At 71.9% G+C, this 55,991-nt stretch carries 53 protein-coding genes (1 of these 53 running past the window's edge); 33 read left to right on the forward strand and 20 right to left on the reverse strand.

Features of this window, described 5'->3' with window-relative positions; genetic code table 11:
- Positions 1-107 precede the first annotated feature (107 nt).
- Entirely contained in the window at positions 108-656 is a 549-nt protein-coding gene (locus ACZ4VL_RS26830; protein WP_468204715.1) for a hypothetical protein, read from the reverse strand.
- A gap of 685 nt (positions 657-1,341) precedes the next feature.
- Between ACZ4VL_RS26830 and ACZ4VL_RS26835 the strand changes: the two genes are divergently transcribed.
- On the forward strand, positions 1,342-1,641 hold the full coding sequence (locus ACZ4VL_RS26835) for a DUF6342 family protein (RefSeq protein WP_468204718.1): 300 nt from the start codon (positions 1,342-1,344) through the stop codon (positions 1,639-1,641).
- Between the two features lie 117 nt (positions 1,642-1,758).
- On the opposite strand, the gene ACZ4VL_RS26840 is transcribed toward ACZ4VL_RS26835, so the two are convergent.
- Positions 1,759-4,227: a bifunctional serine/threonine-protein kinase/ABC transporter substrate-binding protein gene (locus tag ACZ4VL_RS26840; RefSeq protein ID WP_468204720.1), complete on the reverse strand. Its 2,469-nt coding sequence runs from the start codon at positions 4,225-4,227 to the stop codon at positions 1,759-1,761.
- Between the two features lie 110 nt (positions 4,228-4,337).
- Positions 4,338-4,880 carry a GNAT family N-acetyltransferase gene (locus ACZ4VL_RS26845; protein WP_468204722.1) on the reverse strand — a complete coding sequence of 181 codons (543 nt, stop codon included), beginning with the start codon at positions 4,878-4,880 and terminating at the stop codon, positions 4,338-4,340.
- A 274-nt stretch (positions 4,881-5,154) separates the two neighbouring features.
- On the opposite strand from ACZ4VL_RS26845, the gene ACZ4VL_RS26850 reads away from it, so the two are divergent.
- Positions 5,155-6,243, forward strand: coding sequence for an alpha/beta hydrolase (locus ACZ4VL_RS26850; protein WP_468204724.1), 1,089 nt, complete (start codon positions 5,155-5,157; stop codon positions 6,241-6,243).
- Positions 6,244-6,272: 29 nt separating this feature from the next.
- Here the strand turns inward: ACZ4VL_RS26850 and ACZ4VL_RS26855 are convergent, their stop codons facing one another.
- A complete protein-coding gene (locus ACZ4VL_RS26855) occupies positions 6,273-7,502 on the reverse strand; it encodes a GNAT family N-acetyltransferase (protein ID WP_468204726.1) in 1,230 nt (409 codons plus the stop codon).
- Positions 7,503-7,966: 464 nt separating this feature from the next.
- On the opposite strand from ACZ4VL_RS26855, the gene ACZ4VL_RS26860 reads away from it, so the two are divergent.
- Entirely contained in the window at positions 7,967-8,386 is a 420-nt protein-coding gene (locus ACZ4VL_RS26860; RefSeq protein WP_468204728.1) for a hypothetical protein, read from the forward strand.
- Positions 8,387-8,590: 204 nt separating this feature from the next.
- A complete protein-coding gene (locus ACZ4VL_RS26865) occupies positions 8,591-8,959 on the forward strand; it encodes a hypothetical protein (RefSeq protein WP_468204730.1) in 369 nt (122 codons plus the stop codon).
- A 127-nt stretch (positions 8,960-9,086) separates the two neighbouring features.
- Here ACZ4VL_RS26865 and ACZ4VL_RS26870 read toward each other — a convergent pair whose 3' ends face one another.
- Complete coding sequence (locus ACZ4VL_RS26870; protein ID WP_468204732.1) at positions 9,087-9,509, reverse strand: MarR family winged helix-turn-helix transcriptional regulator; 423 nt, start codon at positions 9,507-9,509, stop codon at positions 9,087-9,089.
- Positions 9,510-9,652: 143 nt separating this feature from the next.
- On the opposite strand from ACZ4VL_RS26870, the gene eno reads away from it, so the two are divergent.
- A complete protein-coding gene (gene eno / locus ACZ4VL_RS26875; protein ID WP_468204734.1) occupies positions 9,653-10,951 on the forward strand; it encodes a phosphopyruvate hydratase in 1,299 nt (432 codons plus the stop codon).
- A gap of 5 nt (positions 10,952-10,956) precedes the next feature.
- On the opposite strand, the gene ACZ4VL_RS26880 is transcribed toward eno, so the two are convergent.
- Positions 10,957-11,874 (reverse strand): LysR family transcriptional regulator, encoded by a 918-nt coding sequence (locus ACZ4VL_RS26880; protein WP_468204736.1) that lies wholly within the window; start codon positions 11,872-11,874, stop codon positions 10,957-10,959.
- Positions 11,875-12,007: 133 nt separating this feature from the next.
- Here ACZ4VL_RS26880 and ACZ4VL_RS26885 point away from each other — a divergent pair, with 133 nt between their 5' ends.
- The 3 genes from ACZ4VL_RS26885 (at position 12,008) to ACZ4VL_RS26895 (ending at position 17,300) form a co-directional block, all read left to right on the forward strand.
- Complete coding sequence (locus ACZ4VL_RS26885; protein ID WP_468204737.1) at positions 12,008-12,484, forward strand: cupin domain-containing protein; 477 nt, start codon at positions 12,008-12,010, stop codon at positions 12,482-12,484.
- 190 nt (positions 12,485-12,674) lie between these two features.
- A complete protein-coding gene (locus ACZ4VL_RS26890) occupies positions 12,675-16,775 on the forward strand; it encodes an nSTAND1 domain-containing NTPase (protein WP_468204739.1) in 4,101 nt (1,366 codons plus the stop codon).
- Between the two features lie 168 nt (positions 16,776-16,943).
- Complete coding sequence (locus ACZ4VL_RS26895) at positions 16,944-17,300, forward strand: hypothetical protein (protein WP_361099593.1); 357 nt, start codon at positions 16,944-16,946, stop codon at positions 17,298-17,300.
- Between the two features lie 77 nt (positions 17,301-17,377).
- On the opposite strand, the gene ACZ4VL_RS26900 is transcribed toward ACZ4VL_RS26895, so the two are convergent.
- Positions 17,378-18,127 (reverse strand): hypothetical protein, encoded by a 750-nt coding sequence (locus ACZ4VL_RS26900; protein WP_468204742.1) that lies wholly within the window; start codon positions 18,125-18,127, stop codon positions 17,378-17,380.
- Positions 18,128-18,307: 180 nt separating this feature from the next.
- Complete coding sequence (locus ACZ4VL_RS26905; RefSeq protein WP_468204744.1) at positions 18,308-19,036, reverse strand: SCO6745 family protein; 729 nt, start codon at positions 19,034-19,036, stop codon at positions 18,308-18,310.
- 79 nt (positions 19,037-19,115) lie between these two features.
- Between ACZ4VL_RS26905 and ACZ4VL_RS26910 the strand changes: the two genes are divergently transcribed.
- Positions 19,116-20,003, forward strand: a complete 888-nt coding sequence (locus tag ACZ4VL_RS26910) for a LysR family transcriptional regulator (RefSeq protein WP_468204745.1) — start codon at positions 19,116-19,118, stop codon at positions 20,001-20,003.
- A gap of 180 nt (positions 20,004-20,183) precedes the next feature.
- Positions 20,184-21,299 carry a glutamate--cysteine ligase gene (locus ACZ4VL_RS26915; protein WP_468204747.1) on the forward strand — a complete coding sequence of 372 codons (1,116 nt, stop codon included), beginning with the start codon at positions 20,184-20,186 and terminating at the stop codon, positions 21,297-21,299.
- Here the strand turns inward: ACZ4VL_RS26915 and ACZ4VL_RS26920 are convergent.
- Positions 21,293-25,525, reverse strand: a complete 4,233-nt coding sequence (locus ACZ4VL_RS26920; protein WP_468204749.1) for a molybdopterin-dependent oxidoreductase — start codon at positions 25,523-25,525, stop codon at positions 21,293-21,295. The two genes, ACZ4VL_RS26915 and ACZ4VL_RS26920, sit on opposite strands and share 7 nt — an antisense overlap.
- Positions 25,526-26,014: 489 nt before the next feature.
- Here ACZ4VL_RS26920 and ACZ4VL_RS26925 point away from each other — a divergent pair, with 489 nt between their 5' ends.
- A complete protein-coding gene (locus tag ACZ4VL_RS26925; protein WP_468204751.1) occupies positions 26,015-26,656 on the forward strand; it encodes a GNAT family N-acetyltransferase in 642 nt (213 codons plus the stop codon).
- An 84-nt stretch (positions 26,657-26,740) separates the two neighbouring features.
- Here ACZ4VL_RS26925 and ACZ4VL_RS26930 read toward each other — a convergent pair whose 3' ends face one another.
- Complete coding sequence (locus ACZ4VL_RS26930) at positions 26,741-27,232, reverse strand: hypothetical protein (protein ID WP_468204753.1); 492 nt, start codon at positions 27,230-27,232, stop codon at positions 26,741-26,743.
- Positions 27,233-27,629: 397 nt separating this feature from the next.
- Here ACZ4VL_RS26930 and ACZ4VL_RS26935 point away from each other — a divergent pair, with 397 nt between their 5' ends.
- Positions 27,630-28,820, forward strand: coding sequence for a hypothetical protein (locus ACZ4VL_RS26935; RefSeq protein WP_468204755.1), 1,191 nt, complete (start codon positions 27,630-27,632; stop codon positions 28,818-28,820).
- A 210-nt stretch (positions 28,821-29,030) separates the two neighbouring features.
- Complete coding sequence (locus ACZ4VL_RS26940) at positions 29,031-29,546, forward strand: hypothetical protein (protein WP_468204757.1); 516 nt, start codon at positions 29,031-29,033, stop codon at positions 29,544-29,546.
- Positions 29,547-29,645: 99 nt separating this feature from the next.
- Here the strand turns inward: ACZ4VL_RS26940 and ACZ4VL_RS26945 are convergent, their stop codons facing one another.
- Together ACZ4VL_RS26945 and ACZ4VL_RS26950 are read right to left on the reverse strand one after the other, a co-directional pair.
- A complete protein-coding gene (locus ACZ4VL_RS26945; protein WP_468204759.1) occupies positions 29,646-29,993 on the reverse strand; it encodes a DoxX family protein in 348 nt (115 codons plus the stop codon).
- A gap of 196 nt (positions 29,994-30,189) precedes the next feature.
- Complete coding sequence (locus tag ACZ4VL_RS26950) at positions 30,190-31,092, reverse strand: sigma-70 family RNA polymerase sigma factor (RefSeq protein WP_468204761.1); 903 nt, start codon at positions 31,090-31,092, stop codon at positions 30,190-30,192.
- A 172-nt stretch (positions 31,093-31,264) separates the two neighbouring features.
- Between ACZ4VL_RS26950 and ACZ4VL_RS26955 the strand changes: the two genes are divergently transcribed.
- From ACZ4VL_RS26955 to ACZ4VL_RS26965, 3 genes are all read left to right on the forward strand, one after another.
- Positions 31,265-31,750, forward strand: coding sequence for a DUF2975 domain-containing protein (locus ACZ4VL_RS26955; RefSeq protein ID WP_361099611.1), 486 nt, complete (start codon positions 31,265-31,267; stop codon positions 31,748-31,750).
- Positions 31,750-31,971 (forward strand): helix-turn-helix domain-containing protein, encoded by a 222-nt coding sequence (locus ACZ4VL_RS26960; RefSeq protein ID WP_468204763.1) that lies wholly within the window; start codon positions 31,750-31,752, stop codon positions 31,969-31,971. Before ACZ4VL_RS26955 ends, ACZ4VL_RS26960 begins: the two co-directional genes overlap by 1 nt.
- Positions 31,972-32,196: 225 nt before the next feature.
- On the forward strand, positions 32,197-32,649 hold the full coding sequence (locus ACZ4VL_RS26965; protein WP_468204764.1) for a carboxypeptidase regulatory-like domain-containing protein: 453 nt from the start codon (positions 32,197-32,199) through the stop codon (positions 32,647-32,649).
- A 326-nt stretch (positions 32,650-32,975) separates the two neighbouring features.
- Here the strand turns inward: ACZ4VL_RS26965 and ACZ4VL_RS26970 are convergent, their stop codons facing one another.
- Positions 32,976-33,689, reverse strand: a complete 714-nt coding sequence (locus ACZ4VL_RS26970; protein WP_468204766.1) for an SDR family oxidoreductase — start codon at positions 33,687-33,689, stop codon at positions 32,976-32,978.
- A 228-nt stretch (positions 33,690-33,917) separates the two neighbouring features.
- On the opposite strand from ACZ4VL_RS26970, the gene ACZ4VL_RS26975 reads away from it, so the two are divergent.
- Both ACZ4VL_RS26975 and ACZ4VL_RS26980 read left to right on the forward strand, forming a co-directional pair.
- Positions 33,918-34,694, forward strand: coding sequence for an aquaporin (locus ACZ4VL_RS26975; protein ID WP_468204768.1), 777 nt, complete (start codon positions 33,918-33,920; stop codon positions 34,692-34,694).
- Positions 34,695-34,760: 66 nt separating this feature from the next.
- The gene (locus ACZ4VL_RS26980; RefSeq protein WP_361099629.1) at positions 34,761-34,988 is read left to right on the forward strand and encodes a hypothetical protein; all 228 of its coding nucleotides are present in this window, start codon (positions 34,761-34,763) and stop codon (positions 34,986-34,988) included.
- 82 nt (positions 34,989-35,070) lie between these two features.
- Here ACZ4VL_RS26980 and ACZ4VL_RS26985 read toward each other — a convergent pair whose 3' ends face one another.
- The gene (locus ACZ4VL_RS26985; RefSeq protein ID WP_468204770.1) at positions 35,071-35,619 is read right to left on the reverse strand and encodes a YceI family protein; all 549 of its coding nucleotides are present in this window, start codon (positions 35,617-35,619) and stop codon (positions 35,071-35,073) included.
- 233 nt (positions 35,620-35,852) lie between these two features.
- On the opposite strand from ACZ4VL_RS26985, the gene ACZ4VL_RS26990 reads away from it, so the two are divergent.
- Together ACZ4VL_RS26990 and ACZ4VL_RS26995 are read left to right on the forward strand one after the other, a co-directional pair.
- Entirely contained in the window at positions 35,853-36,944 is a 1,092-nt protein-coding gene (locus ACZ4VL_RS26990; RefSeq protein ID WP_468204772.1) for a PP2C family protein-serine/threonine phosphatase, read from the forward strand.
- A gap of 31 nt (positions 36,945-36,975) precedes the next feature.
- Positions 36,976-38,295: a PIG-L family deacetylase gene (locus ACZ4VL_RS26995; protein WP_468204774.1), complete on the forward strand. Its 1,320-nt coding sequence runs from the start codon at positions 36,976-36,978 to the stop codon at positions 38,293-38,295.
- Between the two features lie 82 nt (positions 38,296-38,377).
- On the opposite strand, the gene ACZ4VL_RS27000 is transcribed toward ACZ4VL_RS26995, so the two are convergent.
- Positions 38,378-39,340 (reverse strand): oxidoreductase, encoded by a 963-nt coding sequence (locus ACZ4VL_RS27000; RefSeq protein ID WP_468204776.1) that lies wholly within the window; start codon positions 39,338-39,340, stop codon positions 38,378-38,380.
- Between the two features lie 121 nt (positions 39,341-39,461).
- Between ACZ4VL_RS27000 and ACZ4VL_RS27005 the strand changes: the two genes are divergently transcribed.
- A complete protein-coding gene (locus ACZ4VL_RS27005) occupies positions 39,462-40,076 on the forward strand; it encodes a TetR/AcrR family transcriptional regulator (RefSeq protein WP_468204778.1) in 615 nt (204 codons plus the stop codon).
- Between the two features lie 180 nt (positions 40,077-40,256).
- Positions 40,257-41,570 (forward strand): polysaccharide deacetylase family protein, encoded by a 1,314-nt coding sequence (locus ACZ4VL_RS27010; protein ID WP_468204780.1) that lies wholly within the window; start codon positions 40,257-40,259, stop codon positions 41,568-41,570.
- Positions 41,571-41,630: 60 nt separating this feature from the next.
- Here ACZ4VL_RS27010 and ACZ4VL_RS27015 read toward each other — a convergent pair whose 3' ends face one another.
- Complete coding sequence (locus tag ACZ4VL_RS27015) at positions 41,631-43,640, reverse strand: transglycosylase domain-containing protein (protein WP_468204782.1); 2,010 nt, start codon at positions 43,638-43,640, stop codon at positions 41,631-41,633.
- Between the two features lie 396 nt (positions 43,641-44,036).
- Here ACZ4VL_RS27015 and ACZ4VL_RS27020 point away from each other — a divergent pair, with 396 nt between their 5' ends.
- The 10 genes from ACZ4VL_RS27020 to ACZ4VL_RS27065 all read left to right on the forward strand — a co-directional run bounded on the left by ACZ4VL_RS27020 (position 44,037) and on the right by ACZ4VL_RS27065 (position 51,322).
- Positions 44,037-45,176: an amidase domain-containing protein gene (locus tag ACZ4VL_RS27020; RefSeq protein WP_468204784.1), complete on the forward strand. Its 1,140-nt coding sequence runs from the start codon at positions 44,037-44,039 to the stop codon at positions 45,174-45,176.
- Positions 45,177-45,336: 160 nt separating this feature from the next.
- Positions 45,337-46,281 (forward strand): helix-turn-helix domain-containing protein, encoded by a 945-nt coding sequence (locus tag ACZ4VL_RS27025; RefSeq protein WP_468204786.1) that lies wholly within the window; start codon positions 45,337-45,339, stop codon positions 46,279-46,281.
- A gap of 106 nt (positions 46,282-46,387) precedes the next feature.
- Positions 46,388-46,795, forward strand: coding sequence for an SsgA family sporulation/cell division regulator (locus tag ACZ4VL_RS27030; RefSeq protein ID WP_468204788.1), 408 nt, complete (start codon positions 46,388-46,390; stop codon positions 46,793-46,795).
- A 123-nt stretch (positions 46,796-46,918) separates the two neighbouring features.
- Entirely contained in the window at positions 46,919-48,289 is a 1,371-nt protein-coding gene (locus ACZ4VL_RS27035; RefSeq protein ID WP_468204790.1) for an MBL fold metallo-hydrolase, read from the forward strand.
- Positions 48,290-48,337: 48 nt separating this feature from the next.
- Entirely contained in the window at positions 48,338-48,487 is a 150-nt protein-coding gene (locus ACZ4VL_RS27040) for a hypothetical protein (RefSeq protein WP_468204792.1), read from the forward strand.
- On the forward strand, positions 48,484-49,233 hold the full coding sequence (locus ACZ4VL_RS27045; RefSeq protein ID WP_468204794.1) for a sulfite exporter TauE/SafE family protein: 750 nt from the start codon (positions 48,484-48,486) through the stop codon (positions 49,231-49,233). The genes ACZ4VL_RS27040 and ACZ4VL_RS27045 overlap by 4 nt, the downstream gene beginning before the upstream one ends.
- Before the next feature lie 90 nt (positions 49,234-49,323).
- A complete protein-coding gene (locus tag ACZ4VL_RS27050) occupies positions 49,324-49,938 on the forward strand; it encodes a rhodanese-like domain-containing protein (protein ID WP_468204796.1) in 615 nt (204 codons plus the stop codon).
- Between the two features lie 23 nt (positions 49,939-49,961).
- The gene (locus tag ACZ4VL_RS27055; protein WP_468204798.1) at positions 49,962-50,228 is read left to right on the forward strand and encodes a metal-sensitive transcriptional regulator; all 267 of its coding nucleotides are present in this window, start codon (positions 49,962-49,964) and stop codon (positions 50,226-50,228) included.
- Positions 50,229-50,323: 95 nt separating this feature from the next.
- Positions 50,324-50,716, forward strand: a complete 393-nt coding sequence (locus ACZ4VL_RS27060) for an STAS domain-containing protein (protein WP_468204800.1) — start codon at positions 50,324-50,326, stop codon at positions 50,714-50,716.
- 126 nt (positions 50,717-50,842) lie between these two features.
- Positions 50,843-51,322, forward strand: coding sequence for an ATP-binding protein (locus ACZ4VL_RS27065; protein ID WP_468204802.1), 480 nt, complete (start codon positions 50,843-50,845; stop codon positions 51,320-51,322).
- A gap of 73 nt (positions 51,323-51,395) precedes the next feature.
- On the opposite strand, the gene ACZ4VL_RS27070 is transcribed toward ACZ4VL_RS27065, so the two are convergent.
- The 4 genes from ACZ4VL_RS27070 to ACZ4VL_RS27085 all read right to left on the reverse strand — a co-directional run bounded on the left by ACZ4VL_RS27070 (position 51,396) and on the right by ACZ4VL_RS27085 (position 54,463).
- Positions 51,396-52,328 carry a SigB/SigF/SigG family RNA polymerase sigma factor gene (locus ACZ4VL_RS27070; protein ID WP_468204804.1) on the reverse strand — a complete coding sequence of 311 codons (933 nt, stop codon included), beginning with the start codon at positions 52,326-52,328 and terminating at the stop codon, positions 51,396-51,398.
- Between the two features lie 103 nt (positions 52,329-52,431).
- Positions 52,432-52,920 carry a hypothetical protein gene (locus ACZ4VL_RS27075; protein WP_468204805.1) on the reverse strand — a complete coding sequence of 163 codons (489 nt, stop codon included), beginning with the start codon at positions 52,918-52,920 and terminating at the stop codon, positions 52,432-52,434.
- 83 nt (positions 52,921-53,003) lie between these two features.
- Entirely contained in the window at positions 53,004-53,528 is a 525-nt protein-coding gene (locus ACZ4VL_RS27080; RefSeq protein ID WP_468204807.1) for a hypothetical protein, read from the reverse strand.
- A 71-nt stretch (positions 53,529-53,599) separates the two neighbouring features.
- Complete coding sequence (locus ACZ4VL_RS27085; protein ID WP_468204809.1) at positions 53,600-54,463, reverse strand: arylamine N-acetyltransferase family protein; 864 nt, start codon at positions 54,461-54,463, stop codon at positions 53,600-53,602.
- A 200-nt stretch (positions 54,464-54,663) separates the two neighbouring features.
- Between ACZ4VL_RS27085 and ACZ4VL_RS27090 the strand changes: the two genes are divergently transcribed.
- A protein-coding gene (locus ACZ4VL_RS27090) for an alpha/beta hydrolase (protein ID WP_468204811.1) crosses the window boundary here: on the forward strand, positions 54,664-55,991 show its 5' portion. The gene runs 244 nt beyond the window's last position; only the first 1,328 of its 1,572 coding nucleotides appear in the window; it begins with the start codon at positions 54,664-54,666; its stop codon lies beyond the right edge, outside the window.

Below are 55,991 nucleotides of genomic sequence, written 5' to 3' on the forward strand. Positions count from 1 at the left end.
AATACTCCCCCCCCCCCCCCCCCCCCGCCGCGCCCCCCCCCCCCCCCCCCCCCCCCCCCCCCCCCCCCCCCCCCCCCCCCCCCCCCCCCCGCTGTGCGCCGGGGGTGCTACAGCAGGGCGATCGAGCTCGCCCGGTCGTTCATCGCGTCCCCGACGTACGAGGTCGACTGCTGGTACTCCTGGTGGACACCGGAGGCGTTGGGGGCGTCCCACAACTCCAGCCAGCAGGACAGCGTGGTCAGCGAGCTGACGGAGTTGTTCCAGGTGCCTTCGAGGTTGATCTGGGCATCCCGGCCGTTGCCGCTCTGGCAGCCGCTTGCGCCGGTCAGGACCAGGGCGGAGCCGCCGTAGTTGGAGTCCGTGTAGACGACGCCGAGCTGCACTTCCTGCGTCCCTGCGGTGCCCGAGGTGCCCGTGAGACGGTCGGCCAGCTTCTGATCGATGTGCTTCGCCGACAGCGGCGCGTCGGTGATCCGTCCGTCGGTGGAGGAGGCGACGGCCTCGCGGAACGTGTCATAGCACCGCATGCTGCCTGAATCGATGTTGAGCACGCAGTTCTTCGGGGTGGGCGCGGCGTTCGCGGTGGCGGCGGCCGCGCCCAGGACGAGCATGGTGGTTGCCGTGACGATCGCGATGCGTGACGTACGAGCGAACATGGTCACTCCTGTCTCGTGAACGTTCTGCCAACACCGTGGATGCTTCCGTCTCCATCCCGCATGAGCCAGGGGCACATTCGGCCAGGGTCGGTGTATGCGACACGATTTCCTGCGGTTCAGCGGGGGATGCGTGGCGCTATGTGGAGTTGTTGACCTGCCGCGACTCTTCGCACAGCAACGACAGAAACCCGGAGAAGGCGCCCAAAACGCGGCGCGAACTGTTCGGGGCGGCGGTGACCAGGCTGCCGCTGACGGCCGCCCCCGGTCGCCGCCTTCCGCGACGACCTGCGCAACGCCATTCCGCAGGACCGGTCCATGAGCCTGCGGCTGCCGACCGAACGGCGGGCCACTCGGAGCACCGGCGGCCTGTGCGACCTCCGCCGGGCCATGGCCGCCGGATCCCTCGGGCCACCCTGCACAACCGGCGCACCACGAACCTCAGCTGTCGCGGCCGACTCGGTCAAGAATGGTCATCTTCGATACAAAGTGATCGTTTTTGAAGTCCGATCCCCGCAGATGACCGAACTATGTAGGCTTTTGATCGGTTCGGGTGATGCCGCTGTCACCTGACCGAGGAAGTTCTTTCACTGGGGAGCGGGCACGTCCTGACGGGCTTCTTGCACGGAACGACGCGGCCGGAGCCCGCGAGGAGGAAACGGCCCGCCGGAACTGGAGGGGAAACCTCATGGCTGAGATCGATCTCGGACTGGCATCGGACTGGGACGAGGGCGACACCCACGGCCGTATCAAGCTGCGGCAGAACCAGACCTACCCGACCTCACCCAAAAAGGACGTGCTCATCAGCTCCCCGGTGAGCATCGAGCTGTCGGTGAACACGAACTACTCCAGCTCCCAAGAGGCGGACAAGATCTACTTCACGACCCACCACGGCTCGACGAAGAAGATCATCGCCGTACTCGACTCCGACGGCAACCTGCGCATCGCCGGTCGCCTGATCACGGAACAGAAGGACCTGTCGTACTGAGAAGCGACACAGGCATGAGGAGCGTCCGAGCGTTCCAGCTCGCCTGATGGCCGGGGGCGGTGACAGATCGATGTCTGTCACCGCCTCCGGCATGCCCGGACGGTCGCCCCGTCGGGTTCAGCGTGCGGCCGGTCCGCTCGTCACGGACGTCCAGCTGCCGTCGTTCACCGCGTACACCGTCAGCTGACGGTTGACCGTGTCGCCGCTCCCGTCGAAGGCGACGCGGCCGGTGACTCCGTCGAAACCCAGCCGTGCCACGGCCGGTGGCAGCTTCGCCCGGGCGTCACCGGGGAGGGAGCCGCCGTTGGCCGTCACGACCGCCTTCACCGCCTCGATGAGGGCCCAGGTCGCGTCGTACGCGTACGGCCCGTACCAGCCGGCCGCTTCCGGGTAGCCCGCCTTCCGGTACCGGGCGAGGAAGTCCTGCCCGGCCGCCGATTCCTCGGCGGCCACGCCGATGTTGGTCGCGAGGTCACCCTCGGCCTTCGGGTTCGTCGTGAGGTACTGCTGGTCGAAGATGCCGTCGCCCCCCATCAGGGGGGCGGTGACGCCCGCCTGCTCGAGCTGCTGGGAGAGCGGTGCTGCGGTGTCGTAGTACCCACCGAAGTAGACGGCTTCCGCTCCCGAGGACCGCACCCTTTCTGCGAGACCCGCGAAGGCGCGTTCCGCGGGATCGACCTGCTCGGTACCCACGACGGTCCCGCCGAGCTTCGTGAATTCGGCCGTGAGACCGGAGGTGAGGGCGGTGCCGTGGGCACTCGCGTCGTTCACCACGTACAGCTTGGTCTTCTTCGCCTCGCCGTGCAGGTACCGGGCGGCGAACGGCCCCTGGTCGACGTCCGTTGCGATGGTGCGGAAGTAGGTGGAGTGGGGACGCGTCCTGGTGCCGGAGGCCCAGTCGGGGCCCAGCGTCAGCACGGGGTCGGTGTTGCCCGGCGACACGACGGCCATGTTCGCCCGGGAGAGCGGCGCCACCAGGGTCTTGGCGACGCCGGAGTTGAGGGGACCGACCACTCCCAGGACCTTCTCGTCGGACACGAAGCGGGCGGCGTTGGACGCACCCTTGGCGGGGTCGGCCGCGTCGTCCAGGGCCTTGACCTCGAAGTTCACCCCGGGGACGTGCTTGGTTTCGTTGGCGGTCCTGACCGCCAGCTCGGCCGAGTTCCTGATGCCGGTGCCCATGGAGGACAGCCCGCCGCTGAGCGGTGCGTCCACCCCGATCACCACCGTGGTGGAGGAAGCCGTCGACCCGCTGCCGCCCGCCCCGCGACCGTGAGGCGTGTCCTCGTCACGGGTGAGGGTCCAGGTGAGGACGGAGCCCGTGGCGAGCGTGGCGAGGACGGCGGCCAGGACCACGGAGCGCCGGGCGAGGGGGCTCCGCCGGCTGGACGCCTGCTCGCCGTCTCCCCTCCCGGGGGTGGAGCCCCGCGTGACCGGTCCTTCGGCAGGGGGCCCGGGCGGGGCGGTCGGCCGGTCCGGCACGGGGCGCTGCGGGGCGCCCACTGCGGATCCGCAGTCCAGGACCGTCGGGGTCTGCGGTGACGGTGTCGTCGACGGCGGTTGCTGCTCCGGCGCCGTCGGGCCGGGAGCGGGCGTCCCGGCGTCCGGTGCCGGTACGGGGGTCGACCGCGGGTCGGGCGTGCGCGAGTCGGGAGTGCGCGAGTCGGGAGTGCGCGAGTCGGGAGTGCGCGAGTCGGGAGTGCGCGGGTCGGGAGTGCGCGGGGAAGCCGGCTCGGCGGCGGCTGTGTGGGGCCCGGGCGCGGAGGACCGCAGTGCGGATGCCAGCATCTCGGCCGCTTCGCCGGCACTCACGCGCTGCGCGGGGTCCTTGGTGAGGAGTGCGTCCAGCACGGGTGCGAGCGGGCCGGCGTGCACCGCCGGCCGATGCGGTCGGGTGAAGACTGCCACGGCGAGGGCATGGAGCCCCTCCGCGTCGAACGGCGGGTGCCCCTCGACGGCGTGGTAAAGGGTCGCGCCGAGCGCCCACAGGTCGTTGGCGGGGGTCGGGCGCTTGCCCTCCAGTTGCTCCGGCGGCATGTAGTGCGGCGTGCCGATGACGATACCGCTGTGGCTCAGCTTGGTCGTGGCGTCCGCGAGGTGGGCGATGCCGAAGTCGGTGAGGACGACGCGGTCCTTGGCCAGGAGCACGTTGTCCGGCTTGATGTCACGATGGATGATCCGCGCCCTGTGCGCCTCGGCCAGCGCATCGAGCATGGCGGCGCCGATCTCGGCCACCCGCTGGACGGGCAGTCGCCCGCCGCTGCGGATGGCGGCGGCCAGGGACTGCCCGCGGACCAACTCCATCACGATGACGGGGGCGCCGTCGTGCTCCACGACGTCATGGATCGTGATGATCCCTGAGTGGCTGAGGGTGACCGCTGCGCGCGCTTCGCCGATGAACCGCCGGAGCAGCGCTGCGCGATCGGCGGCCTCGATGCCTGGCGGGAAAAGGATCTCCTTGACCGCCACCTCACGTCCGAAGAGGTGCTGGTCGAGGCCGCGCCACACCCGGCCCATACCGCCCTGGCCGATGCGTTCGACCAGCTGGTACCGGCCGGCGATGAGTTCGGGGTTCTGCTCGGTCACGCGCACACTCTAGGTCCTGGCGAGCCGATCAGGTGACGAAAGTATGGCTTGATCACGCCCATCACGAGTCCCGATGCCGAGCCGAACCAGGCGTGCGCGCGCGACCCGGGTCAGGGGCGGTCCAGACCCCAGGTCTGCAGGGAGTAGGGCCGCCCCTTCTCCTCACCCGTGATGAGCGGCACGTCGAGCAGCCTGAAGCCCGCCTTGGTGGCGACGGCGACGCTGGCCGCGTTCTCGGCCTCCAGTTCCAGGATCACCTGCTCGGCACCCAGCTGCTCGAAGGCGTACGAGGCCATCACCCGCACCGCCCGCGCCGCGAGCCCCTGGCCGCGGTGCGCCGGGCCGACGGCGTATCCGAGCTCCGTGCCCTCGGGGGCTCGCCGCAGCATCACCTCGCCGAGCGGCGCGCCGCCGTCGACGGTGATGGCGAGCAGGATGGCCGTGCCCTCCGCCCGGAGCCGCCGACTCCGGACCAGTCGTGTGTCGGCGGCGGCAGCGTCGAAGGGCGAGACGATGGGCGTCCAGTAGGCGATGTCGGCGTGGTCGAACAGCTCGGGCATCGCGGCCAGGTCCGTCTCGGTCCAGTCGCGCAGGACGAGGCCTTCCCCGGATATCTCGATCCGCTCGGGAAAGGACGAAGTGGTGCCGCTCATGGTGGGTGACCTCCTTGGCCTGTACAGGACGAGGCAGGATAGCCGGGGGCAGGCGAGGCCCCACCAGCGATTTTCCCCGACCTCGCCCCCTGCGTCCTGTGGCTGTGCGCCGTGCACCGCGGCGGCCGGGGACGGCGGCTTGGGCACACTCATTTGAAACCTAAACGACATTTGTTGCATGTTTATGCAACCTGAGGATCGAGAAACGCCTCCCAAGAGGAGGACCCACACGTTCTGCCCGCCCAGGGCAGCCGCACTGTTCGGAGCGAAGTTCGTGCACGATTACTCGCAGTCGCAGCAGCCCAGGCGATCCCGCAGGAAGGTGTGGATCGGCTCCGCGGTGGCCGTGGCCCTGCTCGCCGGCTCCGGCGCCGGGTTGGTCTACTGGAAGACGGACTGGTTCGACGGGAACGGCGAATCGGTCAGCTACGGGAAGCCCTCCGCCGGAGCGGAGAAGGGCAAGGAGACCGGCAGCGGGAAGCAGGCCGCCGCGCCGAGCGCGGACCCGGACGTGTCCCTCCCCACGGGTCCGTTCGCCGACTTCAAGCAGACGGTCAAGCTGGACGACGGCACCCGTATATCCAAGGCCCGAATAAAGGGCGCCAAGTCCGGTTTCGAGGGCAGCGTCTGGGTGTGGACGCCGAAGGAGTACGACCGCCCCGAGTACGCCAAGAGCGCCTTCCCGGTCATGATCGCCCTCCCCGGAGGCAACGGGAACGCCGACAACTACTGGGCGACCCTGCCGAAGCTGGGCCTCCAGGAGGCCATAGCCCAGGGCGCCGCAGCCGGCAAGAACCTCCCGTTCATCCTGGTCATGCCGATCCTCAACCCGGACAGCAAGTACTACTACGACGGCTCCGACATCCCCGGCCAGGCCAAGATGGGCACCTGGATCGGCGAGGACGTGCCCGACCTCGCCCGGGCCAACTTCCGCACCTACAAGTCCCGCGAGGGCTGGGCCTTCATGGGCAACTCCTCCGGTGCCTTCGTCGGCCTCAAGCAGCTCCTGCAGAAGCCGGACCGCTTCCGGGCCGTCATCGCCAACGGCGGCGAGATCGTCCCGGACTCCCCGCTCTGGAAGGGCCACCAGGCGGAAATGGACGCGAACAACCCCGAGAAACTCGCCCCGAAGCTGATCAACAACAAGGGCCCCGAGGTGAACGTCTTCTTCCAGTACGGCACCAAGGAGGGCGGCCGCGACCGGATGGAGAAGTTCCAGCAGCAGTTCGGCAAGGGCCCGATCAAGGTCACCATCCACGAGATCCAAGGCGGCGACCACAACGGCTGGGACTACGTCCGAGGCATGAAGGAAGGCGCCCTGGAAGAGCTCAGCAAGCTGATGAAGGGCCCGAAGCCGCAATAACAGCTGGAGAAGGGCTCGGCGCGCCCGTGTCAGAACCAGTGCAGGCAGTGCGGGGAGCGCTCGGCGCGGAAGAGGGCGTCAGCGAGGGCGGCCGCGCCGGGGCGGTGGGCCCGGACGTGTCCGGCGCGCACGAGCGTGCTCGGGGCGGTACCACCGAGGTAGACCGAGCCCAGGTCGCTGATGTCCAGGGACAGGTCAGGCTCCCGCTCGGTCGGGACGCAGTCGGCCTTGCCGTCCCGGACGGTCAGCAGGTAGCGGCCCTGTTCGCCGAGGAACGGGTCGTCGACGTCGAGGACGAGCTCGCCGTCCGTGAACCAGCCGCGCGCGGTCAGCGCACGCGGGACGTCCAGCAGCCGCACCCAGAGCCAGTCGGTGTCGCGGCTCACCTCGCCCGCGCGGAAGTCCGCAAGCTGCCAGCGCAGCGCGTGCCCGGGCGGGACGTGCTGGAACACGACCTTGGTGACCAGGTCGTGCCCGAGTACGAACCGGGCCAGGGCCGTGAAGACGGCGTCGTCGGTGGCGATGGTCTCGTCGACCGTCAGGGTGCCGGACTCGACCGAGTAGCTGGCGTACCCGTCCGGGACGCCGTCGGCGTCCCGGTGGACGGCGACGTGACGTGGCGCCGGAGAGACCGGGGGCTGCCCCGCGCGCAAGGCCCACCAGCGGTGCGGCCGGGACAGCGCGCCGGGCTGGGCGCGCCGGTACCGGTCGTAGACCTCTTCCAGGATTCCGCCGCACTCGCTACGCCGCAGCAGCTCGACCGAGCCGGTGTCCGACCCGGGCGCCGGGGCGCCGACCGTTCCGCGCGCCCTGGGGAGGGAGAACGCGGCCTGGTGGCGCGGTACCGTCAGCCGCTGCGTGTAGGTCGCCGGCCCGTAGCCGAATCTGCCGTAGATCGGGGCCTCGGAGGCCAACAGCACGGAGAGGAACTCCCCGCGGGCCCGCAGCTCGGCGAGCTGATGCCGCATCATCGCGCTGAGCACGCCACGGCGCCGGTGCGAGGGCAGGACGCCGACGGCGGTCACTCCGGCGGCCGGGACGAGGACCTCGCCGGGAAGGGTGAGCTCGAAGGAGTACGCGGCCGCGGTGCCGACGGGTCGCCCGTCCGCCGTCAGGGCGAGCAGGCAGCGGTCCGCTTCGAGCGCCGACCACCAGAGCCCGCCGCCCTCGATCGGGGTCTCCGGGAAGCGCCCGAACGCGGCATGGATCGTGTCGACGAAGACGTCGAGATCCTCATGCGTCGTGGAACGGATCTCCATTGCTGCCACGGCCTCCTCGCAATCCGGCACCACGGTTCATGGTGTCCGGCCTCAGTGCAGCGCTGACCCGTGGCCGAAGCAAGCGAATTACGGCCGGGTCCGCGGCCTGACCTGCATCACCGGCACGTGCGCCGGCCGCCCCGAGCCGCGCCGGAACGAGATCCGAAGTCGCGACCTGATCTGGAGTACTGTCCAGGTGCGCCTGAGGGACAGGGACGAGGGGGAGGTAAGGGAGTTCGCTCTTTGACGGGACATCTCAACCGGCCCGCGGTCAGTGCGTTCTTGACGGCCGTAGACGCGGTCATGAACAGCAATACCTTTCTGCTCAAGGTAGATGCCCAGACCCAGGTGACCCGCGACAACTACCGTGACGTTCTCGGTGCTTTCCTCCGCGATCCGCTGTTCCACGAGATGATGCTCCACGCGGACCGGGAACGCGACCGGTGGATGTTCCACGAGGTCCCGTGGCAGACGCCGGACGCATCGCGGAGAACTCCACGGGCGCGGACCCGTGGATGGTGCCCCGCGATCTGCGCCTCACCCTGGAACCGATGGACGGGACGGGCTTCCTCGCCCGTCTTCGGTGGATGCTGTGCGAGGCGTTCAGCCCGTATCACGGCCACCTCGACGAAGGACGCGCCGAAGAAACGATCGGGGCCTTCCTGCGTGCAGTCCTCGGACCCGGCAGTCGTCCGGCTTCGAGCCGAGAAGCGCCGGAACAACAACTCCTGCAGGGTTGGTCGTTCGCCGCCGTCCTGCCCGATTTCCTGCTTTCGACCGAGTACTACACCGGAAAGCCTCCCCCCGACCCGGCCTACTTCGATGGCGGCGAGTCCGGTACCGCCACGCTCGCCTACCGGGCGGAATGTTTCTCCTCCTGCTGACGAACGGATCACCGTAAGCCGCCGACTCTCCCCGGGGCGCCCGAGGGCGGGCACTGGGCGCTCCGGCCGAGCTCGTGCTCCCCGTTCGTCACATCCGGGCGTTTGGTCCCGTACGCGGCGCTCTGGGAGGGATGGACCCGGCAAGGTTGCGTTCGCGGATGGGGGTCCCGGTCTTCGGGGCCTCACCGGTCGGGAAGGAGCGGGATGCGAGGCTTCAAGGTTCTCGGAGCGGGCGCGCTGGCGGTGGCGCTGGTGTCGGGCGTGGGCTGGGCGGCGCAGGCGTCGGACAGTCAGACGGCTCCGTCGAGGGGGCATGCGGCGCGGGCTGCGGCCGTCGACGGGTACCAGGTGGTGAAGTTGCCGAACGCGAACGTGCCGAACTTCCAGCGGCGGACGGTGTACTGCCCGGCGGGGAAGGTCGCCGTCGGCGGCGGTGCCGAGGCACAGGGCAACGACGCCATCCTGGTCGGTTCGTTCCCGACGGATGACGGGCGGGGCTGGATCGGTCTCGGACGTCAGAACGCGTACAGCAGCGTGGGCATCTCGGTCTACGCGATCTGCGCATACGCCTGATCTCCCGCACGGCCCTGCACCCCGCTCTCCTTCGAGGGCGGGGTGCAGGGCTGTCCGGCAGCCCCGCAGGTCAAAGGGCGGTCCGGACCTCAAGGGTGGAGGGTTCGCCCCTGGGGCCGGGCGGCGGCTAGCGCGCGGCCAGCCGCTCCATCAGGGCTGCGCTGCGAGCGAGCAGCTCCCGTTCGGCCTCTGTCAGCTCGGCATCGATGGCCAGGGCCAGCCATCCGGCCCTGCGGCCGCGCTCCGCTTCCAGCGCGACCCGGCCGGCCTCCGACAGCTCCAGCAGGGACTTGCGGCCGTCCGTGGGGTGGGCCCGGCGTGTGACCAGCCCCTGCTCGACGAGGAGGCCGACCGCGCGGGCCATCGACTGCGGCCGCACGCGCTGATCGGCCGCGAGATCGCTGGTGGTCATGGCGCCGTCGCGGTCCAGAACGCCGAGCACGGCGACCTGCCCGTGCGGGATCCGGTCCTCGTGCTTCACGCGCCGGGTCAGCTTGCCCATCGCGATACGCAGTTCGGCAGCGACGGTGGCGGCATCCGGGGAGGTCATGGAGCACTTTAACCGGAAAGGCCGTTGCACAGCCGAACTGAACAGCTGAGCTGAACAGCATTGCTGTACAGTTTCGCCACGTCGGGCCGAGCGCCAGCGTCGTCGCAGCCGGGGCCCGGCAGACGACAACGGGAAGGACCCCCATGCCCGCACGCCGAGACGAGCCGACCACCGTCCGCAGCGTCACCGCCCGCGCCGTCCTCGACAGCCGCGGAAACCCCACCGTCGAGGTCGACGTCGTCCTCGCCGACGGATCCCTGGGTCGCGCCGCCGTCCCCTCCGGCGCCTCCACCGGCGCCCGCGAGGCGGTGGAACTGCGCGACGGTGACCCCCGGCGTTGGCACGGCCGGGGTGTCGAGCGCGCCGTGGCCCACGTGAAGGGCGAGATCGCGGATGCCGTCACAGGGCGCAACGCCGACGACCAGGCCGGCCTCGACGCCGCGCTCGTCGCGCTCGACGGCACGCCCACCAAGGCGCGGCTCGGCGCCAACGCCCTGCTCGGCGTGTCCCTCGCCACCGCGAAGGCCGCGGCCCTCTCGCACCGCCAGCCGCTGTACCGCTACCTGGGCGGGGCCGACGCCCGCGTGCTTCCGGTGCCGATGATGAACATCGTCAACGGCGGCGCCCACGCCGACAATCCGCTGGACTTCCAGGAGTTCATGATCGCGCCGCTGGGTGCGGGATCCTTCGCGGAGGCCGTCCGGATGGGCTCCGAGGTCTTCCACACGCTCCGCCGCGACCTGCTGGCCGCGGGCCACTCCACGGCCGTCGGCGACGAGGGCGGCTTCGCGCCCGCGCTGCGTACCGCCGAGGAGGCGCTCGACTTCGTCATGGCCGCGATCGAGAGGACCGGCTACCGGCCGGGCGCCGACATCGGCCTCGTCATGGACCCGGCGTCGTCGGAGTTCTACCGGGACGGGGTGTACGCGTACGCGGGAGAGGGCGTCCGGCGTACGTCCGCCGAGCAGGTCGACTACCTCGCCAAGCTGATCGACGCGTACCCGATCCTCTCGGTGGAGGACCCGATGGCCGAGGACGACCTCGACGGGTGGCGCGAGCTGACCGCACGGGTCGGGGACAGGTGCCAGCTGACCGGGGACGACGTGTTCTGCACCAACGAGGCCCTGGTACGGGAAGGCATCCGCACGGGCGTGGGGAACGCCGTCCTGATCAAGGTCAACCAGATCGGGACGTTGACCGAGGCGCTCTCAACGGTCGGGACTGCGCGGCGGGCCGGCTGGGCAGCGGTCATGTCCCACCGCTCCGGCGAGACGGAGGACACGACCATCGCGGATCTGGCCGTCGCCACCGGGTGCGGGCAGATCAAGACCGGGTCCTTGTCCCGATCGGACCGCACGGCGAAGTACAACCAGCTCATCCGGATCGAGGAGGAGCTGGGGGCCTCCGCGACGTACGGATACGCCGCCCCGCCCTCCGCGTAAGACGCTCAGAAGCTCGATCGGGAGGGGGAGTCCGGCGGTGCCGTTTCCGGCTCCACACGGTGCAGGGCGGCCAGGAGATGGCGCAGGGCCGGCCCGGGTGGACCCGGACGGACGGCCAAGGACGTCGTCACCCCGGGGCCGGTGAGCGGGCGCAGCACTACCCGGGGGATGGACGGCAGGCCGTGGACTTCGTAGAAGACCGTCCATGAGGGCTCGTGGGCCGTGCCGATCGCCGTGAGCGTGGCCTGGAGGCCGGTGAAGGGCGGCCCGGCCGGCGGCATGGCGCCTGCGCTGCGGCACGCGTCGCCGATCAGATCGTGGAAGTAGGGGTTGTCCGGGCGCGGGGCGAGACGAAGGGGAAGCCCCGCCAACTGGGCCAGATCCAGGCAGGGTTCGGCCGACAGCGGATGGTCTTGGGGCAGGGCGACGAGGAGCGGGTCGCTCCACAGGGGCAGCAACTCGAGGCCGACGGCCCCCGGCACTGCCCGTACCAGAGCGGCGTCGAGCTCCCCGGCGCGTACGGCGGCCAGCCGGTCGGCAACCGGAAGCCGCTGCAGCCGTACCTGAAGCCGGGGCGCGGACACGGCGAGCAGCGCCAGGGCGCGACCCAGCCGGTCCCGGGGGCCGTGGACACCACCGAGGCGCAGCATGCCGTCATCCCCCGCGGTGATGTCGGCGGCCACCCGCACCGTGCGGTCGGCAGCCGCCAGGACCGCGCGGGCCTCCGGGAGCATCCGCTCGCCCGCGGCGGAGAGCCGCACACGCCGGGTGGTGCGCTCGAAGAGGCCCACGCCCCAGGCGCGTTCGAGCCGGGCGATCTGCTGGCTGACGGCCGACGGGACGATGCCCAACTGTTCCGCGGCCCGCCCGAAGCCGCCTTGTTCGGCGACCGCCACGAAGTACCTCAGCTGCCTCAGCTCCACCCGTCCGCCTCCCGAGCGATTCGTCACGACCGGTGATTTCTCTCTTCTCCAACCGCCTGTGGATCACGGCTTCTTCCCGGCGTCGAATGGAACCGGACCCAGGAAGGGCCGCGGACGGCAGGAGTGACGAACCATGAGCGACACACGACAGCCCCTGATCGCGCACGCCGAGCAGGCCGAGCGGATCGGATTCCCCGAGGGCGGAGGATTCCTCCTGCTCGCTGACGCGTGCGACACCGGCGGGGTGGTGGGCGTCAACCGCCTCACCCTCCCGCACGGTGCCACCGGAGCCCGCCCCCACTACCACGCACGGTCGACGGAGCTGTTCTACGTGCTGGACGGGAGCGCGTGGTTCACCTTGGACGGCCGCACGACGACCGTCACCTCCGGCGGACTCGTGTCCGTACCGCCCGGCCTTCCCCATGCGTTCGGCGCTACCCCCGGAGCGACGGCCGATCTGCTCGTCCTGCTGACCCCGGGGGTGGACCGCTTCGACTACTTCCGCACGTTGGGCCGTATCCGGCACGGCCTGGACGCCTTCGACAGCCTCCTGGCCGAACAGGACCACTACGACGTCCACTTCGTGGACGAGGCCACGGGGCTGAAGTGATCTGCCAGGTGGCACTGCTGCGGGTGGCCGCTCCGGCCGTGGCGGGGGCGGCATGCGCAGGAACGCTCGCCGGGGCGCGCGCGGCGTACGGAAAAGAGACCGGTTCGCGGCCTACCGCGGGGTGACGGTCCGTCCGGGCGTGCACGATGCCTGCGCATGCGTCCCACCGACACCGTAACGCGGAGGCGCGATGGACCGTTCGCCACAACCGTCACCCGCACCCGAACCGGGTGCCGGCCCGGGGCCCCTCCCCCCGCCCGACCTGCCGGCGGCGCTCCCGGACCCGCCGGCCGCGCCGGCCGGTGGTCCGACGCCCCGGGAGGAGTTCGCCGCCGACCTGACCCGGCTGAGGGAGGAGGCGGCCCTCACCGTGCGGGTGCTCGCCGCCCGCGTGGAGTCCCCCGGCGCGCACACCACCATCGGCGGCTGGCTGGCCGGGCAGAGCCTCCCGTCGCTCGGCTCGCTGCAGCTCTTCCGGCGGGTGCTCGAGGAACTGGGCGTCAAAGACCCCGTGGAAGTCGCCGGCTGGCTGGAGCGACTGGCCGACCTGCGCCGGTCGCGCACGCCGCGAGCGGCCCGGGGCGTTGCACCGTACCGGGGGCTCGCCCGGTTCGAGGAGCACCACGCGGACTGGTTCTTCGGCCGGGACCGGCTGCGGGACGTGGTGGTCGAGCGGCTGCTCACCGACGGGCCGGACTTCCCCCACCTCCTGGTCGGCGCCTCCGGCTCGGGCAAGTCGTCGCTGCTGCGGGCCGGGGTTCTGCCGGTCCTGCGCGCGGCGCACGGGTTCGTCCCCTGCCTGCTGGCCCCAGGACGGGCCCCGGCGTCGGAGCTGGTCCGGGCCGTGCGCACCATGACGAGCGCCGCCGACTCCGCGGCGCTGACGGCGGTGGCGGACGGGGCCTCCCCCGCCGCGGGCGCCGTGCCCGACTCCGCGGCCGGGCTCGCCGTCCACCTGCGGGACTGGGCCGAACGCCGCGACGTCCGTGTCCTGGTGGCCGTGGACCAGTTCGAGGAGGTCTTCACCGTCTGCCAGGAACCCGCCGAGCGGGAGCGGTTCCTGGACGTCCTGGCCGCGCTCCCCTCCCCCCGCGTGCACGTCCTGGGCGCGCTGCGCGCCGACTTCTACGCCCAGGCCCTCCAGGAGCCCGCCCTCGGCACCGCCCTGCAGCGCGGCCAGATCGTGGTCGGGGCGCTCACCACCGAGGAGATCCGCAGCGCGGTGCACGGGCCGGCTGCCAAGGCCGGGCTCGCCGTGGACGAGGGCTTCGCCGACCTGCTGGTCTCGGACCTGCGGGACTCCGGCGCGGGCGGGCTGCCGCTGCTCTCACACGCCCTGCTGTCCACCTGGGAGCGCGGCCGCGGCAGCGTCCTCACGATCGCCGACTACCGGGCGGGCGGCGGCATGTCCGCCGCGGTCTCGGCCAGCGCGGAGGAGGCGTACGCCGCACTCAGTGAGGGTCGGCGCGACCTCGCCCGGGCCCTGTTCCTGCGCATGGTGACGGTCGGGGACGGGGTCCCGGACACCCGCAGGGTGCTGCCGCTGCCCGGCCCCTCCTCCCCCGCGGACGAGTGGCGCGACGAACGCGCCGAGCAGGTGTACGAGGTGCTGGAGTGTTTCGTGGACCGGCGTCTGGTCGGCCTGGACGGCGACGGGGCCCGGATCACGCACGAGGCGCTCCTCACCGCCTGGCCGCGCCTGCACGGTTGGATCGAGGCCGACCGCGCCGGACACCTGGTGTGGCAGGACCTGGCGCGCGACGCGGAACGCTGGCGGTCGGCGGACCGGGAGCCCTCGCTGCTGTACCGCGGTGCCCGGCTGGCGCTGGCCGCCCGGTGGGCCGAGCACGGGGGCCGCGCCCACGAACTCATCGCCACGGAGCACGAGTTCCTCCTGGCGAGCCGGACCGCGGAGGAGCAGCGGGCCCGCCGGGAACGGCAGCGCACCAGGCGGCTGCGGCAGCTGCTGGTCCTGCTCACCGTCCTCGCGACGCTCGCCGGCTGCCTGGCCGCCGTGGCGCTGGTGCAGCGGCGGGACGCCGAACAGCAGCGCCGGACGGCCCTGTCCCGGCTGGTCGCGGCCCGCTCGGAGCGGCTCCGGGGCAGCGACCTCGCCCTGGCCGCCCAGCTGAGCCTGGTGGCGTACCGGACGGCACCGACGGCGGAGGCGCGGGCGGCGCTGACGGACGCCTCGGCGATGCCGGCGGTCACCCGGCTGCTGGCGTTCCGCGGTGTGGTGCAGGCGGTCGCCCTCAGCCCGGACGGGCGGACGCTCGCGGCGGCCGGGCTGGACCGCACGGTCGCCCTGTGGGACCTGCGCGACCCGGCGCGGCCGCAGCGCCTGGACGTGCCGTCGCCGCCGTTCGCGGACACCGTGTACGCGCTGGCGTTCAGCCCGGACGGCGGGCTGCTCGCGGCGGGCGCGGGCGACGGGACCGTACGGGTGTGGGAGCCGCCCCGCGCCGCCGCCGCGGCTACTTCGCCGGCCGGGGGCGTCGCGGTCGGGACGGTGTTGCCGGGGCCCTCGTCCGCCGTGTACGGTCTGGCGTTCGCCCCTGACGGTGCCCGGCTGGCCGCCGGGTCGGCCGATGGCGGGGTGTACGTGTGGGACCGCGGCACGGCGGCCCTCCCGGCGACGTCCGCACCGGACGGCAGCGGTACGGGTGCCGGCACCGGCGGCTTCGGACCGGCCCGCCGGCTCGGCGGGTCCGACCGGCCCGTCCACTCGGTCGCCTTCCGGCCCGGCGGCCCTGCCGTCCTCGCGGCCGGCGGGGCGGACGGCGCGGTGCGACTGTGGGACGCCTCCGGCAGCGGCGAGCCGGTGCCCCGGCAGCAACCGCTGACCGGGGCCGGCGGGCCGGTGTTCGGGCTGTCCTTCAGCCCCGACGGCCGCCGGCTCGCGGCGGGCAGCCAGGACCGGTCCACCCGGCTGTGGACGGTCCCCGACCCCGGGGACGGCGCGCCGCCTCCCCCGGACGTCCTCGCCGGGGCCCCCGCGACCGCGGACGGGCCCGCCAGCTACGTGAACACGGTCGCGCACAGCGCCGACGGACGGTGGCTGGCCACCGGCAGCGCCGACAACCAGGTGCGCCTGTACGACGCCGCCACCCGCACCTCCCTCGGCTCGTTCCCGCACCCGGGGCCGGTGACCTCCCTGGCGTTCCTGCCGGACGGGCAGGGCATGGTCAGCGGCGCCGCCGACGGCACGGTACGGATCTGGCGGCTGCCCGCACGTCCCCTGCACGGCGTGCAGGGGACCGTCAACGCCGTCGCGTACAGCCCGGACGGAACGCTGCTGGCGGTCGCCGGCCGCGAGGTGCACCTGTGGGACGTCCGCGATCCGTGGCTCCCCCGCCCGGTGGGCACGCCCCTGGCCAACCCGACCGGCTACTCGGGCACGCTGTCCTTCACCCCGGACGGCCGCACGCTGGCCGTGGGCGGCCGCGACGGCAAGGTGTGGCTGTGGGACACGAGCCGACCGGACCGGGCCGCACCGCGCGGCGAACCGCTCGCCGGTGGCACCGGAACCGTCCAGTCCGCGGTGTTCTCGCCGGACGGCCGGACCCTGGCGGTCGGCAGCGAGGGCCGTACCGTCCGACTGTGGGACACCCGGGACCCGGACCGGCCCCGACCCGCGGGCGAACTGACCGAGCCGACCAACTTCGTGTACTCGGTGGCGTTCAGCCCGGACGGCCGGCGGCTGGCCGCGGGCACCGTCGACAAGCAGGTGCTGGTGTGGCAGCTGCCGGCGGAGGGCGGCCCCCCGCGGGCGGAGGCCACGCTCCAGGGACCGGGGAGCTACGTGATGTCCGTGGCCTTCAGCCCGGACGGGCGGACCCTCGCCGCCGGCACCGGCGACCGGGACGTATGGCTGTGGAGGTTCGACGGCACGGCGGACGGCGCCGGTCCGGTGAGCGCCGGACCCCCGCTGACCGGCCCGAGCAGCTACGTCTACGCGCTCGCCTTCGCTCCGGACGGCGCGACCCTGGCCGCCGCGAGCACCGACGGCACCGTATGGCTGTGGGACACCTCCGGGGCCGGCCGCGCCGGATCGAAACCGCCGCAGGCCCGGGCCGTCCTGAACGGCCTCGGCGGCAAGGGGTACGCCATCGCGTACAGCCCGGACGGGCGTTCGCTGGCGGCCGGCGGCTCGGCCCCCGCGGCGCTGGTGTGGAGCACCGGTGCCGAGGACGCCGCCCGGCACGTGTGCGAGCGGGCCGGCTCGCCGATCACCCGGGCCGAGTGGGCCTCCCTGCTCCCGGGCCTGCCGTACGCACCACCCTGCCCCTGACCTCCCGCCGCCGTACGGAGTTGTACGGAGCCGCGTCCGGACCCGTCCGACCTGCGGTTCTGCGCTTCCGCCGGGCGGGTCCGGTCGGGCTTGCTGGTGGAGCGCCGCCAAGCGACCGAACGCAACCCGGCGGCGGATCCGACCACCACGACGCGAAGGAGCACCACCATGCGACGCTTCACCAACAGCCTGCGGACCCGGACCGCGCTCGCGGCGGCCACGGCGGGCCTGGCCCTGACCGGCATGCTCGCCGGGGCCGGCGGGGCAGAGGCCGCCGGCAGCTACATCTCGTCCAACAGCGGCGGGGCGAACGTCCGCTCCTGCGCCAACACCGGCTGCGGCTCGTACGGCTACCTCGGCAACGGCACCGGAGTGGGCATGCAGTGCTGGCTGGACAGCCAGTGGGTGTACCCGCCGAGCTCGAACTACGCCTCCAACCGCTGGTTCCGGGTCTCCAGCCCGGTCGGCACCGGCTACGTCCACTCGTCGCTCGTCGCCGCGCAGACGTCCGTGCCGCACTGCTGACCGGTCCCCCGCAGCGCTCGGCCGAGGCCGCTCCGGATTCCTCCGGGGCGGCCCGGTACCCCGAGCGGCCCGAGCCCCTACACCACCTGCGGGGCCGCGGGGGTGGCGGGGAGGGCGCAGGCGGCGTGGTCCGTGCGGTGGCGCTCGAGGTCGAGGGCGAGGTCGGTGCGTTCGCGGCGGGCCGTGTCGGCTTCCTCGCGGACCTTGTCCAGGCGCTCCTCCAGCTGGGCGACGCGCTCGCGGTAGCGCCCGAGCTCGGCCCGTACGAACTCGACGTCGGCGACCTGCTGGGCGGTTTCCGTGCGGATCCGCTCCGTCTCCTCTTCGAAGCCCTGCTTGGCCTTGTCGAGCTCGGCGATGGCCTGCTCCGCGGCCTCCTCCGCCAGGGCGGTGCGCTGCTCGGCGGCCAGGGTCCGCTGGGCGGAGGCCTTGGTCACCGTCTCGATGCGCGCCTCGGCGGCCACCGAGTCCGTGATGAGGGCCAGCTCTTCGATGTAGACCGGCAGGTCCGCGACCAGACGGGACATCAGGGCCAAGAGGTCCTCCCGGGTCCCGGATTCGTTCGGGACGGACTCCACCATGTCCTCGACGGGCTCGGCGGCGGCCGTCGCAGGCGCGGACGGTGCCGGTGCGGGCGCCATCGCTGCCTTGGCGGCCCTCTTGGCTTCGGCCGCCTGGCGCTTCTCCTCCTTGCGCTCCTGTCGCTTCGCGCGGAACCGGCGGAAGGCGCTCAGGGAGTTGTGGTCCGGGTGGGCGCAGTAACGGGGTGCCAGGGCGTCCGGCGTCGGCGCTTCTGCGTGGTGGGTGCAGTCCGGGTAAGCGCACACCGGAAGAGTTTCAACGGCCCCAACGGTCATGTGTCCGTCCTTCGAGTTCAGGAGACTTGCCGATCACGCTAGACGCGGGGCCGGGTCAACGGGCGTCGCGGAGAGGCCTCGTAAGGATCGGTAAGATCACACGGGCCCATGCGCCATCGGGCCGGACGGGACGGGCCGCCGCCGGAACCGTCAGGGAGTGGTCATCGCCTCGACGAGGCGGGCGAACTCGCTGCGTTGCCGGTCGGTCAGACGGGCGTAGAGCGGCATCTGCATCTCGTCGGTGATCCGCTCGGCACGCTGTCGTCGCGGGATGTGGGCCGTGTCGACGGGCTGCGGCTCCGGCCAGCCGTAGTGGGCCGCCTGCTCGACGCCGAGGTTGACGACCATGGCTGCTCGGGCGCTCAGCCCGCACAGGCGCACCGCCGCCAGATGGCAGGCGCCGCGGTGTTCCCGCAGTACGTGCACGCGCTGCATGGCCGCGCCGGCCGGGTCGTCGTCGGGGCACGGTCGGGCGCGCCAGCCGGCGAACAGGGGCAGTGCGTCGGCGTCGGCGGCGTCGATCAGCTGCTGTGCAAGGTGGTTGAAGTGCTCCACGTCGACGTCGGCGGGGATGTGTGCGCGCCCCCATGCGCGGACGGCCTGTACGTAGCAGGCGGCGGCCTCTTCCGCGGGCATCACGGGCCGTCCCGCCCGCCAGCCCGTCGTCACCAGCCGGGGGCCGAGGAAGCCCTGTACCGCTTGGACCACCGCGACCGGTGCCTCGCCGAGCACTCCGAAGCGTCCCCGGCAGTAGAAGCCGCGGCCCGGGGCGAAGCCGGCGCGCAGGCCGATCCCGGCGGTCGCTTCGTCGGACATGAACTCGTCACCGAAATCGTGGATGGGGCGGGCCACGGCGGCAATGCACTCGGAGATTTCCATGTCCTGAACGTCGCCCACCGCAACCCAATAGGTCAAGAGGAGCTTTGCTGATGGGATCTTTTAGCTAGACTATCGAGTCGTGCTCGATGTCCGCCGCCTGTACATGCTCAAGACCGTCGCCGCCCGCGGCTCCATCACCGCGGCCGCCCACTCACTGGCTCTGACCGCCGGTGCCGTGTCCCAGCAACTGGCCGCTCTGCGGAACGACGTGGGAGTCGACCTGCTCCGCCCCGACGGGCGAACCGTCGCGCTGACGGACGCCGGCCGTGTCCTCCTCGAACACGCCGACCGGATCCTCGCCGCCATGGAGGAGGCCGAGAGCGCCATCGCGGCGGTCAAGGGCACCGTCGGCGCCACCGCCACGCTCGCCGCGCTGCCCTCGACCGTCACCAGGATCGTGGCCCCCGCACTCACCGCACTCGGCTCGCGCCACCCACAGCTCACCGTGACCTGCCACATCACCGACCAGGCACAACTACGCGAACTCGCGCTCGGCACCGTCGACGTGGTGCTGGGGCAGCGCTATCACCACGTACCCGACGCGACGCCCCGGGGCATCGACGTCTCACCCCTGCTCGACGATCCGCTGCTCGTCGTCACCGCGGCCGGCCGGGGCGACGACCGGCCCGTCTCCCTGCAGGAACTGGCCGGCCACGATCTCGCCGTACCCCCGCCGACCACGGACTGCGGACAAGCCATCCTGCAAGGCTGCCACCGGGCCGGATTCACACCCACACCCCGCTACGTCACCGCCGACATCGCCGCCCAGCTCACCCTCGCACGAGCCGGTCTCGCCACCGCGCTCGTCCCGCGCACGGCCATCGATCCGACCACCCCCGGAATCCGCGCGACCCCCCTCGCGGACCACCCGATCCGCCGCCTCCTGTTCGCCGCGACCCGTCACACCGAGAACGCGAACCCGACGACCACCGCCGTCATCGCAGCACTGCGCACCGCCGCCCGGTGACGGAGCGCCGCGCCACACGGTCGTGCACCGGACGCGCCTCTGCCACCGGGGCCGCCCCGGCTGGTGTGCTGAAGCCCGGACCTCCGTGGTCGACGGTGCGCCGGGGTCGACCGGCCGCGCATGAAAACGGAAAAAGCGGCAAGCGGTCCCGGGTGACGGGCCGACAGAACGGACGGACGTATGCGCAGTGTGGGCGTGGAAGAGGAACTGCTGCTGGCGGACGCGGACACGGGCGAGCCGCTGGCCGTGTCGAGCGTGGTGCTCGCCGCGGCTGACCGGGCCGCCGCAGGACCCGTGGCCGACCCGGGCGGCGACGGGCACGCCCTGGAGTCCGAGCTGCAGGAGGAGCAGGTCGAGTTCGCCACACGTCCGGTGACGGAGATGGGCGAGCTCCAGGAGGAGATCGTCCGCCACCGCTCCGAGGCGGCACGGCACGCGGCCACGGCCGGGGCGGTCGTCGCCGCCCTGGCCACCTCACCGCTGCCGGTCCGGCCCTCGATGTCGCCGGGACGCCGCTACGAGTGGGTGGCACGGAAGTTCGGCCTGACCGCTCAGGAGCAGCTCACCTGCGGCTGCCACGTCCACGTGTCGGTCGAGTCGGACGACGAGGGCGTCGCGGTCCTGGACCGTATCCGCCCCTGGCTGGCCGTGCTCACCGCGATCAGCGCGAACTCGCCGTTCTGGCAGGGCGAGGACACCGCGTACGCCGCATATCGCAGCCGGGTGTGGAACCGGCTCCCCTCCGCGGGCCCCACCGACGCCTTCGGGTCCGCCGACGGCTATCACGCCGAGGTGCGGGCCATGGTCGAGTCGGGCGTACTGCGGGACAAGGGAATGATCTACTTCGACGCGCGGCTGTCCGCCTCCTACCCCACCGTGGAGGTCAGAGTGGCGGACGTCTGCCTCCACGCGACGACGCCCGTCCTCCTGGCCGCCCTGGTACGGGGGCTCGTCGAGACGGCGGCCCGCTCCTGGCGGGCCGGCGAACCGCCCGCCCGGATCAGCACCGGCCTGCTGCGACTCGCCAACTGGCAGGCCGCCCGGTCGGGCCTCGACGGGCCCGTGCTGAACCCGGCGTCGATGCTGCCGACCGCACCCGTGGCCGCCCTGGACGCACTGTGCCGGCATGTCGAGCCGGCCCTGGCGGACGCCGGTGACCTCGACCTGGTCCGGACCGGGATCTCCGAGCTCGTCGAACGCGGCAACGGGGCGCGCGTCCAGCGGGAGCTGCTGCGCTCCGAGGGGTCGTTGGCGGCCGTCGTGCGGGAGTGCGCGCGGATCACGACCTCTCAGTAGACGTCTCGTACGTAGCGCCTTTCCGTGGAGAGGCGCCTGATGAATGCAGCGGCCTCTTCTTCGTCCATGGCGCCATGGGTGGCGGCGATGTCCCTGAGGGCCTGGTCGACGTCCTTGGCCATGCGTCCCGCGTCACCGCAGACGTAGAAGTGGGCACCGTCCTGGAGCCACTGCCAGAGGCGGGCTCCGTGCTCACGCATGCGGTCCTGGACGTAGACCTTGTTGCGCTGGTCGCGGGAGAAGGCGAGGTCGAGGCGCTCGAGGTGGCCCGATGCCCGGTACGCCTCGAGGTCCTGACGGTGGTAGAAGTCGGTGGCCTGGCGCTGTTCGCCGAAGAAGAGCCAGTTGGGTCCGGTGTGGCCGCGGGCCCGGCGGTCTTCGAGGAAGCCGATGAAGGGAGCCACGCCGGTGCCGGGGCCCACCATGATCATGGGGGTGGCCGGGTCGGCGGGCGGGCGGAAGTGCGGTGAGCGCTGCACGAAGACCTGTACGGGGCCGTCATCGGCACAGTCGGCGAGGTAGGTGGAGCACACGCCGTTGCGGGCGCGGCCGAGGTCGTTCGTGTAGCGGACGACGGAGACGGTGAGTCGGACCTCGCCGGGGTGCGCGAGCGGGCTGGAGGAGATGGAGTACAGGCGGGGCTGGAGGCGCTTGAGGACGGCGGTCCATTCGCCGGCGGAGGCGCGGGCGGGGAACGCGGCGATGACGTCGGCGGCCTGGCGGCCCCAGCTCCATCTGGCGAGCGCGTCCTTGTTGTCCGGCCTCAGCAGTCGTTTGAGGTCGTGGCTGCCCGTGCGGTCGCACACGAACCTGAGCAGGTCGGTGGTGATGCGCGTGATGTCGAGGCGGGTGCGCAGTGCCTCCCCGAGGGGGAGGGGCGTGCCGTCCCCGAGGTCGACGGGGGCGTCGCAGTCGAGGCCGGTGAGGGCGAGCCACTCCGTGACGAGGGCGGAGCCGTTGGTCGGCCATATGCCGAGGGCGTCGCCTGCGTCGTAGGCGAGTTCGCCTGCGCGGGTGTCGAAGGAGAACTGTCGTACCTCCTTCTGGGAACCGGGGAGGCTGAGCAGCCTGTTGCCGATCAGAAGGGTCGGGAACGGTGACGTCTTGCTGTAGGTGTTCTGCGATGGCACGGGCGCCTGCGCCCGTGCAGCGGCGGCGTCGGCCGGTGCGTGTTGCGGCTCCTCGGCCGTGGCCAGGGCGCCCAGCACCTCGCGGAGCCAGTGTTCGGCGGCCTCCTCGAAGTCGGGTTCGCAGTCGGTGCGGGGTACGAGTCGGGTGGCGCCGAGGGCGTCGAGGCGTTCGTCGAGCCGGCGGCCGTGGCCGCAGAAGTCGTCGTACGTCGAGTCGCCGAGGGCGAGCACCGTGTACCGCATTCCCTCCAGCCGTCCGGCGTCCGGAGCGGACAGTGCGTGCCAGAACGCGGCCCCGTTGTCGGGGGCGTCGCCGTCGCCGAACGTACTGGTGACGATCAGCACGTCGGCGTCGGTGTCGGCCGCGAGCCGGGACGGTTCCGTCTCCGTCATCGACAGCAGCTCGGGGCTGCGACCCGCTTGCCTGAGCCGGGCGGCCGCGGTGCCGGCGAACTCTTCGGCGTTGCCGGTCTGGGAGGCCCACAGGATGATCAGGCGGCGGCTCGGCCCGGGAGGGACGGCAGCCGGCGTCGGGGGCGCTGTGGGGTCGGGCGGGGCGGGCGCGGCGGGCGCGGCATCGGGCCGGCGCGAGAACATTCCGGCGAGGACGCCGTCCACCCAGAGTGCGGAGTCGGCGGTGAGGGGCGCAGCGGCCGGTAGGGCCGGAACACGCCCGTCGGGCGGCGCCGCGGCGAGACCGGCGAGGAAGCCGGAGAGGTAGCGGCGCTCGGTCTCCGCGAGTCGTGCCGGGGCGAGGTCGGTGATGCCGAACAGAGCGGCGAGGGCGGGGACGGCGGAGTCCACCGATGCTGCTTCGCCCGTCACGGTCGGGCGCAGGAGCGCCGTCTCGGCCCCCGGGGGCGGCACCGGGGTGCTCCGGGGCTCGGTGCCGGGGCGCGCCACCGGCACGGGAGCGGCCGTCCTGGTGAGGCTGACGGCGCAGACCTTGAACTCGGGCTGGAAGGAGATCGGGTCGACGGCGTCGTTGGTGACGGCGTTGATGCTGAGGTATTCGCCGAACAGGTCGTTCCAGTGGAAGGGGGCGAAGCAGGTGCCCGGCCGGACCCGGTCGCTGACCACCGCGGGCAGCACGGCCCTCCCGCGCCGGGAGGCGAGCTGCAGGTGGTCTCCGTCGGTGACGCCCAGAGCAGCGGCGTCCTCGGGGTGGACCTCGACGAAGGGGCCGGGGGCGAGTTTCGTGAGCTTCGGTACCTTGCCGGTCTTCGTCATGGTGTGCCACTGGTGCTGCAGACGGCCGGTGTTGAGGACGAACGGGTAATCGTCGTCCGGCAGCTCGGCCGGCGGCAGGTGGGGGCGGGCGAAGAACCGGGCGCGTCCGCTCGGGGTCGGGAAGGCCAGTCGGGGGCGGGTGCCGTCCTCATGTTCCAGCAGCGTCTGGCTGACGCCGTCGTTGAGGTAGCGGATGGGGTTGCGGTCCGGTCCGGCGGTGTCCGGCGCCGGCCACTGCACGGGGGTGGCGCGCAGCCGCTCGTAGCTGGCGCCGCGCAGGTCCCAGCCGGTCTGCGGGTTCCACGCCTGCTTCAGCTCCTCGAACACCTCCTCGGCGGAGGCGTACGTGAAGGCGTCGGCGAAGCCCATCGCGCAGGCCACCCGGGCGATGAGCTGCCAGTCGGGCAGCGCCTGTCCGGGCGGGTCGACGACGCCCTGCACGAGGGTGAGGTTGCGCTCGGAATTGATCATGACGCCGTCGGACTCCGCCCACAGGGTGGCGGGCAGGACGACGTCGGCGTACGCGTTGGTCTCGGTCTCCGCGAAGACGTCCTGGGTGATGACGAGTTCGGCGGCTTCCAGGGCTGCGATGACGGTCCTGCGGTTGGCGACCGAGGCGACGGGGTTGGTGCAGATGATCCAGCAGGCCTTGATGTCGCCGGCGGCCATCCGGTCGAACATCTCGATCGTGCCGCGGCCGACATCGGTGCGCAGGGAGCCCTCGGGGATGTTCCACAGTCGCTCGGTGAAGGCGCGCTCGGCTTCGACCAGGACGGAGCGCTGTCCGGGGAGGCCGGGGCCCATGTAGCCCATTTCGCGGCCGCCCATGGCGTTGGGCTGACCGGTCAGCGAGAAGGGCCCGGAACCGGGTCGGCAGATGGCGCCGGTGGCGAGGTGCAGGTTGATCAGGGCGTTGGTGTTCCAGGTGCCGTGGGTGGACTGGTTCAGTCCCATGGTCCAGCAACTCATCCACTCGCCTGCTTCACCGATCCAGGTCGCGGCCCGTCGGATGTCGCTCTCGGCCAGGCCGGTGATCTCCGCGACCCGGTCCGGCGCGTAGTCCGCGAGGAAGGCGGGCATCTGGTCCCAGCCCTCGGTGAACCCGGCGATGAACGCCTCATCGGTGTGCCCGTTCGCGACCAGCAGGTGCAGCAGGCCGTTCAGCAGGGCGAGGTCGGTACCCGGCTTGATCTGGAGGAACAGGTCCGCCTTGTCTGCGGTGGCGTTGCGCCGCGGGTCGACGACGATCAGCTTGGCGCCGGCCTTGACCCGGTCCATCATGCGCAGGAAGAGGATCGGGTGGCAGTCGGCCATGTTGGCGCCGATGACGAAGAAGACGTCCGCGGCGTCGAAGTCCTGGTAGGAGCCGGGCGGGCCGTCCGCGCCCAGCGACAGCTTGTAGCCGGAGCCGGCGGAGGCCATGCACAGCCGGGAGTTCGACTCGATCTGGTTGGTCCGCACGAAGCCCTTGGCCAGCTTGTTCGCCAGGTACTGCGCCTCGAGGGACATCTGCCCGGACACGTAGAAGGACAGTGCGTCGGGCCCGTGTGCGTCGAGGAGCGCCCGCAGCCGCCCGGCGACCGCCGTGATCGCCTCGCCCACGTCGGTCTCGGCGGGCTGGGCACCGCGTTCGGCGCGCACCAGCGCCCGCGCGACGCGTCCGGGCGCGGCCATCACGTCCGCGCTCGTCGCCCCCTTGGTGCACAGGCGGCCGAAGTTGGTGGGATGTGCCTTGTCCCCGGTCACCTTCACCGCGCGGCGACCGCCACCGAGCGGGCCGTCCGCCACGTCCAGGACGATGCCGCAGCCGACCCCGCAGTACGAGCAGACCGTACGGACACCGCCGTCCGTCGCGCCAGATGCCACCCAACCCCACCCCTTGGTGCGTGTCCTTTCCGAACGGGCCCGTCCGCCAGCGGCGGGCAGGCCCACCAGCACGGTAGGAAGATCGAATTTCCGAGCCGTCACGCCGCTGGGCCATCCGGGGTTACGCCCCCCGCACACGCCGACACTGCGCCGTGTGAGGCAGGCGCACGGACGGACGGCCTGGTGCGGGGCCCTCGTGGCGCTGGAGGACGGTCGGCGGCGCAGAGGGAGACCTCGGTCGCGGCGTTCCGGCTGCCGAGTACGACGACTGCGCCGGTGGCGGCGACAGTTCACGGCCGCCGCCGACAGGCTTCCGACACTCCGGGGAACGGACTTGTCGGACGTCGCACCGGACATCGGAGCGCTGTCTCGCCAGAGATCGGCAGTCAGCAGGCGAACACTTGGCGCGGTGATGTCGGACCCGGATGCTGTAATGACCCTTGCAGGAATCGGCTCATTACATGCGGCTCATTACATGCAGGGGGAATCATGTCCGAGGAGCAGCTCACCGGCTGGGTGAAGCAGTGGATCGACGGCTGGACCGTCTCGCGCGGCGCGGCCGACCCGGTCGAGGAACCGTGGGGGTGGACCATCGCCGTGGGGCTGGCGAAGGAGGTCGCCCGGCACGTGGTGCCCGTGCCCACGGAGGCCGACGTCCGCAAGCTGGCCGCCACCGCCCCGCCGGCCACCTGGCTCAAGCTGTTCGCCCCGGACGAGGCGGTGCGGGCCTGGGTGGGGGACGAGTGGGAGACGGACATCGCCGGCTTCCTGATGACCCTGCCGCTCGCCCCGGCACCGGCCGGGCAGCCGCCTGCCGGGTACACCGTGACGACGTGGAGCCGGGGCGGTGTGATCAAGGCCCTGGTCCGCACCGGGGACGGGCGGCTGGCCGCTCGGGGCCAGGTGGGCCTGGCCGGCCGCACCGCGGTCGCGGACCAGATCGAGACCGCACCGGACCAGCGGCGCCGGGGCCTGGGCGCCCTGGTGATGCGCACGTTGCAGAACGCCGCGTGGGAGGCGGGGGCCCGAGACGGGGTGCTGGTGGGCACTCCCGACGGCAGGGCCCTGTACGAGGCTCTGGGCTGGACTCTCCGCTCCCCCATGGTCAGCCTGGCCCGCCGGGCGGACTGACGGCGGGGTGGGAGCGGCGGGGGGCGCATGCCCGATCGGGCTTCCGGGTGGGCGGGCTGCCCGGAAGCCCGGATCTTCAGGGGGTCAGGCGCGCACGGCGTACCACTGGCTGCACTGGCGCTCGCTGCCCTTGACGACGCACCCGCGCAGCTTGTACGCGTGCCCCTCGGGCAGGTTGCCGGAGGCCACGTCGATGTAGGGCGCCTTGTGGCCGCGCGTGGACGCGACGCGGCCGGTGCTCAGCTCGGCCTCGACGCCCCAGCCGTCGCCGCGGGTGTCCTTGGCGACCAGGGAGTCACCCGGGATGTCGGGCGCGGGCTGCGGGTCGGCGTTCCACCGGGCGAAGCCCATCTCACGGTGGTCGCCGGGGCTGATGATGCGGATCGTGAGCGATCCGTCCGACTCCATCGCCGTGAGACCGGTGATGCCGTTCGCGGACACGGAGAAGTCGATGTCGGACGAGAGGTCGCCCGCTTCGTCGGCGCTGGCGGTACCGGCGCCGGCCGTCAGCGCCATGCCGACGAAGAGGGCGGCCGTACCGAGGACCGCGCCGACGCGCTTGTGTATCGAACTCATGGTTTCCCTTGCTTCCGCGTGCGACGGCACACCGCCGCACGCCACGCTCTCCCGCCGGCTCGAACATTTCCGGCGGTCAGTCAACACCACTGTAACCAGGGCCTGTTGGAAGGCTACTGGCGGGTACCGCATACGACCCCGCCCGACCGAACGGGTGACCCCGACAGCCCGATCCGGCTGGGGACCCGGCCCGCCGCCGGGGCGTTCCGCGTCCGGGACAGCGGCGGTGACGACCGTCGCACTCGTGGCCGACCGCCCACTGTTTGGCCGATCGGAACTGATGTACAAGTGAGTGCTCTGCACCATCCGGCCATCCGGCCGGCCCGGTTCCGGGGAGGCCACAGCGGTCTGCCGAACCGTGCTCTTTTCGATCGATCGATCGTTTCAGGGGGGCATCATGCACATACGTTCACGTGCCTGGATCCTGGTGGGCGCGGGCCTGCTCGCCGTGGGCGGCGGCCCGGCGTACGGGGCTGACACGCCGTCGGGCGAATCGGCGGCGGCCGTGCAGTACAGCGTGCAGGACCTCGGCACCCTGGGCGGAAGCCGCAGCAAGGCGACCGCCATCGACGGCAACACGGTCGTCGGGAGCTCACTCACGAGCGGCGACGCCGTCGAACACGCCTTCGCGTACGACCTGCGCAGGCACACCATGACCGATCTCGGCACGCTCGGGCACTCCAGCCGGGCGACTGATGTGCAGGGGTACCACATCGTCGGGGAGTCGAACCTCGCCGCCGACGGCCCGAGCCATGGATTCGCCTACGACGTCCGGACCCGCCAGCTCGTCGACATCGGCACTCTCGGCGGTAGCAGCACCAACGTCACCGGCCTGAGCGGCGACACCGTGGTGGGGACGTCGTCGCTGCCCGGCGATGTCGTCACCCATGCGTTCGCGTACAACCTGCGCACCCGGACCATGACCGATCTCGGCAGCCTCGCGGGCCCGTCGGGCCAGAGCACGGCGGCGGCCGTCAGCGGTGCGATCGTCGTGGGCAGCTCCTCCCTGCCGAAGACGCCGACCACCACGATGCACGGGTTCGCGTACAACCTGCGTACCCGGACGATGACCGATCTCGGCACTCTCGGCGGAGGCTCCAGCACGGCCAACGCCATCAGCGGTTCGACCGTGGTCGGACAGTCCCGAACGGCCGACAACCGCCTCAGCGGATACGCCTACGACCTCCGCACCGGCATCCGCACCGACCTGGGGTCCCACTTCCTGACCAGGCAACTGATCAGCGGGAGCACCGTGGTCGGCGGCGACGGCCTTCTCGCCAGCTCGTTCGACCTCACGACGCACACGAGTGCCGTCATCGGCTCCGGGCGCGGTGTCACGGAGGTCAGGCAGATCACCGGGAGCGTCATGGTGGGTGACAACTTCGCCCCCAACTCCTTCGCCTTCGTCGCCCGCGCCGACAACGGCGCCTTCACCTACCTGACCTCCCTCGGCGGCCTCAACTCCTCCGCGGCGCAGATCAACCGTGAGGGCGTCATCGCAGGCAGCGCAGCGCTTCCGCCCGCTGACCCGTTCACCGCCAACGGCCCGTTCCACGCCGCCGTCTGGGTTCCGCACGCGGTGGGGTGAGGGAGCGGAGCCGCGCCGGGTGGCTGGGGGGCAGGGCCGCGGCCGTCCTCTTCGACGGTCGGGCTCTGTCCGAGGCGGTGAAGGGCGGGGCCCTGGTGCAGTGCGTGGTGGCGCGCGGTCAACGAACGGTAGCTGCGGGACAAGACCGAAGCGCACCTCCTGTCCGCCGGGGCCGGCGGGACAGCCAGCGCTCGCAGCGTCGAGCACTGGGTGGACTTCGTCCGCAGGCCCGAACCCGGCCGTTGGTACCGGGCGCACAACGCCAGCATCATCGCCGGCTACCTGCACAACGAGGAGCTTGCGGCCTCCGAGCAGCAGGTGGAGCGGTTCATGATGAACGTTGCGCTGCTGCGCGTCCTGTTCACGCACGCCATGCTCGTACGGCCCCGACTCGCGCTCGGTCGACTGGCCGTGCTGGGCCCCCTGCTGGCCGACCCGCGCCGCCGGACCGTGCAGATGTTCCTCGACCTCGGCCGGTCCTTCCCCATCGAGGACCCGGTGGCCGCGCCGATCGCGAACACCATCCTCGACGAACACGCTCTCGCCCGCATGCTCGACTACGGCCTCATCGCGCCGAGGCTGCCCGCCGTCTACGACTTCTCCGCCGCTTCGCTGGAGCAGCCGCGGCTGAGGGAGCTCCTGGACGACGGTGTTCGGCCTACGCGTGGCCACACTCGGACCGGCCGATCTGGTACCTCGGCAATACGGGCCCGCACCTGCGCGTGATCGCCCGAGCCTCCGGAACACGCCTGCTCCGGCAGCGGTCACCCCTGGCCCGCTCACGCCTCCGATCCCGTCGACAGAGCGGCGGCAAGTCCTTCCGGGTCAGGCGGGGAAGCCGAGGGCGAGGGCGGCGACGACCGGGGCCATGTAGAGGAGCGGGAAGGCCGCGTGCGGGTAGGCGTGGGCCCGGATCACGGTGATGACGGCACCCGCGAAGTACAGGATCAGGCCGATCGCCGCGAGGAGGCCGATGACCGGGACGAACAGGCCGACCAGCAGGCCGACGGCGCCGGCGCTCTTCGCGAGGCCCAGCCGGGTCCACCAGGTGCGCGGGACCTGGAGCTGGGCGAGCGAGTCGAGTACCCACTGGGCGCCGGTGAGGACCGAGTAGCCCGAGAAGCCGGCCATGAGGGCGGCGATGACGGTGACGACGGTGGCGGTGGTGGACATCCGGTGCTCCTTCGGCGGGGCCGGGCCGTTTCCCGGCCGGTTGCTTCGTTCTTCACCCCCATGACCCGCGGGCTCGCAGATGTGTGACGCGACCGCCCGAGAAACTTTCTCGGGTGTCGGGTTTCCGGTGTCCGGGTGTCTCGTGCAGGCCGGCTGCGGGAGCCGTTTGCGTGGCTCCCGCAGCCGGGGCAGGCCCTCAGCCCAGGACGGCGCCGAGGTCGAGGGTGCGCAGACGGTCGGGGTCCACGATGACGTCGATGGCGACGATCAGGCCGTCGCTGACCGTGAAGGCCATGACGGACAGCGGGATGCCGTTGGCGGCGACCACGGCGCCGGCCGCGCCGTTGATGAGGGCCGGACGCACGAAGGGGGCCATCCTGCGGTAGGTGGCTGCCTGGGAGGCCACGGTGCGGGCGCCGTTGAGGACGACCGTCTGGCCGGCCCGCTTGAAGCCGCCGTCGGAGCGCAGGACGACGTCGGGGTGGAGGACGGCGACGAGGGCGTCGAAAGCCCCGTCGCGGGAGGCGGCGAAGAAGGCGTCGACGACCTCGCGCTGGCGGGTGAGGTCCGGGTCGGGTGACGGGGCCTGCCCCTGGACGCGGCGACGGGCGCGGCTGGCGAGCTGGCGGGTCGCGGCCGGGGTCCGCTCGATCAGCGGGGCGATCTCGTCGAAGGGCACGGCGAACATGTCGTGCAGGACGAACGCGACGCGCTCGGCCGGGGAGAGGGAATCGAGGACGACGAGCAGGGCGAGTCCGACCGAGTCGGCGAGGAGCACCTGCTGTTCGGGGTCGAGGCCACGGGGGTCGCTGACGACCGGGTCGGGTATGCGGACGCCGTCTCCGGTGCCGATCCCGGTGCCGGCGCCTGCGTCGAGGGGGTCCTCGCGGCGGGTGTCGCGCGTGCGGAGCATGCTCAGGCAGATCCGTGCCGTGACCGTGGTCAGCCAGCCGCCGAGGTTTTCGATCCCGTCGACGCCGGTGCGGTTCAGGCGCAGCCAGGTCTCCTGTACGGCGTCCTCGGCCTCGGCGAAGGAGCCGAGCATCCGGTAGGCCACTGCGCGCAGGCGCGGGCGGTGTTCTTCGAAGAGGTCTGTCACCCGTGTTGATCTATCACCTGCCGGTGATTGCGGAGGCGGGCGGGTGGCTCAGGCGCCCCCGCCCCGCTCCACGCTGTCCCGTCCCCGAACCCCGGGCGCTCTCCGCCCCATCCCTTGCCCCACCTATCGAAATTCGATAGATTCCCATCGCAACTCGATGGAGGGATGGGTCGTGGGAAAGCTGACAGTGGGTGCGCTGCGCGCCGTGCTCGTGGTGGTGCTCGCCGGCACCGGGTTCGTACAGGCGTTGATGGTGTGGGCGTTGGCCACCGACCCGGAGGACGGGTCGCTGCCGCTCACCCCCCTACGCGTGATCACGATCCTGGGCATGGTGTCGGTCCAGGTCGCCCTGGTCTGCGTATGGCGGCTGGTGACGATGGTGCGCCGCGGAACCGTGTTCTCGCACGCCGCCTTCCGGTACGTGGACGGCGTGATCGGCTCGATCGTGGCGGCCGCCCTCGTGTGGTTCGCGGTCACGGCCGTCAATGCGCCGGGCCAGCGGGAGGACCCGGGAGTCACCGTCATCATGGCCGGGGTCGGCGTGGCCATCCTGGGGGTGGCGCTCATCGTGCTCGTGCTGCGGATGCTGCTCGCCCAGGCCGTTGCGCGCGACGTCGAAGCGGCGCAGATGCAGGCCGAGTTGGACGAGGTGATCTGATGCCGATCGCCGTCGACATCGACGTGATGCTGGCCAAGCGGAAGATGTCCGTGGGCGAGCTCGCCGACCGCGTGGGGATCACGCCCGCCAACCTGGCGGTGCTCAAGAACGGCCGCGCCAAGGCGGTGCGCTTCGCGACGCTCGCCGCGCTGTGCGAGGTGCTGGAGTGCCAGCCGGGCGACCTCCTGCGCTGGGAGGCCGAGGACTCCGCGGGCGGATGACCTGCCCGCGCACTCTGCGGCCACCAACCCGGGCCGCGCGTTGGGGGGCCCGCGTCAACGCAGGGACCCGCCCCGGCACGAGGTCGTCGTGCCGGGGCGGGTCCGTGCGCGGGTCGACTGCAGGAACCCGTGTGCGGATCACACGACTGGCGGCAGTAGTGGGGCACACACAGACTGGACACGGGGGTGGCCTCCAGCGGTAGTCCGACCGGGAGGGAGACCCAGATGTTCGGAAATGTGCGAGCAGTCTCCGACAGCAGCCCCATCTTCATGATCAAGGTCAGCGTCTATCGCAGTGGGCTGACTGAGATCGATCACGTCTTCACCGACGAGGCGGGCCAGTACAGCGTGGCGATCCCCGAGGGGGACACGATCACCGTTCGATTCGACACGCACCACTCGCTCACCAATGCCATGGACTGGCAGCCGTCCGTGGTCGTGAACGTGACCGCCAGCGACACGACTCCCTTGGACCGCTACCTGCTTCCCACGGGTCAGGAATTCGGCGCGGCGTCGGACATGGACGCTCTGAACGGGTATGTGATCGCAGCGGCCGTGGGTGAGGGCGAGGAATACGCCGCCACAGCGGTGCGGCGCCTGTCGATGCTCAAACAGCAGAGCCTGGTGCTCCAAGAACTCGAGCAAAGGCTTCTGGAGCACTTCAGTGGAGTGACCTGATGCGGTGACCGCGCCCTCGGGGATCACGTCGCGAACGGTGGAACGTGTCAGGCGTGGCCGAGTTGTGTGGGGGTCCGCCCCACATCCCACGGACAGCGCCGACAACGACGCGACGGCGACTGCGAGAGCCGGACCCCTCACACCGGAGACGACGCGGCGGCCGAGCGCGCTTCGCATGTCGGCCGGGTCTCCTGACGTCTCTTGCAGTGACGGGAGGTCGATTGCAGTGACGGGAGGTCGATCGACGGGCTCTCCCGGACAGTGCGTACGTCACCCGCGTCGTTCATCGTGACCACCGTCCCGGTGAGCACCGCACCGGGGTTCTCCTAGACGATCTTCTTGTCCAGTACCAGGTCGTGGCCCACGACGAACGCGGCCTCGGCCGAGCACAGCCAGACCACGGCGTCGGCGACCTGCTCGGGGGTGGCTCCGTCCGCGTGGGAGGAGCCGGGCTCGTGCGCCGGGCCGGGGCTGATCGCGTTGATGCGGATGCCCTTGCCGATGTACTCCTGCGCGGCGGCGCGGGTCAACGTGGACATCCCCGCCTTGGACGCGGCGTAGGCGCTCTGCCCGACCAGGAGGCCGGTCCGCGCCATGTTGCAGGCGGTGTTGACGATGGTGCCGCCGCCGGTCGCCTCCATGTGGGCGAGCTCGTGCTTCATGGCCATCCATACGCCGGTGAGGTTGGCGGTCAGGATCTCCGTCCAGTCCCGCTCCTGGATGTCGGCGAGGTTGCTGGTCGGCCCGGACACGGTGGCGTTGTTGAAGGCGATGTCGACGGTGCCGAACCGTTCGACGGTCGCGGCCACCATACGGGCGGACTCCTCCGCGCGACCGGTCGCGATGTCCGCCACCACCGAGTCCGCCGTGCCACCGGCGTCACGGACCAGCTTGAGCGTGCCCTGCAGTTCCTCCGGGTCCGGTCCGGCGAGCATCACGGCGGCGCCCTCGCGGGCGAACGCGACCGCCGTGGCCCGGCAGATTCCCCCGTCACCCGACCCGGCGACGAGAACGACCCTTCCAGTGAATCGTGCGGACATCGATCGCGTTCCTTCTTTCCGTGTTTTTTCGTGGTGTTCGCGGAGTTGCCCTCGGCCCACTCCCGGAGTCTCGGAGAGCCGCAAATCGCCGGTCCATCGCCACCGGTGCACTCCGTCAGGTGACCGCCGCTTTCGAAGTCGGCGGCGCTGTGGGGCCTTGACGTCACTTGACAGAGTGTCGTATGCAGGCGTTGCCGCGCACGGTCGGGCGCGAACAGATTCCACAGAGTGACATCGACATCCTTGGAAGCCCAGATGCTGCCGCCTCCTGCCGCACCCGCACCCGCGTCGGCTGCCGCGCCCGCGCGACGCACTCCACTCGCCCTGGTCGCCGTCTACGAGTTCGCGCTGACCGCCGGCCTGCTGTTCGTCGTGGTCACTGCCGCGCGGTGGATGGCCGGGCCCGGCACACCGCTGGCCGATCTGCTGCCCACCTTCACCTCCCAGCTGGTGGTGATGGGCCTGCTGGTGGGTGCCATCGTGACGGCCGTGCTCGGCCCGTCCATGCGGCACGGGACCGCGGGGCACCTCAATCCCGCGGTCAGCATCGGCCTGTGGATGCTGCGCGTCTTCCCCGGCAAGGCGGTGCCGCCGTTCGTGGTGGCCCAGCTGGCCGGTTCGGTGGCCGGTGTGGCCCTCGCCGATCTGGTGTGGGGCGACGCCGCCGGGAAGGTCGGGTACGCGGCGATGGTGCCCGCCCGGGGCTGGGGTTCGGGCGCCGTGTTCACGGTGGAGGCCGCGGCCATGGCCGTGATCATGCTGATCGTGGCGTTCTTCGGGACCCGCCCGCCCCTGCTGCGGTTCCTGCCGCCGGTGATCGGCGCCTGTGTCGCCGCCGTCATCGTCTTCCTCGGACCGCTGTCGGGAGGCGGCGCGAATCCGGCCCGGCAGTTGGGGCCGGCGGTGTTCGCCGGTGCCACCGGCCATCTGTGGGCGTACCTGCTGGCGCCCGTCGCCGGCGCCGCGGTCGCGGCGGCGCTCGCCCCTCTGATGCGGCGGCGTTGACCTGCACTGCCGCCGCGACATCGCCCTCGGAGTGCTGGAGCGACGCCGCACCGCCAGAGTGGAGGAATGAGCCCTGAGCTGCGTGTGATCGTCTATCCGCCGGACGCCGAGGGCGGGCGCCGCGTCCGCGTCGACGGCGCGATCCTCGGTCGCGCCCTCGGGCCCGACGATCTTCTGGAGTTCCTGCGTCGGGCCGGCCTGGACCCGGACGGCGTCCGCCTGGACGATGCGCTGCTGATCGAGTGGCGCGGAGGCGGGCCAGCAGTGTGGAGCCCGGACACCGGCGGCGCGTGAGCGCGGTGGTGCGGGTCGCCACCCCGGAAGGGCGGCGACCCGTGGTGGCCGCGTGGTGGCGCGGCCGAGCGGTCGGGCGCTGCTACTGCTTGATGGCCGAGATGTCGAACTCCAGGACGACCTTGTCGCCGACCAGCACGCCGCCGCCCTCCAGGGCCGCGTTCCAGGTCACGCCGAACTCCTTGCGGGAGATGGTCACCGACCCCTCCAGGCCGACCCGCAGGTTGCCGTAGGGGTCGACGGCATTGCCGGTGTACTCGAAGTCGATGGTGACCGGGCGGGTGGTGTCCTTGACGGTCAGGTCGCCGGTGACACGGTATTCGGTGTCGGATCGCGGCTCGACCGAGGTGCTGCGGAAGGTGATGTCGGGGAAGTTGGGAGCGTCCAGGAAGTCGTTGGTGCGCAGGTGCTGGTCGCGCTGTTCGACGCCGGTGTCGATGCTCTCGGTCTTGATGACCACCTGGGCGGTGGAACGGGCCGGATCGGAGCCGTCCAGGTGGGCGGTGCCCTCGAACTCGTGGAACGCGCCGCGGACCTTGGTCACCATGGCGTGGCGGGCGACGAAACCGATCCGGGTGTGGTGGGGGTCGAGAACGTAGTCCCCGGTGAGCTCGGCGGTGCTGACGGTCATCGTTGACGTGCCTCCGTAAGGCCGGGATCCCGGCGCCGGTACGCCCGGATCTGTTCCGGCTCCACGTTAGGGTCCGCCCCCGTGCCGGCCCGTCCGAACGCACGGTGCGCCAGCAGAATGCACTCTGACCAGCGACCTCGGGCCACCGGCTTCCACCGATTCGGTCGTGCGTTTGATTTTCGGAGGTGTTCCCCAGAGCGCTGTGCCCTCATTGCGCACATATTCTGGGAAATGTGATCGAGTCTGGACGGCCGCAGCCCCGTCGGCGCCCCGGCCCGGGAAGGCTTGTGCGGCTGTCGCCGGTCATCCTGACCGTCGTGATCGCCAGCCTGGCCTACGCCACTCCGCCGGAGATGGCTTTCAGCCGGCTCCTGCCCGCGGCGCCGGCCCTGGCCGCAGCCATGTGGCCGGTCCTCCCCACCGTCCTGCTCGGGACGGTCTGTCTCCTGCTGATGATCGGCCTCAGCCTCGTCTTCCCCGATCTGGGAACGTGGTGGACGGCCGCGGGGATCATCGCGGTCACCGTGGCCGCCGCGTACGGCAGCCACGTCCGCCTGCAACGGGAGCGCACCCTCTTCCAGGTACGGCTCGTCGCCGACGCGGCGCAGCAGGTGGTGCTGAGTCCCATGCCTCGCCGTCTCGGGAACGTCGAGATCGAGTCGCTGTACCTTGCGGCCGCGGCGGAGGCCCGCATCGGCGGGGACTTCTACGAGGTGGTCGACACGCCGTTCGGGGTCCGGCTGCTCATCGGTGACGTGCGGGGCAAGGGCCTGCCGGCAGTGGGGGCGGCCGCAGCGATCGTCAACGCGTTCCGCGAAGCGGCCTACAGCGAGGGCGACATCGTCGAGGTCGCCCGGAGGTTGGACGTCAGCAGTACCCGTTACAACGCGGCGTTCCCCCCCGAAGGGCCCATGGAGCGCTTCGCCACCGCCCTGCTCGTCGAGATCCCCCACGAGGGCGGCCACATCGACGTCCTCAACTGCGGACACCCTCCGCCGATACTCCTGAACCGCAAGAAGCTGCGTGTGCTCGAGTCCGCCACCCCCTCGCCTCTGCTCAGCCTCGCGGAGCTGATCGGCGACCACTACAACGTCGACACCTTCGACTTCGCCCCCGGCGACCTGCTGCTCCTCTACACCGACGGGATCGCCGAGGCCCGTGCCCGCGACGGCGAGTTCTTCCCGCTGGCGGCTTGGATGCGCCAGCAGCCCCCCACACCACCCCGCGAACTGCTCACGGCCCTCCACCGCGACCTCCTCCGCTACAGCAAGGGGCGCCTTGACGACGACATCGCCGCCCTCGCCGTACGCCGGCGCGAGCAATAGCGTGCGGGAAGTGAGGAGGGGGCGTCGGCGGATGCTCCTGGTCGGCCTGGGCCTGGGCCTGGGGCTCGGCGGGATCGCTCCGTTGCTGCAGACCGGGCCCGCCCAGTCCCACGGGGTGCAGCCCGCCGCGTTCCGTCGGGGTGCGGAACCGGAAACGGAGTGCCGGAGCACCCTGGTCGGCGTGGCGCACCAGGACGACGACCTGCTCTTCATCAGTCCGGAGGTACAGCGGCTCATCCGTGCCCGATGTGCCGTCGGCGCCGTCTACCTGACGGCCGGGGACGCGGGGCACTCGTTCACCGGTGATTCCTACGTGCGGCGCCGGGAGCAGGGCGTGCGGGCGGCCTACGCGAGGATGGCGGGGGTCCCGGATCGCTGGCGCCGGGCCGACCTCACCGTACGGGGGCGCAGCCTCTTGTCCTTCGTACTGAGCGGCCGACCCGACGTGCGGCTCGTCTTCCTCAGGCTGCCCGACGGGTTCCCGAAGGGCGTCGGCAGCCCGCGGTACTCGGGGCAGAGCCTGTTGAAGCTGTTCCGAGGGCAGATCGCAACGATCACGCCGGTGGACGGCTCTGCCTCCTACACGGGGGAAGAGCTGACCTTGACGCTGTCCGAGGTGATCGCGCTGCGGCACGCGGAACGCGTCCTCACCCTCGACTACGACAGCGCCACGTTCGGCCTCGGTCCGCCGCGTCCTGCCGATCACAGCGATCACGAGATGACGGGGCGGTTCTTCAGGAAGGCCGCGTTCCGCGCTCCCGCCCGCCCCGTCGTCACGCCGTACGTCGGCTACGGGCTACCCCTCCTTCCGGCGAACCTGACGGCACGACAGCGCCGCGACAAGGAGGCCGTGTACGCCGCCTACGCCGCGTACGCCGGCTGCTTCACGACCCCGTGCCCGACCGGGTTCACCCTCAGCCGCAGCTTTCGGCAGTGGATGCAGCGGGAGCACCGCAGGGTGCACCGGCAGCCCGGCTCCGGGGAGATCATGTCGGCGATCGGCCGCACCGGTACGACGGTCGTCGTCGAGCGCTGCCTCGCGCGGGACGTCACCCGGCCGGCCCCGGGAGCGGTCACGACGGCCGACTGCGACGGCGGCCCGGGCCAGCGGTGGACCTTCGCGGCCGGCACCATCAGGGCTGCCGGGGCGTCCGCCTGCCTCACGGCCGCTGCGACGATCACCGTGTCCACCTGTGACGGATCGGTCCGCCAGGTGTGGTGGCGCGACGCCGACGGAAGGATCGGATCCGGGGAACGGTGCCTCCACCAGGACGACCTGGCCGTGCTGCATCCCCGGCTCGGTCTGCGGGCGTGCAGCCCCTACCAACCCGAGCTGCGCTGGCAGTGGTGACCCGCCCCTCCCCGCCGGACCGCCGCGCGCCGGCACCTGGCGGCCCGCGTCGCGGCCACCGCGAGGCCGGTCTCCTCGCGCATCAGGGCAGGGGGTAGCGCACGCCGGTGAGTCGTTCCGAGAGGGCCCACAACCGGTGGGCGGTGGTGGGGTCCTGGATGGCGCGTTCCCGGCTGCGGAGGACGGGTTCGCCGCGGAGTTGGAGGGGCCCGTCGGGCACGACGTAGCTTCCTCCGGGCAGGTCGGGGACGGTCGCGGCGTACAGGGAGGTCTTGGCGCCCTCCGGTGTGGGGCGGAAGGCGCTGCGCAGGAGCAGGCGCATGAGGGTGCCGTAGGCGCGGCCCCGGCTGCTGTTGGCGCCGCCGGTGAGTACGTTGGAGCGGGTGAGTCCGGGGGCGACGGCCATGCTGCGCAGCCGCAGCCCGGCGTCATCGGCCCGGCGTTGCAGTTCCGTGGCGAAGTACAGGTTGGCCCGCTTCGACTGGATGTAGGCGAACACCGTCCGGTAGCTGCGCTCCGCGTCGAGGTTGGCCATGTCGAACCGGGCGAATCGCTGGCCCTCGCTGCTGACCGTGACCACGCGCGGGTCCGGGGCGGCCAGCAGCTGCGGCATGAGGAGGCCGGTGAGCGCGAACGGGCCGAGGTGGTTGACGCCGAACTGGGACTCGAAGCCGTCGGCGGTGCGGGAGAAGGGCACCATCGCGATGCCGGCGTTGTTGACCAGGAGATCGAGGCGGTCGTGACTCCAGTGCTCGGCGAAACGGCGGACGGACTTCAGGTCGGCGAGGTCGAGCGGGCGCAGTTCGGCGTGGGCGCCGGGGACTTCGGTGCGCAGGCGCTCCATGGCCTCCCGCCCGCGCTCGTGACTGCGGCAGGCCAGGACGACGTGGGCGCCTCGGCGGGCGAGTTCGCGGGCCGTGACGTACCCGATGCCGCTGTTGGCGCCGGTGACCACGGCCAGGCGCCCGGACTGTTCGGGAATGGAGTCCGGCGTCCAGCGGTCGCCGGGTGGGGCTTGGGCGGACGCCCGGGGGTCATGGGTCATGGGAACCTCGATCGAGGGTCAGGAGTCGGTGGCACAGCGGGAGCACGGCCACATCGCAACCAGAAGTTGCAATAATCTGATCCTGTCGCACGTACCGCCAATAACGCAACCAGGAGTTGCAATGATGTCCACCGAGTCGCCCTCGGGGCGCGGCCCCGCCGTCGGGCGGGGCACCAAGATGCGCGCCGCCGTACTGGCGGCGACCATCACCGAGCTCACGGAGAGGGGTTACGCCACCCTGACCGTCGAAGGCGTCGCCCAACGGGCCGGCGTGCACAAGACGACGATCTACCGGAACTGGAAGACCTCCGACGGCCTGGTCGCCGACGCACTGACCGGCCACTTCGCCACCGAGATCCCGATCCCCGACACCGGAGCGGTGGACGGCGACCTGCGCGCGCTGGCCCGCTCCCTCGTCGCCACCATGACCGCACCGGCGGGCCGGGCCCTGCTCGCCATCGCCCTCTCGGACGCCATGCGCCTACCTCAGCTCGCCCAGGCCAAGAAGGCACTGTTCGAGGACCGCTTCCGGCGCGCGGAACCCGTCGTCACCCGAGCCGTCGAACGCGGCGAACTGCCCGCGGGAACCGACCCCGCCGAACTGCTCAAGGCCCTCGTGGCGCCGATCTACTTCCGGCTCGTCTTCACCGAGGAACCGGTCGACGAGACGACCGCGGACCGGGCAGTGGACGTCGCACTGGCCGCCGCGCACGCCCGCGCGCTGCCGACCCCATGACCGGACCCGGCCCACGGCGGGTCCACATTTCGGACTGTGACGCAGGACACGTGGCTATGAGATGACTGTGAAGCGGCGTGTCGGAGGGGTCCGGGGTACGGAAGGAGTGCCGACAAGTTCTATATTCGTACGAACCATCCACGCGCGGCGCGGCTGCGGCGATCAGGGGGGACGACTGCGTTGGCCGATACCGACGCCGCTCCGAGTACCCGGGGCACCCGGGCGGAATCCCGCAGTACCCGCAAGGTACGCAGGAAGGCGCAGAACCGCAGGCGCCTGGGCATAGGCATCGCGGTGGTCGCCCTGGCCGGGGCCGGCACCACCGCGTACACCCTCACACTGGGCGACTCGGGGGCGGCCCAGCGCGACGCGAAGCTCGCTGCCTCGAACGGGGCGGCCGCCGGAAAGGGCGAGGAGCCTTGGGACGGCAAGGTCAAGGTCCTGGGGGACGGCTCCACCTCCTACACCGGGCCGCAGCCGGGGCAGCTCAAGCCCGAGCGGCTGAAGCCGGGCGAGAAGCCGCCGCAGTTCGTGGTCTTCTCCTGGGACGGCGCGCTGGAGGGCGACGACCACCTCTTCTCGCACTTCCGTCAGGTGGCCAAGCAGAACAAGGCCCACATGACGTTCTTCCTCACCGGCATCTACCTGCTGCCGGAGGACAAGAAGATGCTCTACCGCCCGCCGCAGCACGGCCAGGGCGCGGCCGCCATCTCGTACCCGACCGTCCCGCACGTCAAGAGCACGCTGACGCAGCTGCGCGGCGCCTGGACCGACGGCAACGAGATCGGTTCGCACTTCAACGGGCACTTCTGCGGGCCCAAGGGCGGCGGGGACTGGAGCCCCGCCGAATGGAAGAGCGAGATCGACCAGACGTATTCGTTCATCAAGAACTGGAAGACGAACACCGGGTTCACCAAGGAGGCGCCCCTGCCCTTCGACCCGGACCGGGAAGTGGTCGGCGGCCGCGCGCCCTGCCTGGAGGGCCAGAAGAACCTCCTGACCGCGATCAAGCCGTACGGCTGGCGCTACGACGCGAGCTCCTCGGGCGACTTCCAGCTGTGGCCGTCCAAGCAGGACGACATCTGGAACTTCCCCCTCCAGCTGCTGCCGTTGCAGGGCAAGGAGGTGCAGGTCCTCTCCATGGACTTCAACTTCCTCTACAACCAGTCGGGCGACAGCACCCAGGGGGACCCGGCGAAGTTCGCCGCCTGGCAGGCGCAGACCCGGGGCTCGTACATGAACGGCTTCAACCGGGTCTACAACGGCAGCCGGGCGCCCATGTTCATCGGCAACCACTTCGAGGACTGGAACGGCGGCATCTACATGAAGGCCGTCGAAGACGTGATGAAGGACGTGTGCCCGCGTCAGGACGTCCGCTGCGTGTCGTTCCGGGAACTGGCGGACTGGCTCGACGCCCAGGACCCGAAGGTCCTGGCCCGACTGCGCTCGCTCGACCCCGCCCAGGCTCCGGACTGGACCGATCTGATCAAGTAGGCGCCCCGCCTCCGGGCCGCCGGGCGGTGCACCCCGCCCGGCGGCCGACGGCCGGCCGGCCTACTTCACCGCCTTGATGTAGTCGGCCCACAGGCGTACCGCCCGGTCACTGCCGAGCGTGTTCGGGGCGTCGCCCCCCAGTCCCGTCAACGGCAGCGGCACCAGGTCGGTCAGCGACATCCGGTAGACCACCACGGCCGTCGACTCCTGCTCCGTGCTGGCCACGAACCAGCCGGCCGTGTTCGCGGCGGTCGTTCCGGTCTTGCCCGCCGCGCCCGGGTGCGCCTTGCCGACGGTCTTCGCCGAGCCCTCGGTGACGGCGTCGCGCAGGGCGTCCGTCACCGCACGGGCGGTCTTCTCCGTCACGGCCCGGGTCGGCTTCGGCGCATCGAGCCGCACGGCGGCGCCGTTGCGGGTCACCGAGCGCACGGAGTAGGGGTCGGTGTGCATGCCGTCGGCAGCGAAGGTCTGGTAGGCGCCGGCCATCCGGATCGCGCTGGGCATCGAGTTCTCCCCCAGCGCGAATCCGGGGATCCGCGGCCCGAGGCTCGATTCGAGCAGCCCCGAGCGCTGGGCGAACACCTCCACCCGGTCGAGGCCGACATCGAGGCCGAGCTGGAGCATGGGGGTGTTGACGGAGTTGGCCACGGCCTGGCGCAAGGTCACCTGGCCCCAGTTGCGGCCGCCGTCGTTGCGCCCCTTGACCACCTTGCCGCTGCGGTCCCAGTACGGGCCCTCGGGCGTCTGCACGGTCACCTGGTCGTTGCCGTCGTAGACGGAGGAGGCGGACACGGGGGTGCGCGCCTTGCCGCGGGAGCGCACCACGCCCTCGTCGAGCGCGGCCGCGTAGACGATCGGCGTGAACGCCGTACCGACCGGGATCGTCGTCGCGTTCGACTCGTTGAAGCCCTGCTTCAGGTAGTCCGGGCCCCCGTACACGGCGAGCAGCCGCCCGTCGGGGGCGACGCTCGCCGCACCGATCTTCGCGAACTTGTCGGTATCGGGCCGCCGCTCGGCGTCGAAGTCCTTCTGGGCCTCCTGGACCGCGGCCGTCAGGGCCGTCATGCGGGCCCGGTCGAAGGTGGTGTAGATCTGGTAGCCGCCGAGGTCGAAGTCGGACTCCTTGAGGTGGCTCGACTTGATCGCGTAGGCCTTGGCCATCTCGACCAGATAGCCGGTCTGCGCGCCCGGGATGCCGACCAGGGACGAGCTGGAGGGCTCGGGGAACTTCGTGTAGGTGGCGCGCTCGGCCCGCGAGAGCTGGCCGGTCTCGACCATGCGGTCCAGGATCCAGCCCCAGCGTTCGACGGCCCGCTCGTGGTTCTCCTTGCTGAGAGTGGGGTCGTACAGCCCGGCGCCCTTGAGGAGGGAGGCCAGGAAAGCGCCCTCGCTGGGATTGAGCTGCGAGACGTCCTTGCCGTAGTACGCCTGGGACGCGCGCTGGATGCCATAGGTGCCGCGCCCGAACCAGCTGGTGTTGAGGTAGTCCTGAAGGATTTGTTCCTTCTCGGTCTGGTTGTCCAGCTTCAGGGCGAGCAGGATCTCGGTGAACTTCCGGGAGAGGGTGCGGTCCTGGTTCAGGTAGGCGTTCTTCACGTACTGCTGCGTGATGGTGGAGCCGCCCTGGGTCTCACCCCCCGTCACGGCCGCGCGCAGCGCCCGCAGGACACCGGAGGGCGAGACTCCGGGGTCGGAGTAGAAGCTCGCGTTCTCGGCCGCGAGGACGGCTCCCTGGACCTTGGGGGGCACCTTCTCCAGCGGCATCTCCTGGCGGCTGACCCAGCCCGTCCGGGCCATCGTGGAACCGTCGGCCCAGTAGTAGACATTGTCCTGCTGCGTGGCGAACGAGTTGAGGTCGTCGGGTATGTCCGTTATGGCGTAGGCGATCGTGACGAAGCCCACCATGCCCAGGAACGCGTACACGCAGGCGCCCAGCCACTGGCGCCACGAAGGTGTCCACCGGCGCCAGCCGGTGCGGCCCGGCCTCGGGAAGTCGGGCCGCAGGCGCCGCAGCTGCGGTCGTGCCGCGGCGACGGCCGGCGCGAGGGCTTGCGTGACGCTCTGCGCCACGCCCTGGAGCCGGGCATTCCGCTGCCGGGGCCGGCGGCGCGCCCCGGACTTCCTGCGGCCCGGCGCGGCCTCGTCGCTGCCCTCCGGAGCCGTCTGCCCGTCCCGAGATCGCCCTCTAGCGGCCATATCCTTCCCGCCCACTCCGAATGCCCCCTCTGCTGTGCTTTCCCGCACACCCTAGATGCACTTCCTATGAGGTCGGGCCGGTGGTGGGCGGCATCACGCCGAGTGATCGACGAGCGGTCCACAGTGATCAAGCGGAGGCGGTCCGCCCGGCGAACGGGGCGACTCCCGCCGGGTCGCCGCCTGCCAAGCGGAACGCGACGAAACAGTCGCGTAGTTGTGCGAAGATTCCGTCCCCCGGTTCGTGCGGACCGGGTGACAAGGGGAAACAGAGTGATACCTAAGAGGTTCAGGCCCGCCGCCATCGCGGCCCTGACCGTAGCCCTGGCGTCCGGGAGCATGCTCGCGTACTCCGCGACCGCGGAACCCGGGCCCCGCGAGGCCGACCGCGCCACCGCCGACGCCTTCGCCCGTATCGCCGACGACGTCCTCTCCCAGCGCACCCAGGCGCTGGTCGAGGACCAGGCGGGGCGCCCCGGCTCCGGCCCGGGCGCCACGAAGACCCGTATGTCGGCCAAGCTGAAGAAGGACGAGGACGCCGCGATCCAGTCGCTGCGCTCCCGCAAGACGCGGCTGGCGGAACTCGGCGAGGCCTACACGGGCGGGGACACCCGCGTCGTCGTGGACAAGGCCACGGTGGCCGGCGGCAAGGCGGTCGTCCAGGTCACCGAGCAGACCACGCTCACCTACAAGAAGCTCCGGGGGGACGAGCCGGCAACCACTGACATCGGGACGAAATACGAGCTGACGCTCACCAGCAAGCGCGGCGGCTCCTGGGAACTGACGTCGATCAAGTCCCAGAACAACGGCCTCGTCGCCGTCAACGAGCCGGTGACGGCCGCGGCTGCCGTCGTCAAGGACGACGGCAACCAGTACCCGGACGGCACGCCCGCGTCCACGAAGTACCCCGCTCCGGCGAAGCCCAAGGCGAAGACCGGCGGCGCCTACGACTACGCCGCCATGGCGAAGTACGCGGAGAAGTACTGGAGCAACTACAACCCCGCGTACCGCAAGTTCAACGGGGCCGGGGGCGACTGCACCAACTTCATCAGCCAGGCGCTGAAGGCGGGCGGCTGGAAGGCCGTCCCGGGCTCCTCCACGGACTACCGGAACTGGTGGTACGACGGCACCCGCCAGAGCGACTCCTGGGTCGGCGCGAACGAGTGGGCCTGGTTCACGCTCTCGAACCAGCGCGCCGCGAACCTGGCGAACGTGTACCAGGCGGACATCGGCGACATCGTGCAGGTGGACTTCAACAAGGACGGGTCCAAGGACCACTCCATGATGGTGACGTACCGGAGCGGCAACGGAATGCCGTACCTCACGTACCACTCCACCAACACGTACCGTAAGTCGCTCGCGAGCATCATCGCGGCCTACCCGAACGCGGTCTACTACGCGTACCGCACCTGACGGGTGAACCCTTCGGCCTCTCCTGCCGGGAAGCTCCCCGGCAGGAGAGGCTCCCGTCTTTCCGGGCGGCGGCCCGAATCCCCTCGTCGTGATCACCGCGTGAGACCGACCGTCCGGGCGGCTTGACCCTCCAGTGGCTGGAGATCGGAGAGTGGACGTCATGAACGGCACCACACCCCCGCACTCGATCGGCAGCCTGTCGGCCGCCACGGGCATCTCCGTACGGACGATCCGGTTCTACTCGGACACCGGACTGCTGCCCCCGAACCACCGCACCCCGGCCGGACACCGCCGTTACGACGAATCGGCGGTCCAGCGGCTGCGGACCATCGGGGTGCTGCGGGAGTTGGACGTCGATCTCACCACCACCCGCCGCGTCCTCGACGGCGACCTCCTGCTCGCCGAGGTCGCCGCCGCACACGCCGACGCCGCCGAACTGCAGATCCGTGCACTTCGTATGCGTCTGAAGATCCTGCGGCTCATCGCGCGACGCGGCGCCACTCCCGAGGAGACCACTCGCATGCACCGCCTCAGCCAGCTCGCCTCAGACGAACGACGCCGCCTGGTGGCCGACTTCCTCCAGGGCCTCGACGGCGACACCCCCGCCGCGAAGAGTGCGGCCGCCGCCCTGCGCACCGCCGTTCCCGACCTCCCCGACGACCCCTCCGACGCGCAGCTCGCCGCATGGATGGAGATCGCCGAGCTCATCGCCGACGGCGACTTCCGCACGCGCCTGGCCCACGCAGCGGTGCCACCCGCCGACGAGGACGCCGTGCCCGGTGTCGCTCCCCGCACGGCGGCGGACCTCGTCCAGCACGCCAGGCAGGCCGTCACCGCCGCGATGGCCGCCGACACCGCCCCGGACAGTGACGGGGCCGTACCCGTGGTCGACGCCGTCGTGGCGCGCTTCGCCACCGCACTCGGCCGCCCGGCCGGCCCCGAGCTGAAGGAGTGGATGGCCCGGCAGTTCGGGCGGGGGCACGACCCGCTCGTCGCCCGGTACTGGCGCCTGGTGTGGACCGTCAACGACTGGCAGGTCGTCCCCGGGCACCTCCCCTTCCAACCCTGGCTGATCGAGGCCCTGCGGGCGTCCGGGCGGTCCTGAGCCGGGGCCGGTCCGGCCGGCCCGTTTGGCGCGGAGCGGGCGGGGCAGGCGTGCGGCCGACTCCCACCGGCCCTCACCCCATCCGGAGGCCCGTTCCATGTCCCGTGTGTCCGCTGACATCGACGTGCAGCTCGCCGACGCAGGCCAGACGCCCGTGCCCCTGCGTGCCCGGCTGACCTACGCCCCCACCGACCCCTTGGCGGTGCGGGCGGAGTTCTTCCATCGCACGGTGCGCCTGGCGTGCTGGCATTTCGACCGCCAAACGCTGATCGACGGCCTCCACCGGCCGGCCGGAGGAGGGGACGTCTTCTTCCGTCCGGTCACCACCGCCGCCCATGGACGGACGGTGCGGATGGAACTGCACGGCCGGAACACGCACGGGCCCGCCAAGGCGGTGTTCCTCGCGGACGCGCCCTCGCTCGACCGCTTTCTGGAGCGGACCCGCGCCCTCGTCCCGCCGGGTACCGAGGACTTGGACGTCGACGCACTCCTCGCCGCCCTCCTCGCGGGCTGACCCGACGGCTGCGCGAGGGCGGTACGGCCCCGAACACTGCGGACAAAAATACCCCCGGGGGTACCCGTGCTAGAGTCGAGATATACCCCCGGGGGTAATATCCTCGACGAAAGGGACATTCGGGTGTTCTTCATCGACATCATCGAGACCGAGGGGCTCGGCAACCGCAGCTACCTGGCAGGCGGTGCGAAGACGGCCGTCGCGGTGGACCCGCCGCGCGACGTGGACCGCGTACTGGTCGCGGCAGCCGTGCGCGGAGTCCGGATCTCCCACGTGGTGGAAACCCACCTGCACAACGACTACGTCTCCGGCGGTCTGGAGCTGGCACGCCTGACCGGCGCCGCCTACCTGGTACCCGCCGACGCCCGTGTCGCGTTCGCCAGGACCCCGGTCCGTGACGGCGACACCGTGACCGTGGACGAGGGGCTCACCCTGCGGGCGCTGGCCACTCCCGGCCACACCCCGCACCACACCTCCTACGTCCTCGCGGAACGCGGGACGGTGGCCGCCGCTTTCACCGGCGGGTCGCTGCTGATCGGCTCGGTGGGCCGCCCCGACCTGGTGGAACCCCGGCTGACCGAGCAGTTGGCCCGCGCGCAGCACGCTTCCGCGAACCGCCTGGCCGCAGCGCTGCCCGACGAGACGCCGGTGCTTCCCACCCACGGTTTCGGTAGCTTCTGCTCCTCCTCGCAGTCCGAGGGCGACGCCACCACGATCGGGAAGGAGAAGACGGGCAACGACGCCCTGGTCATGGATGTCGACGCCTTCGTCGCCGACCTACTGGCCGGCCTGGACGACGTGCCCGCCTACTACGCCCACATGGGCCCGGCCAACGCCGCCGGCCCCGCGCCGGTGGACCTGAGCACCCCGCCGGTCGCCGACGCGGCCGACATCGCGGCCCGTCTGGCCGCCGGGGAATGGGTGGTAGACCTGCGCAACCGCGTCGCGTTCGCCGAAGGCCACGTCGCGGGATCCTTCAACTTCGAGGCCACCGGGAAGACCGCCGGCCACCTCGCCTGGATGGTCCCGTGGGGCAAGCCCGTGACCCTGCTGGCCGACTCGGCCGAGCAGCTGGCCGGCGCCCAGCGCGAACTGGCGCGCGTCGGCATCGACCGGCCGGCCGCCGCGGCCACCGGCACCGTCCGCGACTGGATCCCCGACGGCCGCACACCGCGCAGCTTCCCGCGCGCCACCTTCGCCGACCTGGCCGCCCGGGCCCCCGCCCCGGGGCGCGTCGTCCTCGACGTGCGCCGGGACTCCGAGCGCTCCGCGGGCCGGATCGAGGGCTCCGTCCACATTCCCCTCCACCTCCTCCACCGGCGTCTGGCAGACGTCCCCGCCGGGACGGTGTGGGTGCACTGCGCCGGTGGGACACGTGCGGCGATCGCCGCCTCCCTCCTGGACGCGGCCGGTCGCGACGTCACGGCCGTCGACGACACGTTCGACGCCGCCCGCGACACCGGCCTGCCCCTGGTCACCGGCGCCGACCGCTGAGCCGCCGGTCCCCCTCCCCCCCGTTCCGTTCGAACGGAAGGAAGCCCCATGTTCCTCTTCAGCCGTCGCCCGGCCCGCCTCACTGCGGTGCAGACCCTCCGCCGGACGACGGACGGCGGAATGAGCGCCCGGGCCGCCGCAGGACTGCCCGTCGTCGCGGAACACGGAACGCACGGAACCCGCGGCCCCGTCACGTGAGCGTCTTCCTCCTCGCCCTCGTCGCCGGGGCGCTCATAGGCCTGGCCCTCGGCGCGCTCGGCGGCGGCGGGAGCATCCTGGCGGTACCGGCCCTGATCTACCTGCTGGACTTCACCCCGGCGGCCGCCACCACGGCATCACTCGTCATCGTCACGGCCGCCTCCGGCACCGCCCTCTACGCCCACGCCACCTCCGGCAACGTCCGGTGGAAGTCCGGCGCACTGTTCGCGGCCGCCGGCATCCTGCCCTCCCTGGCCGCGGCCACCCTCGCCGCCCGCGTCCCCGACGCCGTCCTGACCGCCGCGTTCGCCGCGACGGCGGCCCTCGCCGGCCTGCACCTGCTCAAGCGCGCCGACGCCGACCTCCGGGAACCGCGACGCGCCGGACCCGCCCGTGCCGTCGGCGCGGGAGCCGGACTCGGCGCGGTCACCGGTTTCCTCGGCGTCGGCGGCGGCTTCCTCGCCGTCCCCGCGCTCGTCGGCATGCTGGGGTTGCGCATGCGCGCCGCCGCCGGCACCAGCCTCCTGGTCATCACCGTCAACTCCCTCGCCGCGCTCGCGGCGCGCGCCGACACCGGCACCCCCGTGCGGTGGGCCGTCATCGCCCCCTTCGCGGGAGCCGCGGTCCTCGGCGCGTGGGACGGCCGACGTCTCGCGTCCAGGGTCACCGGGCCAGCCCTCCAGCGCGTCTTCGCCGTCGCGCTCCTGGCCGTGGCACTCCTGATGCTGATCGACGCGGTCCGCTGAGCCGCCCGCCGGCGGGAACCCGGACGACCACCCGCCGCCGCACCACACCACACCACACCACACCACACCAGCAGGACGGAATACCTCGCCATGACCGCAACCCGCACCCTCGACGTCGACCAGGTCCGCAGCCGGTTGGACGAGCTGATCGTCCTCGACGTCCGTACGCCCGGCGAGTACGCCGCCGGCCACATCCCCGGCGCCCTCAACGTGCCGCTCGACCAGCTCCGGCAGGCCCTCCCCGAGATCCGCCACGCCGCCCGCCGCGGCGAGGTCCTCGCCGTCTGCGCTTCCGGCGCCCGCTCCGAGGACGCCTCCCGCGTCCTAGCCGCCCACGGCATCACCGCCACCACCCTCACCGGCGGCACCGGAGCCTGGGCAGCCGGCGGCCACCCCCTGCACCGCCCGGACGCCACACTCCGCACCCCGTGGAGCATGGAACGTCAGGTCCGCCTCACCGCCGGGGCCGTCGTCCTGACCGGTCTGGCCCTCGGTCGTCTGCGCCCCGCCTTCCGCCTGGCCTCCGCGGGCGTCGCGGGCGGGCTCGCCTTCTCCGCCCTCACCGACACCTGCGGCATGGCCTCCCTCCTCGCCAGACTCCCCCACAACCGCCCTCGCGCGGCCGACCTCGAAGCCACCCTTGCGTCGCTCCGCGACCGCCGACCCGTCCGGCCCGGATACCCCCTGGGGTACCATCAGGGCTGAGCACACGAGTCCGGGAGGCACCAGTGAAAGTCGACGACGACGCAGCCAGCGCGGTCCTCAACCGCCTGCGCCGCGCCCAGGGACAGCTCTCCGGGGTCATCGCCATGATCGAATCCGGTCGCGACTGCAAGGACGTCGTCACCCAGCTCGCCGCCGTCTCCAAGGCCCTGGACCGCGCCGGCTTCAAGATCGTCGCGAGTGGTATGCGCCAGTGCATGAGCGACTCCGGCGAGAACCAGGCCCCCATGACCGAGGAAGAACTCGAAAAACTGTTCCTCGCCCTCGCCTGACGGGCACACCCGCCGCAGACTCACGACTCCTGGGTGTGGCCCTACGCGAACGCCTTGCGTAAGGTCGAAGGGCACTCTCTGGAGGAACGACGCCGATGCCAGCCGAGAAGGAGCAGGGAGCCGGAGTGACGGCCGGGTACCCGCAGGGGGCACCGCTCACGGTGCAGGTCCACCGCACGCCAGCAGGCGGGGCGGTCTGCAGTGTTGCGGGCGACCTCGACATCGAGACCCTCGCGCCCGCGCAGGAGTTGCTGTCCGGCTTGGTCGGACAGGACCCGCGTGTGGTCGTGGTCGACCTCGAACGGGTCGGGTTCTGCGATTCGTCCGGCCTGAACCTGCTGCTGAAGACGCGTGCGGCGGCGCTGGCGGCGGGCATCGAGTTCCGGCTGGCCGCGGTCGCGCCGGCGGTGATGCGCGTACTCGAACTGACGGGCGCGCAGGCGGTCTTCTCCATCCATGCGTCGGTGGACGCGGCACTGGCCTCATGAAAGGCCCGTAGGTCCGGCCGCCGCAAGGGCATAGTCCGAGCGCATCGGGGCATCCGACCGGACGAACCGCAATGCGCGGTGCACGACGTCACGCCGACACGCCGACACCGGAAGGGGTACCCGCACATGACGACCAGCCCGGGCACCTTGGGTGACGGCAGCCCCGGCGAGAGCACGCTCCCGCCGACCGGCCAGCGCCGGCGCATGCTGCTGGCCGGTCTGCCCAAACCGGTGGCCCGCGCCCGCGCGTTCACCGCGCAGGCGCTCGACGACTGGTCCTGGTCCGCGGCCTCGTACGGGGTGGACCGGGCGGTCACGGAGGACATCGTCCTGGTCGTGGCCGAACTCGTGGCCAACGCCATGCTGCATGCCGGGGGTCCCCTGGAGCTGGTCCTCGACGCGTCCCCGTCCCGGCTGCGCATCGAAGTCAGTGACGGCGACGCCTCCCTGCCCGCCCCGCGCCGCCCCCACCAGCCGGCCCAGCCCGGCGGGCACGGCCTGTTCATCGTCCAGCGGACCTCCGACCGCTGGGGTGCCGAGGCGCACGAACAGGGCAAGGCCATCTGGGCGGAGTTCGATGTCGCACGGCTGGCACCCGGCCGGTAGGCCGACCGGGGACCGGCAGGCCTATCGGGGACCGGCAGGCCTGCCGGGGACCGGTGAGCCGACCGGGGGCCCGTCACGAGGCGAGCATGCCCTCGCGCAGGCGGGCCAGGGTCCGCGACAGCAGGCGGGACACCTGCATCTGCGAGATGCCGAGCTCGGCGCCGATCGCGGCCTGGGTCATCTCGCTGCCGAAGCGCATGGCAAGGATCCGCCGCTCGCGTTCGTCGAGCCCGGCGAGCAGCGGGGCCAGGGTGGTGAAGTCCTCGAAGAGCTCCATGGCGGGGTCGGTCTCGCCCAGACTGTCGGCGAGCGTCCGGCGGCCCGGGGAGGCGGAGCCGGGCTGTGCGTCGGCGTCCGCCGCGGCGTCGAGGGACTCGGACGCGTAGCCGTTCGCCGCCACCATGCCCTCGATCACCTCCTCCTCCCCGATGCCGAGGTCGCCTGCGATCTCGGCTACCGTCGGGGCGCGGCCGAGGAGGTCGCACAGCGCCTCCCGGCTCTTGGCGATCTCGGCGCGCAGCTCCTGGAGCCGCCGCGGCACGTGCACCGCCCAAGTGGCGTCACGGAAGTACCGCTTGATCTCACCGACGATGAACGGCAGGGCCAGAGTGACGAATTCGACGCCCCGATCGGGGTCGAACCGGTCGATGGCCTTGATCAGCCCGATCGTCCCGACCTGCACGATGTCGTCCAGCTCCACCCGGGCCTGGGCGGTCCGGTTGCGGAAGCGGCGCGCGGCGTAGCGGACCAGCGAGATGTTCATCTCGATGAGCGTGCCGCGCACGTACTGGTACTCGCGGGTGCCCTCCTCCAGCGAGCGCAGTCGCACGAGGAACTGCTTCGACAACTCCCGGGCGTCGGCAGGGGCCATGTCCCGCGGCTGGGCGCTCAGCGGCAGCGCATCGAGGAGGCCGGCTCCCTCCCCGGCTCCGACGCTCGCTCCCGGCACCGCCTCGGCGGGGTCGGCCGGGCGTACGGACTCGGCAACTGCTGCGGAGCGAAGCATGGTGGGGCCCCTTCTGCTGACGGCGGGCGGCTTTGCGCGCTCCTGCCCCGCATCCGCAGGCTTACGCGGCCGGAGACCGTTTCCGGTTGCCCGACGGGCCAGTTCAGGCCACGGGTGGCCCGCCTGCGCCGGGTATCCCCAGGGCAACCAGGAGGGACGTGGAGAGTACTTCCGCGAACAGGGCCGACCCGGTGAGCGTCTGCCGAACGGCTTCTTCGTCGGGCGTCAGGCCGGCAGCGGCCGACCACGCGAGTGCGCCGGCCACGGCCGGTTCGACGGGGAACTGCTCCAGGGGTATCTCGTAGCTGTCGGCCATCTCCCGGTTGAGGAGACCCTCCCAACCGGTCCCGTCCGGGGTGAGCGCCTCGACGAACCCCAGGTCGCTGTCGAGGAAGCACACCGTCATGGCCGGTGCCCCCGTTTCCTCGACGAGGTTCGCCAGGCTGCGCCGTCCGGCGTCGGCGAAGTCCGCGACCTGCCAGCCGTCCGCCAACGTCTGCGTGTCGTCGACGCCCGTGAACCCGGCCGCCCGCATGAGCAGGTGCAGTTCGCCTGTGGACCGGGCCGTCAGAGTTCCGCCTGAGTTTCCCATGGCCCGCACGTTAACGGACGGGTCTGACAAGCCGGTTCGGGCCGCCGGGACTCCGGCGAGGGAAGCCGGGAGGTCAGGTGGTGTCAGTGCCCCAGCGCGGCCTTGGTGGCGACGATGACGAGGCCGAGTACGAGGTTGACCGCGCCCTCCCCCGCCGCCATCCGGCGGGACGCCCCGGCTCGGATCGCGCCGAGGGTCGCCCAAGCCACCTGCTGGGCCACCGCGACGGCGAGGGCCAGCCACGCCGTACCGGTGTAGCCGAGGCCGAACAACGGGCTGATCGCCGCCGCCACCGCGGGCAGCACCGCGGCCTCCACGATGGACCACTCACGCCTCGCGACCCGCCGCACCTCCCGACGGTCGAGGGGCCTGCCGATCACCCTCTCCCCGGCGACGTGCGCGTAGACGTGCGCCGCCCAGAACACCACGCCCGTGACCAGGAGCACCACCACCAGGTGAAGCCGGGGAAAGCCGCCGACGCTACCGGCCGCGGCCACCACCGAGGCCGCGAGCAGGGAGCCGTACACCGCACCCGCATAGTCCGTCCGACCCGGACGGCGCGACTCCTCGCCCGCGGATCGCCCCGCCGGGGCTGGAGAACTGGTCACCGACCCACTATGGAGGACGAACAAGAATATTTCGGTCATCTGTGCCGGACGTGCCACCCTGCCGGACGTCGTCAGGGAGGCCCGGCGCTGCCAGCGCCGTCGGTCAGCCGGGCCGCCGTGCCCTCGTCGATGACGATGCCGAACTCCTCCACCAGTACTCGTCTCAGGTCGTGCGGTCGCACGGTCTGCCGGGTGGAGGTGCCGTCGGGGAGCGTCGTCGTCCACACCTCCCCGTCGAGGACCTGGTGACGGTCGGTGTCGAACCGTTGGACGAACGGTCGCCGGGTGAACGGCGACCGCGGATGCGTGCTGACGAAGTGGCTCCCGACGGCGTAGTCGACCGGGTAGTGCGCGGTGAGCGTGAAGGTGTGCCGGTCCGTCCATCCGTCCCGCCCGTGGTGGTACAGCCACCACTGGTCGATGCCGTAGTCCCCCGGGCGCCGTTCCAACCGGAACGGCCACCCCGCGACGTCCGACCGGGAGCCGTCGGCCAGTTCGAGCGGCTCCAGAGGGCCGGCCCCGAATCCGACGTCGCACAGCCAGCGGCGGTCGTCGCCGGGAACCTGGGCGAGCAGCAGGGCGTGGGTGGCGGGCGTGATCTTCTGCGAGCCGAGCGTCACACGGCCGTGCAGCGCCGTGAACGCGAAGCCGAGCCGCTGGAGCGCGGCGGCGAAGAGCACCACGTGCTCGTAGCAGTAGCCGCCCCGGCGACGGCGCACCAGCTTGTCCAGCACGCTCGGCACGTCGAGCGGGATCGGCACCCCGAGGACGGCGTCGAAGTTCTCGAACGGCAGCGACGTGACGTGCGCCCGCACCAGCGCCCGCAGTGTCGCCAGCGTCGGCGCCCGCTCCCCGCCCCAGCCGATCCGATCCAGGTATCCGTCCAGGTCGAGCGTCTCCCCCTGCCAATCGCCGACCCGCTCCGTTTGCGTCATCGCCTTCGCCGTCCTGTTCCGTTTCGCCGGTTCGACGTTAGCCACAGGGCACGGCCCGCCGCATCGGCCGCTGGACGGAATCCCGGTCCGCCGGCTCTGCGGCCCGTGCCTCGGCTCGCGCGGGACGGTGAACCGCGGTTTCGTGGTCCCAGGGGCCTTCGTCCTGCCAGAGCCCCGACGCGACGGGAGGAGGGCGGACCATGCCCCGACCCGGACCCGCAGGCGGCCGTCGCCACCGCGCCGTGGCACTCGTCGCCGCGGCGGTCTCCTCGGCCGTCCTCAGCTGCCCCGGACCCGCGGCCGCCGCCCAGCATGCGCCGTCGCCCTCGGCAGGCGTGCCCCGCCTGGACTGGAGTCCCTGCAGGCCCGGCAGCCCGTACGACTGCGCCACTGCCCGCGTCCCCCTCGACCACGCCGACCCCGGCGGCCGAGCCATCGACCTGGCCCTGGTCCGCAGGAAGGCGACGGACGGCGCGCGGCGCATCGGAACCCTCTTCGTGAACCCCGGCGGGCCCGGCGGCCCGGGCACGGTGCAGGTGCCGCAGAACTACGGCTCCTTCCCGGAAGAGCTGCGGGAGCGCTTCGACATCGTCAGCTGGGATCCGCGCGGCATCGGCACCAGCACGGCCGTGAACTGCTTCGACAGCACCGACGCCGCCGAGGCGTGGGCGCGGTCCAGGCCGGCCGGCTTCCCCGTGGGAGAGAAGGAGCGCACCACCTGGATCGACGCGTACGAGGACCTCGGCCGGCGCTGCGAGAAGCGCGACGCCGAGCTCCTGCGCCACGTGTCGACCACCGACACCGCCCGGGACCTCGACCTCCTCCGGCAGGCCGTGGGCGAACCGCAGCTCAACTACTTCGGCCTCTCCTACGGCACGATCCTCGGCGCCACCTACGCCAACCTGTTCCCCGACAAGGTCCGCGCCATGGTCCTGGACAGCAACATCGCGCCCTCCGCGTGGACGAACGACGGCCGACCGGACGCCCGGACCACCACGCTCCTGCGCATGGGCTCCGACCGCACCGCCGCGGCCACCCTGGACCGCTTCCTCGACCTGTGCGGATCCGCCGGCACGGACCGCTGCGCCTTCTCGGCCGGCAGCCCGAAGGCGACCCGTGCGAAGTTCGACCGGCTGATGCAGCGCCTCAGGGAACGCCCGGTGGGCACGTGGACGTACGCCAGGACGGTCGCCGACGCGGTGAGCGGCCTGTACGTCGTCGACCCGGGCTGGGCGGACCTCGCCCGCCGCCTCCAGGACCTGTGGCAGGGCCGGGCCCCGAAGCCGGCCGCGTTCCCGCCGCCGCCCCCCGTCGCGCACCCCGCCCCGTACCTCGGCGACGAACAGGCGGCGGCCGTGTGGTGCGGCGACAGCCCCAACCTCCGCGATCCCGCCGCCTACCACCGTCTGGAGGAGGCCGGTGCAGCGCGGGCGGGCGACGCCGGCCGCTACTGGACCTGGGCCGCGGAGCCCTGCGCCACCTGGCCGGCCCGGGCCGCCGACCGGTACGACGGGCCGTGGAACAAGCC

Source organism: Streptomyces sp. NPDC029014, assembly GCF_055564695.1.

What these genes read in the sequence shown, in the direction of transcription:
- ACZ4VL_RS27050 (WP_468204796.1), top strand. Translation starts at nt 49,324, where the DNA reads ATGACCGCAACCCGCACCCTCGACGTCGACCAGGTCCGCAGCCGGTTG.
- ACZ4VL_RS26865 (WP_468204730.1), top strand. Translation starts at nt 8,591, where the DNA reads ATGCGAGGCTTCAAGGTTCTCGGAGCGGGCGCGCTGGCGGTGGCGCTG.
- ACZ4VL_RS26985 (WP_468204770.1), bottom strand. Translation starts at nt 35,619, where the DNA reads ATGACCGTCAGCACCGCCGAGCTCACCGGGGACTACGTTCTCGACCCC.
- ACZ4VL_RS26830 (WP_468204715.1), bottom strand. Translation starts at nt 656, where the DNA reads ATGTTCGCTCGTACGTCACGCATCGCGATCGTCACGGCAACCACCATG.
- ACZ4VL_RS27060 (WP_468204800.1), top strand. Translation starts at nt 50,324, where the DNA reads ATGCCAGCCGAGAAGGAGCAGGGAGCCGGAGTGACGGCCGGGTACCCG.
- ACZ4VL_RS26965 (WP_468204764.1), top strand. Translation starts at nt 32,197, where the DNA reads ATGTTCGGAAATGTGCGAGCAGTCTCCGACAGCAGCCCCATCTTCATG.
- ACZ4VL_RS26845 (WP_468204722.1), bottom strand. Translation starts at nt 4,880, where the DNA reads ATGAGCGGCACCACTTCGTCCTTTCCCGAGCGGATCGAGATATCCGGG.
- ACZ4VL_RS26930 (WP_468204753.1), bottom strand. Translation starts at nt 27,232, where the DNA reads ATGAGTTCGATACACAAGCGCGTCGGCGCGGTCCTCGGTACGGCCGCC.
- ACZ4VL_RS26895 (WP_361099593.1), top strand. Translation starts at nt 16,944, where the DNA reads ATGCGACGCTTCACCAACAGCCTGCGGACCCGGACCGCGCTCGCGGCG.
- ACZ4VL_RS26980 (WP_361099629.1), top strand. Translation starts at nt 34,761, where the DNA reads ATGAGCCCTGAGCTGCGTGTGATCGTCTATCCGCCGGACGCCGAGGGC.
- ACZ4VL_RS26885 (WP_468204737.1), top strand. Translation starts at nt 12,008, where the DNA reads ATGAGCGACACACGACAGCCCCTGATCGCGCACGCCGAGCAGGCCGAG.
- ACZ4VL_RS27075 (WP_468204805.1), bottom strand. Translation starts at nt 52,920, where the DNA reads ATGGGAAACTCAGGCGGAACTCTGACGGCCCGGTCCACAGGCGAACTG.
- eno (WP_468204734.1), top strand. Translation starts at nt 9,653, where the DNA reads ATGCCCGCACGCCGAGACGAGCCGACCACCGTCCGCAGCGTCACCGCC.
- ACZ4VL_RS27085 (WP_468204809.1), bottom strand. Translation starts at nt 54,463, where the DNA reads ATGACGCAAACGGAGCGGGTCGGCGATTGGCAGGGGGAGACGCTCGAC.
- ACZ4VL_RS26945 (WP_468204759.1), bottom strand. Translation starts at nt 29,993, where the DNA reads ATGTCCACCACCGCCACCGTCGTCACCGTCATCGCCGCCCTCATGGCC.
- ACZ4VL_RS26915 (WP_468204747.1), top strand. Translation starts at nt 20,184, where the DNA reads ATGCGCAGTGTGGGCGTGGAAGAGGAACTGCTGCTGGCGGACGCGGAC.
- ACZ4VL_RS27040 (WP_468204792.1), top strand. Translation starts at nt 48,338, where the DNA reads ATGTTCCTCTTCAGCCGTCGCCCGGCCCGCCTCACTGCGGTGCAGACC.
- ACZ4VL_RS26925 (WP_468204751.1), top strand. Translation starts at nt 26,015, where the DNA reads ATGTCCGAGGAGCAGCTCACCGGCTGGGTGAAGCAGTGGATCGACGGC.
- ACZ4VL_RS27000 (WP_468204776.1), bottom strand. Translation starts at nt 39,340, where the DNA reads ATGACCCATGACCCCCGGGCGTCCGCCCAAGCCCCACCCGGCGACCGC.
- ACZ4VL_RS26890 (WP_468204739.1), top strand. Translation starts at nt 12,675, where the DNA reads ATGGACCGTTCGCCACAACCGTCACCCGCACCCGAACCGGGTGCCGGC.
- ACZ4VL_RS26870 (WP_468204732.1), bottom strand. Translation starts at nt 9,509, where the DNA reads ATGACCTCCCCGGATGCCGCCACCGTCGCTGCCGAACTGCGTATCGCG.
- ACZ4VL_RS26935 (WP_468204755.1), top strand. Translation starts at nt 27,630, where the DNA reads ATGCACATACGTTCACGTGCCTGGATCCTGGTGGGCGCGGGCCTGCTC.
- ACZ4VL_RS27070 (WP_468204804.1), bottom strand. Translation starts at nt 52,328, where the DNA reads ATGCTTCGCTCCGCAGCAGTTGCCGAGTCCGTACGCCCGGCCGACCCC.
- ACZ4VL_RS26905 (WP_468204744.1), bottom strand. Translation starts at nt 19,036, where the DNA reads ATGGAAATCTCCGAGTGCATTGCCGCCGTGGCCCGCCCCATCCACGAT.
- ACZ4VL_RS27065 (WP_468204802.1), top strand. Translation starts at nt 50,843, where the DNA reads ATGACGACCAGCCCGGGCACCTTGGGTGACGGCAGCCCCGGCGAGAGC.
- ACZ4VL_RS27005 (WP_468204778.1), top strand. Translation starts at nt 39,462, where the DNA reads ATGATGTCCACCGAGTCGCCCTCGGGGCGCGGCCCCGCCGTCGGGCGG.
- ACZ4VL_RS26835 (WP_468204718.1), top strand. Translation starts at nt 1,342, where the DNA reads ATGGCTGAGATCGATCTCGGACTGGCATCGGACTGGGACGAGGGCGAC.
- ACZ4VL_RS27025 (WP_468204786.1), top strand. Translation starts at nt 45,337, where the DNA reads ATGAACGGCACCACACCCCCGCACTCGATCGGCAGCCTGTCGGCCGCC.
- ACZ4VL_RS26855 (WP_468204726.1), bottom strand. Translation starts at nt 7,502, where the DNA reads ATGGAGATCCGTTCCACGACGCATGAGGATCTCGACGTCTTCGTCGAC.
- ACZ4VL_RS26960 (WP_468204763.1), top strand. Translation starts at nt 31,750, where the DNA reads ATGCCGATCGCCGTCGACATCGACGTGATGCTGGCCAAGCGGAAGATG.
- ACZ4VL_RS26970 (WP_468204766.1), bottom strand. Translation starts at nt 33,689, where the DNA reads ATGTCCGCACGATTCACTGGAAGGGTCGTTCTCGTCGCCGGGTCGGGT.
- ACZ4VL_RS26995 (WP_468204774.1), top strand. Translation starts at nt 36,976, where the DNA reads ATGCTCCTGGTCGGCCTGGGCCTGGGCCTGGGGCTCGGCGGGATCGCT.